General features: G+C 65.0%; 55 protein-coding genes and 2 tRNA genes (2 of these 57 running past the window's edge). 31 read left to right on the top strand and 26 right to left on the bottom strand.

Annotated features, from left to right (window positions below):
* On the bottom strand, positions 1–134 hold the start of the coding sequence (locus VI234_RS05105) for an RNA-guided endonuclease InsQ/TnpB family protein (protein ID WP_008307438.1). The gene continues 904 nt to the left of window position 1, outside the view; 134 of the gene's 1,038 nt are visible here — the first part of the coding sequence; its start codon is at positions 132–134; its stop codon lies off the left edge, out of view.
* Between the two features lie 309 nt (positions 135–443).
* Between VI234_RS05105 and VI234_RS05100 the strand changes: the two genes are divergently transcribed.
* Positions 444–917 carry a hypothetical protein gene (locus tag VI234_RS05100; protein WP_049942766.1) on the top strand — a complete coding sequence of 158 codons (474 nt, stop codon included), beginning with the start codon at positions 444–446 and terminating at the stop codon, positions 915–917.
* Here VI234_RS05100 and VI234_RS05095 read toward each other — a convergent pair.
* Both VI234_RS05095 and VI234_RS05090 read right to left on the bottom strand, forming a co-directional pair.
* The gene (locus VI234_RS05095; protein WP_008307440.1) at positions 914–1,750 is read right to left on the bottom strand and encodes a proline dehydrogenase family protein; all 837 of its coding nucleotides are present in this window, start codon (positions 1,748–1,750) and stop codon (positions 914–916) included. The genes VI234_RS05100 and VI234_RS05095 overlap by 4 nt on opposite strands.
* A 71-nt stretch (positions 1,751–1,821) precedes the next feature.
* Entirely contained in the window at positions 1,822–2,793 is a 972-nt protein-coding gene (locus VI234_RS05090; RefSeq protein ID WP_336329417.1) for a proline racemase family protein, read from the bottom strand.
* A 140-nt stretch (positions 2,794–2,933) separates the two neighbouring features.
* Between VI234_RS05090 and VI234_RS05085 the strand changes: the two genes are divergently transcribed.
* From VI234_RS05085 to VI234_RS05050, 8 genes are all read left to right on the top strand, one after another.
* Entirely contained in the window at positions 2,934–4,229 is a 1,296-nt protein-coding gene (locus VI234_RS05085) for an ABC transporter substrate-binding protein (RefSeq protein WP_336329416.1), read from the top strand.
* 30 nt (positions 4,230–4,259) lie between these two features.
* Entirely contained in the window at positions 4,260–5,177 is a 918-nt protein-coding gene (locus tag VI234_RS05080; protein ID WP_008307444.1) for a branched-chain amino acid ABC transporter permease, read from the top strand.
* Positions 5,174–6,283, top strand: coding sequence for a branched-chain amino acid ABC transporter permease (locus VI234_RS05075; protein WP_336329415.1), 1,110 nt, complete (start codon positions 5,174–5,176; stop codon positions 6,281–6,283). Before VI234_RS05080 ends, VI234_RS05075 begins: the two co-directional genes overlap by 4 nt.
* Entirely contained in the window at positions 6,276–7,088 is an 813-nt protein-coding gene (locus VI234_RS05070; protein ID WP_336329414.1) for an ABC transporter ATP-binding protein, read from the top strand. The genes VI234_RS05075 and VI234_RS05070 overlap by 8 nt, the downstream gene beginning before the upstream one ends.
* Entirely contained in the window at positions 7,085–7,807 is a 723-nt protein-coding gene (locus tag VI234_RS05065; protein WP_008307449.1) for an ABC transporter ATP-binding protein, read from the top strand. The genes VI234_RS05070 and VI234_RS05065 overlap by 4 nt, the downstream gene beginning before the upstream one ends.
* A gap of 91 nt (positions 7,808–7,898) precedes the next feature.
* Positions 7,899–8,792, top strand: coding sequence for a DMT family transporter (locus tag VI234_RS05060; protein ID WP_336329413.1), 894 nt, complete (start codon positions 7,899–7,901; stop codon positions 8,790–8,792).
* Positions 8,793–8,838: 46 nt separating this feature from the next.
* A complete protein-coding gene (locus VI234_RS05055; RefSeq protein ID WP_008307451.1) occupies positions 8,839–9,249 on the top strand; it encodes an SCP2 sterol-binding domain-containing protein in 411 nt (136 codons plus the stop codon).
* Positions 9,250–9,287: 38 nt separating this feature from the next.
* A complete protein-coding gene (locus VI234_RS05050) occupies positions 9,288–9,533 on the top strand; it encodes a DUF7470 family protein (RefSeq protein ID WP_004590621.1) in 246 nt (81 codons plus the stop codon).
* An 11-nt stretch (positions 9,534–9,544) separates the two neighbouring features.
* Here the strand turns inward: VI234_RS05050 and VI234_RS05045 are convergent, their stop codons facing one another.
* Positions 9,545–10,591, bottom strand: coding sequence for a sensor histidine kinase (locus tag VI234_RS05045; protein WP_336329412.1), 1,047 nt, complete (start codon positions 10,589–10,591; stop codon positions 9,545–9,547).
* Between the two features lie 115 nt (positions 10,592–10,706).
* Positions 10,707–12,683: a DUF460 domain-containing protein gene (locus VI234_RS05040; protein ID WP_008307455.1), complete on the bottom strand. Its 1,977-nt coding sequence runs from the start codon at positions 12,681–12,683 to the stop codon at positions 10,707–10,709.
* Positions 12,684–12,927: 244 nt separating this feature from the next.
* On the opposite strand from VI234_RS05040, the gene VI234_RS05035 reads away from it, so the two are divergent.
* The 5 genes from VI234_RS05035 (at position 12,928) to ddh (ending at position 16,358) form a co-directional block, all read left to right on the top strand.
* Complete coding sequence (locus tag VI234_RS05035; RefSeq protein ID WP_336329411.1) at positions 12,928–13,488, top strand: sugar O-acetyltransferase; 561 nt, start codon at positions 12,928–12,930, stop codon at positions 13,486–13,488.
* Between the two features lie 98 nt (positions 13,489–13,586).
* Positions 13,587–13,934 (top strand): thioredoxin family protein, encoded by a 348-nt coding sequence (locus VI234_RS05030; protein ID WP_049942774.1) that lies wholly within the window; start codon positions 13,587–13,589, stop codon positions 13,932–13,934.
* Between the two features lie 62 nt (positions 13,935–13,996).
* Positions 13,997–14,764, top strand: a complete 768-nt coding sequence (locus VI234_RS05025; protein ID WP_336329410.1) for a hypothetical protein — start codon at positions 13,997–13,999, stop codon at positions 14,762–14,764.
* A 95-nt stretch (positions 14,765–14,859) separates the two neighbouring features.
* On the top strand, positions 14,860–15,378 hold the full coding sequence (locus tag VI234_RS05020) for an HPP family protein (protein WP_336329409.1): 519 nt from the start codon (positions 14,860–14,862) through the stop codon (positions 15,376–15,378).
* Between the two features lie 53 nt (positions 15,379–15,431).
* Positions 15,432–16,358 (top strand): D-2-hydroxyacid dehydrogenase, encoded by a 927-nt coding sequence (gene ddh / locus VI234_RS05015; RefSeq protein ID WP_336329408.1) that lies wholly within the window; start codon positions 15,432–15,434, stop codon positions 16,356–16,358.
* Positions 16,359–16,388: 30 nt separating this feature from the next.
* Here ddh and VI234_RS05010 read toward each other — a convergent pair whose 3' ends face one another.
* Both VI234_RS05010 and thiD read right to left on the bottom strand, forming a co-directional pair.
* Complete coding sequence (locus tag VI234_RS05010; protein ID WP_336329407.1) at positions 16,389–17,024, bottom strand: DsbA family oxidoreductase; 636 nt, start codon at positions 17,022–17,024, stop codon at positions 16,389–16,391.
* Between the two features lie 75 nt (positions 17,025–17,099).
* On the bottom strand, positions 17,100–18,506 hold the full coding sequence (gene thiD / locus VI234_RS05005) for a bifunctional hydroxymethylpyrimidine kinase/phosphomethylpyrimidine kinase (RefSeq protein WP_336329406.1): 1,407 nt from the start codon (positions 18,504–18,506) through the stop codon (positions 17,100–17,102).
* A gap of 122 nt (positions 18,507–18,628) precedes the next feature.
* Between thiD and VI234_RS05000 the strand changes: the two genes are divergently transcribed.
* Positions 18,629–18,793: a DUF7331 family protein gene (locus VI234_RS05000; RefSeq protein WP_008307477.1), complete on the top strand. Its 165-nt coding sequence runs from the start codon at positions 18,629–18,631 to the stop codon at positions 18,791–18,793.
* 5 nt (positions 18,794–18,798) lie between these two features.
* On the opposite strand, the gene VI234_RS04995 is transcribed toward VI234_RS05000, so the two are convergent.
* The 8 genes from VI234_RS04995 to VI234_RS04960 form a co-directional block, all read right to left on the bottom strand.
* Positions 18,799–19,680, bottom strand: coding sequence for a DMT family transporter (locus tag VI234_RS04995; protein ID WP_008307478.1), 882 nt, complete (start codon positions 19,678–19,680; stop codon positions 18,799–18,801).
* A gap of 40 nt (positions 19,681–19,720) precedes the next feature.
* Entirely contained in the window at positions 19,721–22,027 is a 2,307-nt protein-coding gene (locus tag VI234_RS04990; RefSeq protein WP_336329405.1) for a peptidase, read from the bottom strand.
* A 248-nt stretch (positions 22,028–22,275) separates the two neighbouring features.
* Positions 22,276–22,569 carry a stress response translation initiation inhibitor YciH gene (yciH, locus tag VI234_RS04985; protein WP_004516073.1) on the bottom strand — a complete coding sequence of 98 codons (294 nt, stop codon included), beginning with the start codon at positions 22,567–22,569 and terminating at the stop codon, positions 22,276–22,278.
* Between the two features lie 44 nt (positions 22,570–22,613).
* Positions 22,614–24,848 carry a transglutaminase family protein gene (locus tag VI234_RS04980; RefSeq protein WP_336329404.1) on the bottom strand — a complete coding sequence of 745 codons (2,235 nt, stop codon included), beginning with the start codon at positions 24,846–24,848 and terminating at the stop codon, positions 22,614–22,616.
* On the bottom strand, positions 24,845–25,819 hold the full coding sequence (locus VI234_RS04975; RefSeq protein ID WP_336329403.1) for a DUF58 domain-containing protein: 975 nt from the start codon (positions 25,817–25,819) through the stop codon (positions 24,845–24,847). The genes VI234_RS04980 and VI234_RS04975 overlap by 4 nt, the downstream gene beginning before the upstream one ends.
* A complete protein-coding gene (locus VI234_RS04970) occupies positions 25,816–26,775 on the bottom strand; it encodes an AAA family ATPase (protein WP_008307491.1) in 960 nt (319 codons plus the stop codon). Before VI234_RS04970 ends, VI234_RS04975 begins: the two co-directional genes overlap by 4 nt.
* A gap of 193 nt (positions 26,776–26,968) precedes the next feature.
* Positions 26,969–27,238, bottom strand: a complete 270-nt coding sequence (locus VI234_RS04965; RefSeq protein WP_151103886.1) for a DUF7573 domain-containing protein — start codon at positions 27,236–27,238, stop codon at positions 26,969–26,971.
* A gap of 73 nt (positions 27,239–27,311) precedes the next feature.
* Entirely contained in the window at positions 27,312–27,995 is a 684-nt protein-coding gene (locus VI234_RS04960; protein WP_008307494.1) for a class I SAM-dependent methyltransferase, read from the bottom strand.
* Positions 27,996–28,211: 216 nt separating this feature from the next.
* Here VI234_RS04960 and VI234_RS04955 point away from each other — a divergent pair, with 216 nt between their 5' ends.
* On the top strand, positions 28,212–29,555 hold the full coding sequence (locus VI234_RS04955) for a tryptophanase (RefSeq protein ID WP_336329629.1): 1,344 nt from the start codon (positions 28,212–28,214) through the stop codon (positions 29,553–29,555).
* Positions 29,556–29,653: 98 nt separating this feature from the next.
* Entirely contained in the window at positions 29,654–29,872 is a 219-nt protein-coding gene (locus VI234_RS04950; protein ID WP_008307497.1) for a hypothetical protein, read from the top strand.
* Here the strand turns inward: VI234_RS04950 and VI234_RS04945 are convergent.
* From VI234_RS04945 to VI234_RS04915, 7 genes are all read right to left on the bottom strand, one after another.
* Complete coding sequence (locus tag VI234_RS04945) at positions 29,829–30,806, bottom strand: 5,10-methylenetetrahydromethanopterin reductase (protein ID WP_336329402.1); 978 nt, start codon at positions 30,804–30,806, stop codon at positions 29,829–29,831. The genes VI234_RS04950 and VI234_RS04945 overlap by 44 nt on opposite strands.
* Positions 30,793–31,566: a coenzyme F420-0:L-glutamate ligase gene (locus VI234_RS04940; RefSeq protein ID WP_008307499.1), complete on the bottom strand. Its 774-nt coding sequence runs from the start codon at positions 31,564–31,566 to the stop codon at positions 30,793–30,795. The genes VI234_RS04945 and VI234_RS04940 overlap by 14 nt, the downstream gene beginning before the upstream one ends.
* Before the next feature lie 121 nt (positions 31,567–31,687).
* Entirely contained in the window at positions 31,688–32,176 is a 489-nt protein-coding gene (locus VI234_RS04935; RefSeq protein WP_336329401.1) for a metallophosphoesterase family protein, read from the bottom strand.
* A 73-nt stretch (positions 32,177–32,249) separates the two neighbouring features.
* Positions 32,250–32,546 (bottom strand): winged helix-turn-helix transcriptional regulator, encoded by a 297-nt coding sequence (locus VI234_RS04930; RefSeq protein WP_336329400.1) that lies wholly within the window; start codon positions 32,544–32,546, stop codon positions 32,250–32,252.
* Between the two features lie 117 nt (positions 32,547–32,663).
* A complete protein-coding gene (locus VI234_RS04925) occupies positions 32,664–33,317 on the bottom strand; it encodes a hypothetical protein (RefSeq protein ID WP_005537126.1) in 654 nt (217 codons plus the stop codon).
* A gap of 380 nt (positions 33,318–33,697) precedes the next feature.
* A tRNA-Asp gene (locus VI234_RS04920) sits at positions 33,698–33,770 on the bottom strand.
* Positions 33,771–33,821: 51 nt separating this feature from the next.
* A tRNA-Asp gene (locus tag VI234_RS04915) sits at positions 33,822–33,894 on the bottom strand.
* 276 nt (positions 33,895–34,170) lie between these two features.
* On the opposite strand from VI234_RS04915, the gene VI234_RS04910 reads away from it, so the two are divergent.
* The 7 genes from VI234_RS04910 (at position 34,171) to VI234_RS04880 (ending at position 42,755) form a co-directional block, all read left to right on the top strand.
* The gene (locus VI234_RS04910; protein WP_336329399.1) at positions 34,171–34,398 is read left to right on the top strand and encodes a DNA-directed RNA polymerase subunit H; all 228 of its coding nucleotides are present in this window, start codon (positions 34,171–34,173) and stop codon (positions 34,396–34,398) included.
* Entirely contained in the window at positions 34,398–35,963 is a 1,566-nt protein-coding gene (locus VI234_RS04905) for a DNA-directed RNA polymerase subunit B'' (protein WP_004959113.1), read from the top strand. The genes VI234_RS04910 and VI234_RS04905 overlap by 1 nt, the downstream gene beginning before the upstream one ends.
* Before the next feature lies 1 nt (position 35,964).
* The gene (rpoB, locus tag VI234_RS04900) at positions 35,965–37,791 is read left to right on the top strand and encodes a DNA-directed RNA polymerase subunit B (protein WP_336329398.1); all 1,827 of its coding nucleotides are present in this window, start codon (positions 35,965–35,967) and stop codon (positions 37,789–37,791) included.
* Positions 37,788–40,697, top strand: coding sequence for a DNA-directed RNA polymerase subunit A' (locus VI234_RS04895; RefSeq protein WP_336329397.1), 2,910 nt, complete (start codon positions 37,788–37,790; stop codon positions 40,695–40,697). The genes rpoB and VI234_RS04895 overlap by 4 nt, the downstream gene beginning before the upstream one ends.
* 2 nt (positions 40,698–40,699) lie before the next feature.
* Positions 40,700–41,887: a DNA-directed RNA polymerase subunit A'' gene (gene rpoA2 / locus VI234_RS04890; RefSeq protein WP_336329396.1), complete on the top strand. Its 1,188-nt coding sequence runs from the start codon at positions 40,700–40,702 to the stop codon at positions 41,885–41,887.
* Positions 41,887–42,312 (top strand): NusA-like transcription termination signal-binding factor, encoded by a 426-nt coding sequence (locus tag VI234_RS04885; protein WP_005537133.1) that lies wholly within the window; start codon positions 41,887–41,889, stop codon positions 42,310–42,312. Before rpoA2 ends, VI234_RS04885 begins: the two co-directional genes overlap by 1 nt.
* Before the next feature lie 98 nt (positions 42,313–42,410).
* Positions 42,411–42,755, top strand: a complete 345-nt coding sequence (locus tag VI234_RS04880; protein ID WP_336329395.1) for a hypothetical protein — start codon at positions 42,411–42,413, stop codon at positions 42,753–42,755.
* 26 nt (positions 42,756–42,781) lie between these two features.
* Here VI234_RS04880 and VI234_RS04875 read toward each other — a convergent pair whose 3' ends face one another.
* Positions 42,782–45,169, bottom strand: a complete 2,388-nt coding sequence (locus VI234_RS04875) for a methyl-accepting chemotaxis protein (RefSeq protein WP_336329394.1) — start codon at positions 45,167–45,169, stop codon at positions 42,782–42,784.
* 459 nt (positions 45,170–45,628) lie between these two features.
* Here VI234_RS04875 and VI234_RS04870 point away from each other — a divergent pair, with 459 nt between their 5' ends.
* From VI234_RS04870 to VI234_RS04845, 6 genes are all read left to right on the top strand, one after another.
* A complete protein-coding gene (locus tag VI234_RS04870; RefSeq protein ID WP_004515440.1) occupies positions 45,629–46,057 on the top strand; it encodes a 30S ribosomal protein S12 in 429 nt (142 codons plus the stop codon).
* Positions 46,058–46,059: 2 nt separating this feature from the next.
* Positions 46,060–46,674, top strand: a complete 615-nt coding sequence (locus VI234_RS04865; protein WP_336329393.1) for a 30S ribosomal protein S7 — start codon at positions 46,060–46,062, stop codon at positions 46,672–46,674.
* 49 nt (positions 46,675–46,723) lie between these two features.
* A complete protein-coding gene (locus VI234_RS04860) occupies positions 46,724–48,106 on the top strand; it encodes a PQQ-dependent sugar dehydrogenase (RefSeq protein ID WP_336329392.1) in 1,383 nt (460 codons plus the stop codon).
* Positions 48,107–48,174: 68 nt separating this feature from the next.
* Positions 48,175–48,756, top strand: coding sequence for a biotin transporter BioY (locus tag VI234_RS04855; protein ID WP_336329391.1), 582 nt, complete (start codon positions 48,175–48,177; stop codon positions 48,754–48,756).
* The gene (locus VI234_RS04850) at positions 48,753–49,457 is read left to right on the top strand and encodes an energy-coupling factor ABC transporter ATP-binding protein (protein ID WP_336329390.1); all 705 of its coding nucleotides are present in this window, start codon (positions 48,753–48,755) and stop codon (positions 49,455–49,457) included. Before VI234_RS04855 ends, VI234_RS04850 begins: the two co-directional genes overlap by 4 nt.
* Positions 49,451–50,161, top strand: coding sequence for an energy-coupling factor transporter transmembrane component T family protein (locus VI234_RS04845; RefSeq protein ID WP_336329389.1), 711 nt, complete (start codon positions 49,451–49,453; stop codon positions 50,159–50,161). Before VI234_RS04850 ends, VI234_RS04845 begins: the two co-directional genes overlap by 7 nt.
* 54 nt (positions 50,162–50,215) lie before the next feature.
* Here the strand turns inward: VI234_RS04845 and VI234_RS04840 are convergent, their stop codons facing one another.
* From VI234_RS04840 to VI234_RS04830, 3 genes are all read right to left on the bottom strand, one after another.
* A complete protein-coding gene (locus VI234_RS04840) occupies positions 50,216–53,359 on the bottom strand; it encodes a PAS domain S-box protein (RefSeq protein WP_336329388.1) in 3,144 nt (1,047 codons plus the stop codon).
* A gap of 153 nt (positions 53,360–53,512) precedes the next feature.
* Positions 53,513–54,307, bottom strand: a complete 795-nt coding sequence (locus tag VI234_RS04835; protein WP_008307533.1) for a DUF5781 family protein — start codon at positions 54,305–54,307, stop codon at positions 53,513–53,515.
* Between the two features lie 66 nt (positions 54,308–54,373).
* Complete coding sequence (locus tag VI234_RS04830) at positions 54,374–55,567, bottom strand: trans-sulfuration enzyme family protein (protein ID WP_336329387.1); 1,194 nt, start codon at positions 55,565–55,567, stop codon at positions 54,374–54,376.
* 203 nt (positions 55,568–55,770) lie between these two features.
* Between VI234_RS04830 and VI234_RS04825 the strand changes: the two genes are divergently transcribed.
* Positions 55,771–55,815 carry the 5' end (the start) of an elongation factor EF-2 gene (locus VI234_RS04825; protein ID WP_008307537.1) on the top strand. The gene runs 2,142 nt beyond the window's last position, so only the first 45 of its 2,187 coding nucleotides appear in the window; its start codon is at positions 55,771–55,773; its stop codon lies beyond the right edge, outside the window.

The raw sequence follows: 55,815 nt of genomic DNA, 5'->3' as shown, positions 1-55,815 counted from the left end.
ATACTCTGGAACTCCCGAGGTGACTTCCACTTGAGCTTCCCCACCTTGTTCCCGTTCTGTTTCTGCTCGGAGAGGCCGTCGAGGTTCTGGTAGAACCGTGTGACGGTTCGTTGCAGAGCCTTCGAGTTGACCATGGTGGACTGGGAACTGTGCTCCTTCACATCAACCAGATGGATGGCTCAAATACGTTCTTGAATGTCCTGAAACCGTTTACCATCGGAGCCGCTACTGCCACGTGTGCCATGGGGATAACACGCCGTCATTTCGTGCAGGCTCTCACCACCATCGGGGCGGGGCTTTCCACAGCTGGTTGTTTCGCTTTCGACGGGGCTGACTCAACTGAGACGCCGGCAGCCACAGCGACGCCGACGCCGGCCACTGGATGGGCGATCCAGATTCCGGAAACGCCCCCGAACGTGTCCTGCTCGGCCGCTTCGAGACCGATGGCTGAGCCAGTCGACCGGAAGGGGGCGCTTGCTCCCCGTGGGTATCCCGGGCGGCCGCCATCGGAGCCGGCAGGCGAGGGTGCGGTGGAGTACGCCACTGCGTTCGAACTGGCCTACCGGCAGAACGCCGAGATGCTAGCGAACAGGGACATGACGACTGACGGCCAGTCCGACAGCTACCTGACCCAGTTCGACATCTCTGTCCAGGATTTCTGGGTCGCCTCGGGGCCCGCTAATTCGGCCGTCGTCCGACTGCAGTACGTCGGTTCCGGGACGATTCACCCCGGTACGAACTTCGACTATATAACCCAGTACGTCACGTACTATATCAGTTCGACGCGAGTTGTCCGGGCCAGAACGACGCGAAACGATTTCGATGGGGCCGACGCGCTGGACCCCGACCCCTGGGAGAACGGGAACCCGGTTGCCTGTTTCGAGGGGGAGGGCCGTACACCGTCGAAGTTACTCTAGCTCAGCACGGCCCGGACAGCGAACAGCGCGTTCTCCTTGCGCTCGCGGACGCGCCGGTAGAAGTAGGAGAACCACTTGTCGCCGTAGGGGATGTACTGCCACATCGGGACGCCCTCCGCGGCGAGGTCACGCTGGGCGTCGTCGCGGACGCCCATCAGCATCTGCACCTCGTAGTCAGTGCCGTACTCGTCGTGGAGGTCCTTCGCGTAGTCTATCATCGCCGGATCGTGGCTGCCGACGCCGATGCCGCCATCGAACTCCTCGAACATCAGTTCGAGACAGTCGCGGTAGGCTTCGTTGACGCGCTCTTTTTTCTTGTAGGAAACACTCTCCGGCTCGGAGTAGGCCCCCTTGACCAGCCGGACCTTCCCGGGAAGAGGCGCGAGCCGTTCGAGGTCCTCGGGCGTCCGCTTGAGGTTCGCTTGCGTACAGACGCCGACGCCGCCCTCGTGGTCCGTGACGAGTCGCTCGTACGCGTCGAGGGTCACGTCGGTCGTCGTGTAGTCCTCCATGTCGACCCAGACGAAGACGCCGTGGTCGTCGCCCGCCGCAACGATCCGTTCGAGGTTCTCGACGAACACGTCGTCGCCAACGTCGAGGCCGATCTGCGAGGGCTTGACCGAGATAGCGCAGTCGAGGCCGCTCCTGTCAATTTCTTTGACTAACTCGATGTACTGGTCTGCGTCCTCGTCGGCGGGCTGGCGCTCGTCGTAGTGTTCGCCTAACAGATTTAGGATGCCCTTGACGCCGTCGTCGTTGAGCGAAGCGACGTGGTCGAGCGCCCCCGGGGCTGTCTCCCCGGCGACGAAGTTGTTCGCTATCGGCGGAATCATTATCGAAACTACGCCACTATATAGGCCTAAACGCACCCCCTACCAAAAAAATCTCTTCTCAAGACCTGAAATTAAGTGAGTGTGAAACTGCCGAGCGTATCGTCGTCGTCCCGGTAAAACGTGTGCTCGCCCGTGATATGCGCTGTACCCGAAACGACCGGGCTGGTCACGGTGACACCGCCGTCGACGTTTGTCTCGCTGATATACCCCTCGAACGCCGACCCCACCGGGCCGGTCACTTCGACACGCTCGCCAACAGCGAGGTCACCGTCGACGTGGTGAAGCGTCAACCGCGCACACGTCCCCGTCCCACAGGGAGAGCGGTCGATAGACCCGTCGGCGAACACCACACAGCTCCGGCTGCTGTCGCCTCCGGCGGTGAGTTCGACTGCCGAGACGGTCACTGACGAACCGGTGACCGGGTCTTCGGGTGCGACGTCGTTGACTGCTCGGCGGAGTGCCAGTGCGGGCTCGATACACTGCGTGGCATCCTCGCCGTCGAGCGTGACACCCAGGCTCTCAGCGTCGACGACGGCGAAGTAGTTCCCGGAATAGACGATACGAGCCTCGACCGGGACACCGTCCTGTTCGACGGAGACCGTCTCACAGACGTAACTGTCGACGTTCTCGAACGCGACGCGGCGGACGACGCCGTCAGCTATCTCGACCGTCACGTCGACCAGCCCGGCCGGGGTTTCGACGGTCAGTTCCCGCGTTTCGGGGAGTTCACCCCGTTCGACGAGTGCGGTCACGACCCCGATGAGGCCGTGGCCACACATGTCCAGATAGCCGTCAGTGTCCATGAAGAAGACCCCGAGGTCGGCCCGGTCGGTGGGCACCGGGACCGCCCCGAACATATCCGCGTGTCCACGGGGCTCCTGCATGAGGAGTTTTCGGACGCCGTCTGCTGTGGCTGCGAACCGGTCGCGTCTCTCCCGGACGGTCTCTCCGGCGAGTGTGTCGGCCTCGATGCCGTCGAGTACGATGCGCGTCGGCTCTCCGCCCGTATGCGTATCTACCGTGATAAACTCCGTTCGTTCCATAGCCGTAGCGATACTCTATGCGGGAAAGGCGTTCCAGAAGTATTAATTGACGGCTTTCCGTACGCCGTCCAGAACAGGGTGCCTACCATGGACGGTGACAGGGTTATACAGGGACTTACGAAAAAGGATATCAGTATACCATGAACGACCATGACAAGCGCTCGATCGACAGGCGAAGCGTAATCAAAGCGGCTGCCAGTGCCGGACTCGTCGGCCTCGCCGGTTGTTCCGGCGGTGCTCCCGAGGACGGTGATGGAGGTGACGGCGACGGTGGTGACGGTGCATCGACGGACACCTCGACGGACTCCGGGTCCGAAACCTACACCATCGGGATGGTCGACAGCCTCTCCGGGTCGCTGTCCGCGTTCGGGCAGCGGAACCAGCGCGGGAAGGAAATCGCACTCGACGACGTCAACTCGGTCGGCGTCAACGGCGGCGAACTGGCAATCTCACAGCAAGACGACCAGAGCACGAGTCAGGGTGGCGTCAGTGCGGCCCAGACCCTGGTCAACCAGGAAGAGGTCCCCCTGCTCATCGGGACCGTCGGGAGCGGTGTCAGCACGGCCATCCACGAGAGCGTCGTCCAGAACACGGACGTCGTCCAGATCAGTCAGAACAGCACCAGCCCGAACCTGACGAACTTCCCGGACCTGCTCCGGATGCCGCCGGCCGGCAAGGCACAGGCGGAGGCAATTTCGTCGCTCCTCGACGAGGACGACAACGAGTCCGCCGCGCTGGCCTGGATTAACAACGATTACGGGCAGTCTGTCGGCGAGGCCTTCGTCGATGCCTTCGACGGGGAGATCGTCTACAACGAACCCCACGACCAGGGGCAGTCCTCCTACAGCAGTACCATCTCCTCGATGGCTGACACCGACGCCGACGCGTGGGTGTTCATCACCTACCAGCCGGAGTTCGCGACGATGTCTCAGGAGGCGTTCGACCTGGGCGTCACCGACCAGGCCGCCTGGTACGGCGGCGACAGCGTCAAAGGGCCGAAGGTCCTCGAATCCGCTCCCGAGGGAAGTCTCAATGGAATGAAAGCAGTGGTTCCGAGCGTCCCACAGGACGCCGAGAACTACCAGGGGTTCGTCTCGGAGTTCGAAGAGCGCTTCGGCGAGGAACCAACGTCGTGGTCGGCGTACGCCTACGACGCGGTGGTCGTCAGCGCACTCGCTATCGAAGCCGCCGACGAGTTCACGGGCGCGGCACTCAGTGAAGTCGTCCGGGACGTGACCCGTCCCGAGGGCGAGGAGGCGACCACGTACGCGGACGCGCACGAGATTCTGGCGAACGGCGGCTCGCCGTCGGACGTGGACTACACCGGCGTGAGCGGCCCGATCGACCTCGACGAGAACGGCGACCCTGTCGGGTTGCTACAGGTGTTCGAGGTCGTTGACCACGCGTACGAATCCGCCGGCTTCATCGAGGGCTAAGGCGGCCACGACTCTTTCCCATTTTCACCAATGGCGCAGATATTACAGTACCTGGCAAACGGGCTCGTTTTCAGTAGTATCATCATCCTCGGGAGTATCGGGCTCTCGCTGGTCTACAGCATCGCCGACTTCGCGAACTTCGCACACGGCGATACGATGACGCTGGGTGCCTACGGGGCACTCGTCGCGTTCGGCGTGTTCGGCGGTCTCGGCGGCACCGTTCTCGGTCTCCCGATCGGGTTCTTCATCGCCCTGGCAGTCGGAATGGCGCTAGCGGCCGTCGTCGCTGTCCTCACCCATATTCTCGTGTACAAGCCCCTCGATACGGATTCGATTGGGTTGCTCATCACGAGCATCGGCGTGGCGTTCGTCTACCGCGCAGTGCTACAGGCGTCTTTCGGGACGGACTTCCTGCAGTACGATATCCGCCGCAGCGGGCCGATTCCGGTGTTGCTGGACACGCTCGACGTCGCAGTGACACAGCGCGACGTCGCAATCATCGTCAGCGCGGCGGTACTCGTCGTCGCTCTGCACCTCTTGCTCCAGCGGACGACGCTGGGCCGGAAGATGCGTGCGACGGCCGACAACCCCGACCTCGCACGCGTGAGCGGCATTCGAACCGACCGCGTCATCCTCGTCATGTGGGTCGTCGGCAGCGCCCTGGCTGCCGCCGGTGGCGTCTTCCTCGCGCTGTACAGCCAGCTCGACCCGCGCATCGGCTTCAACATCCTGCTGGTCGTGTTCGCCGCGGTCATCCTCGGCGGCATCGGCTCGGTGTACGGTGCGATGCTCGGCGGGCTGCTCATCGGGATGCTCCACGAACTGACGCCGCTGCTCGGTGATATCGGCCTCCCGATCAGCAACGCCTACGCGCCGGCTGTCGCGTTCGTCATCATGGTCGCAGTCCTGCTTGTCAGGCCCCGCGGCATCGCGGGTGATATGACATGAGCACGCTCGATGTCGGTGGGTATTCGCCCCGGGAGAAAGGCGTCGCGGGGCTGCTCGGCGCGCTCGCCGCGCTCTTGCTCCTTGCGGTCATCACCGGCTTCCTCGCCCCGGCGTACCTGCTGTATCTCGTCGGGCTGTCGGCGATGTATATGCTCCTCTCGATGGGGCTGAACGTCCAGTGGGGGTACGGTGGCATGATCAACTTCAGCGTCGCGGCCTTCTTCGGCCTCGGCGCGTACGGGACCGCGTTGCTGACGGCGTCCGGCTCGCCGATATCCGGCGGTGTCAGCCCCATTGTCGCGCTGTTCGGCGGTCTCGGTCTCGCCGCGGTGCTCGCAGTCATCATCGGCTATCCGACGCTGAAACTCCGCGACGACTACCTCGCAATCGCGTCGCTGGGGCTCGCGGAGGTCGTCCGTATCTTCATCCTCAACGAATCCCAGTGGACGGCGGGCAGCGCCGGGCTGACCGGCATCCCGCTGTTCTTCTCTGACTGGCCCGTGCTCGGTGACCTGACGTACCCCTACATCTTCTACGTGGGCGGGACGCCGCTGTTCTACATGAGCCAGTCGGTCGTCACCAGCGCGCTGAACGTCGTGCTGGTCACGGTGATCGTCGCGGCCGTCTACCTGTTCCTCCGGCGCATCCACCAGTCGCCGTGGGGCCGCGTCCTGCGAACCATCCGGACCGACGAGGACCTCGCGGAGACGCTGGGCAAGAACACGTTCGCGTTCAAGATGCAGGCCTTCGTTATCGGGAGCCTCATCATGGCGCTCGCGGGCGTGTTCTACTCCCACCTCGTGTTGTTCGTCAGCCCGCAGGACCTCCAGCCGATCACGACGTTCTACGTCTGGGTCGCCGTCATCCTCGGCGGCACCGGCAGCGACCGCGGTGCGATGCTGGGCGGGTTCACTATCGTCGCTATCCAGCAGGGGACCCGATTCATGACCGACACCGGCGCGCTGCCCATCGGCGCGGCACCGCTCCGGCTCATGCTGGTCGGCCTGCTCATCATCTTTATCGTCAGGCTCCGCCCGGAGGGGATTCTCCCGCCGGAGCGCGAACTCATCTGGCCCGACTCGCTGGGCGGTGGTCGCAATGAGTGAGCAGTCACTCGTCTCCGACGGCCCGATTCTCGGGAAGGAGGACCCCGTCCTCCGTGCCGAGGGCCTGGAGAAACGCTTCGGCGGCCTCGTGGCGACGGACGACGCGTCCATCGAGGTCGAACGCGGCACCATAACGGGCCTCATCGGTCCGAACGGTGCCGGCAAATCGACGCTGTTCAACCTCGTGTCGGGCTTCTACGAGCCCGATGCGGGCTCCGTCGCAGTCAACGGTGTCGACGTGACCGGCCAGAAGCCTCACCAGATCGCCGATCAGGGGATGATCCGGACGTTCCAGACGCCGCGCAAACCGGAGGGGATGACCGTCCGGGAGGCGCTGCTGGTGGGACCGCACAACCAGACCGGGGAGTCGATTATTCCGCTGTTCACCTCGCCTGACACCGTCGAACAGGAGGAACGGCGCTCGCTGGAACAGGCCCAACAGATGCTCGAACGGTTCGAGATCGGTGACCTGGCCACCCAGCCCGCGACGGACCTCTCGGGCGGGCAGATGAAACTGGTCGAACTGGCCCGCGGGATGATGGCCGAACCCGACCTGCTCCTGCTCGACGAGCCCGTCGCCGGCGTCAACCCCGTGCTGGCCGACAAACTGGCCGGGTTCATCGAGGAACTCAACGAGGAGGGGATCACCTTCCTCATCATCGAACACGACATGAACTTCATCATGCGGCTGGCCGACCCGATTATCGTCCTCAATCAGGGGAGTGTCCTTGTCGAGGGGCCGCCCGAGGCGGTCCGGAGCGACGAGCGCGTCATCGACGCCTATCTGGGAGGGCCGTCGGAATGACCGACCCGATCCTCACTGTCGACGGCGTCGACAGCGGCTACGGCGAGGTCCAGGTGCTCGACGACCTCTCGCTGACGCTCGGCGAGGGGGAGATTGCCTGCCTCGTCGGCCCGAACGGAGCCGGCAAGTCCACCGTCCTCAAGACGGTGTTCGGGATGCTGGAGCCCTGGACTGGCTCGGTCCGTCTCGGCGACCGCGAAATCGGCGGGATGGCTCCGGAAGACATCGTCCGCATCGGCGTCGGCTACGTCCCACAGACCGAGAACGTGTTCGGCTCGCTGACCATCGACGAGAACCTCCGGATGGGCGGGGTCGCCCGCGACGGCGGCCTCGACGAGGTCGTGGCCGAACTGTACGACCGGTTCCCCATCCTCGACGACAAGCGCACCGCGAACGCGAAGACGCTCTCGGGCGGCCAGCGGCAGGTGTTGGCTTTCGCCCGTGCGCTCGTGATGGAACCCGACGTGTTGCTCATCGACGAGCCAAGCGCCGGGCTGGCACCGAACACCGCCAAGGAGGTGTTCGACGACGTGGAGACGGTCAACGAACTGGGCACGTCTATTCTGATGGTCGAACAGAACGCTCGGGAGGGGCTGGGCATCTCCGACCGCGGGTTCGTCCTCGATCAGGGGACGGTCAAGTTCGAGGGCGAGGCGGACTCGCTGCTCGATGACCCCGAAGTCTCCCGGCTGTATCTCGGCGGCGAATCGCGCCGCTGATACCACCACCGTTCCAGTTTCGAACCAACGACACACTACCTATGCATCTGATGCCATCTCTCTCCTGTCGCCCAGTTGCGACTGGCCGAATATGATGAGCCGGCTGGACCGAACGATTGGCGTGCTTGCGCCGCTTCTGGCCGCGGTCCTCTGGGGCGGCATGTACGTCGTCAGCAAGTGGGGGTTCGGGGCGATTCCGCCCGTCACGCTGGGGTTTCTCCGCGTCGCTATCGGGGCAGTACTACTGGTCGCCGTCGTCAAATCCACGGTGGCCACTCGCTCGCCGACCCGAGCCGACTGGCGTGGGTTCGTCGGTCTCGGCGCGCTGGTGACCGCGACCATCGTCACGCAGTTCGTCGGGACCGACCTGACGACCGCCAGCCAGGGGTCGCTTCTCACCGTCGCAACGCCGGTCGCCGCACTCTTGCTGGCCGCCGTCGTCGTCGACGAGCGACTCACCCGTGCGAAAGCCATCGGTGTCGGCCTCGCAATCGCGGGCACGGTGCTCGTCGTCGTGGACAGCGGTCTCGACGGAACGCTCGACCCGGCGGGCGTCCTCGCGCTGCTCGGTGCTGGCGTCGCGTGGGCCGCCTACACCGTCTGGGGCAAACCGCTCGTGGCGCGGTTCTCGGCCCTGGAGACCGCTACCTACGCCACCGTCACGGCGACGCCGATGCTCGCGGTCCTGTCGGCCGGCGAACTGTGGCTACTTGGCCGCCCGATCAGTTCGCTGCCGACGGACCCGGCAGTACTCGGCGCGGTCGCATATCTCGGCGTGTTCGCCACCGCGGCGGCGTGGTACCTCCGGTACAAGGGGCTGGAATACGTCGATGCCGGCACCGTCTCGGTGCTGTTTGTCGCCCAGCCACTGGTCGGGACCGCGCTCGGCGCGGCCCTGCTCGGCGAGCGGGTCGGCCCATGGTTTCTGGTCGGGGGCAGTCTATTGCTCGCCGCCGTCGTGGTCGTCGGCCGGGCGCGGGCGTAGTGGCGGAGGACAACACAGAAAAGCCCCCCTCGCATATCGCCTGCCAATGACTGTGACGCTGCCGACCGAGGCCGATGACTGGGCTGCCGCGTGGCGCGACCGGATAAACGACCGGTCCGAGTTCGCCGACAGCGCCGACGACTTCACCGCTGTATTCTGTTTCGAAATCCGCGCCGACAACGCCTACACCGGTGAACCGATACAGTTCGTCGTTGTGATCAAGGACGGTGTCTGTACCGCCGCCGGAACGGTCGCAGACCCCGAGTACGACTTCGCGTTCCGTGGCCCCTACAGCGAGTGGGTCACGATGCTGCAGGGCGACCTCGACATCTCCGCCGCCGCGATGGACGGAACCTTCGACGTCGAGGGCGACACGATGCGGCTGCTGCGCCGTCAGGACACTATCGCCGAGATGGTCGCGGCGGCACAGAACGTCGACACCGAGTTCGAGTACTGACCGACGGGCTTTTGTCCGCCCGCTTGGCCTACACGGGTATGTTGGATAAACTCGGTGCGGTTGGTATCGGCGGCATCGTCGTGTTGCTCGCCGGCATCGGTCTGGTCGCGTGGAAGGCACCCATCGTCGCCGTCGGCATCGCCCTAGTCGTCGGTGGTCTCGGGCTGGTCGTCTACGGTCTCGTCACGAGCCTGCTCGGCGCGTTCGGACTCGGCGGCGGGATGGGCGGGATGGGTGGCGGCGGCATGGGCGGTGGCGGCATGGGCGGCGACGGTATGCCCTGACGCGAGCGAGACTAACAGGCGGTGTCTGCATCGACGTCGAACTCGAACCGCGCGCCGCCGTGTTCTCCTGCTGTGGCACGTACTGTCCAGCCGTGGGCCTCGGCGATTGTCCTGACGATGTAGAGGCCGAAGCCGGTCCCGTCAGCCGCCCGTGACGCGCCCGGTTCGAACACCCGCTCCCGGTCGTCGGGATCGATCCCCCGACCGTCGTCCTCGACCGCGAAGCCGTCGGGCGTCGGCACGACACGAACTGTTATGCCGGTCGCGTCACCGTCGCGTTCCTCGCCAGACGCGCGTTCGTCGGGTTCCGGACCGTGTGTGACGGCGTTGGCGAAGACGTTCTCGAACAGCCGAAGTAGTCGCTTTGCGTCGGCCTCGACCAGTACCGACGGCGGCGGTTCCAGCACCGCGCTGTCGGTCTCGACGTGGGCCCACGCCGTCGTCGCCACGTCGGCGATATTGATAGTCCGCTTGTCGGCCGCCAGCGTCCCCTCCTTGGTCGCGGTCCGCATGTCGTCGATAATCGCTTCTAACCGTCCCAGCCCGTCTCTGGCGGCTTCGATACGATCAGGCGACAGCTCCCGGGCTGCGAGTTCGAGGTGGCCGCTGGTGACGGCAAGCGGCGTCCGGAGGTCGTGTGCCAGGAGGTCGGCGAACTCGGTGAGCCGTTCGTTCTGTCGCTTGAGATGCCACTCACGTTCACGCCGGTCAGTGATATCGCGACCCACACCGCTGAATCCCTGAACTGTGCCGTCGTCCGCCGTGAGAAGCCGACCGCTGAGTTCGAACGTCACCACTCCCTCCGTCGTCTCGGCTCGCGCTTCGACGGTTGCTTGCCCCGAGTCGAACACCTCCTCGATGGCTGCTTCAACGGCTGGACGGTCGTCAGCGACGAAGAACTCGGTCGGGTCCGTTCCCGACAGTTCGCTGTCCGTCAGGCCGAACAGTTCGTTCAGTCGGGCGTTCCAGTAGGCAAGCCGGCCGTCCGCGTCGTAGACGTAGAAGACATCGCCGAGCGTTTCGAGTGCGGCCGCCAGAACACGACACTGGTCATCCATGCGAGAGAGAGGCACCCCATGAATATAACCACGCAGTACAGACGGCCCGCGGTTCAGCGAGTGACACTGAACGGTGTTCCAAACAGCTACTGTCCGTCGATAGCCCGCACAGCGCTTAGTTCTCGCTCGTCGGCCGGTCGGCCCGGTGTTCGCTGATGATCTGGTCGACCATCTCCGCGTTCTGTTCCTTCCGGCGGTCGGCGGCGCGTTCCTCCCAGTCCTCGATTGCGGCCTCGATTTCGCCCTCGCGGGCGACGGCCAGTTCGTCGACTTCCTGCACGGTGACCATCTCCGCCGGCGCGACGGGGATGTCGTTGTCGAACAGCACTTGATCGGCGATATCGGAGAGATTGCCGTTCCGGAGGACGATTTCCGGGTCGATGTCGGCCAACTGCTGCGCCGTCGACCGGCCCGCGCCCGAGGCGTCCCGGAACATGATGATGTCGTCCTCGACGAGGCCGAACCGCTCGTCGGCGTCCGCGATGGCGTCCCTGGTGAACTGCTCGACCACCTTGACCGGGGTCAGTCCCTCCTGTTTCTCCGACACGTCGGCGAAGTTCGAGTGGTCGAGCTTCCACAGCGCCTTCAGCCGGTCGAGCTTGTCGGAAAGCGCCTCGCGTTTTTCCTCCTCTTCCTCGACTTTCCGTTCGAGGGCCTCGTTGCGTCGCTGTAGCCGCGTCACCTCGCGGTCTTTCCTGACTTCGCGCCGGCCCTCGCTGCGGGCCTTCTCCAGCTGTTTGTCCTTCTCGGCGAGCTGGTCGTCCTTGCGCTTGATCGTCTCTTTGAGGTCGTCGACGTGTGATTCGAGCCGTTCGATGCGGGCGTTCAGCCGCTTGATTTCCTTCTCGTCGTCGGTGAGTTCCCGCGGTTCGTGGGCCGTGCCGTCCTCGTCCTCGCTGTCGTCGTCTTCGAGGTCCCGCAACACCGTTTCGACGCTCTCCTCGCCGGCGACGACGCGGTCGATGACCGGCCCCACGTCGTGCTGTGGCGGCACCTTGCTCGCGACGCGCTCGAACTGGTCGGCGTGGTGGTCGAAGGCGTAGAGCGCGGCGGCCATCGCGTCCCGCTCGTGGTCGTTGTCGTAGGCCTCCTCGCGGGTCCGGTGTTTCTTCTCGTCGACCGGGAGGTCCGTGTCGGGCTCCCAGCCCGCGGCGCTAAACGAGCGCCGGAGCTTCTCGACGGTTTCGGGCATCGGCGTCACGTCGGCGGCGACGACCACGGGGCGCCCGCGTTCGATGATCCACTCCGTCGTCGCGGCGGCGTCGTCGGTGCGCGAAGAGTACACGTCCAGTACAGTGCCGTCCAGAGAGACGATGGCAACGGCCGTCGTCGTTCCGGGGTCGACGCCGACGACGACGTGGTCGCGCCGCTTCGCCAGCGGCTTGAACTCGATGCCGTCCCGCCGCTGGCGCTCGATTTCGACGCGCGTATCGCCCGAACGCGCTCTCGATACGGGGATCTCCTGCGGTCGGGCCGACACCTGAAACACGGCGTTGGAGAAGCCGCCGTACTTCTCGGTCACGTCCCGTTCGTACTCCAGACCGGCCGCATCGAGTTCGGACTCGATTTCACGGGCGCGCTTCCGGACTGCGCCGTGGATGCGCCGCGTGTAGCGGTCCTCGGACCACCCGCCTTTCCCGGTCGAGCGGCCCCGCGAGACCTTCACCTCCGTCGTGTCGGTGAACGCCGACACTTCCTGACCGACGTTGGCAGCGGCCAGTCTGGCTGCGGCTTCGGCTTCCTCCATCGGGTCCTTGCCGTAGGGGACGCCGTGGCGCTTGGCGACCCGCGAGAGCGGTTCCGGCCGCTCGTCGCCGGTCACCTGCACCAGTTTCGTCTCGTCGGGGAGCGACCCGAGGACGTGGATCAGGGCGTCCTTGTCCTCGGCGAGTTCGTACATGTTGTCCGTCGCGACGATAGCCGGCTCCTCGTCGTCGATGCGCCGGCGGAGCTTCCGCCGCGAGACCACGTCTCGCTCGACTGATTCCCCGTCGAAGACCACCAGCGCGTACGACGGCGCGTCACCGCGCACGTCGCCGCTCTGGATGTCGACACCGAAGACGACTGCGTCGAGCGCTGCCGTGCGGTTCACGAACCATGGTAGGCGACGGTCGACTATAAATCCGTTCCGGGCTAGCAGTATGGGCACTGTTTCGGTACGTGAGTGAGACTTCGAACAGCCAGAAAGCCCCACCCAGCGTGGATTGTTCAACTGGCCTGAGGAGGGGGTTATTGTTCGGGATCGTTGACCCCAACACCTCTTATCAGGGCGCTCCGACGGCCCACTATGAGTATCCCTCGCTACGCAGTGGGTGACACTTCGGAGGCTGGTCGCCATGTCCTCTGAGAAGGAGAAGATGCTCGCGGGCGAGCGCTACGACGCGAGCGACCCGGAACTCGTCGCCGCCCGCGAGCGGGCGAACGAACTCACCCGGGAGTACAACCGGACTGACCCGTCGGATACCGACACCAGACAGACATTCATCGAGGAGCTGTTCGGCTCCGTCGGCGCGGACTGCCACGTCGAACCGCCGTTCCGGTGTGACTACGGCGACAACATCCACGTCGGCGACGGCTTTTACGCGAACTTCGACTGCGTCGTGCTGGACGTGTGCCGGGTCGATATCGGCGATGACTGCCTGCTCGGGCCGGGCGTCCACATCTACACCGCGACGCACCCGCTTGCCCCGGCCGAACGACGTAGCGGCGTCGAGTACGGGAAGCCGGTGTCTATCGGTGATAACGTCTGGGTCGGCGGCCGGGCAGTCATCAATCCGGGCGTCACTGTCGGCGACGACGCCGTCGTCGGGTCCGGCGCTGTCGTCACTGACGACGTTCCCGCTGGCGTCGTCGTTCAGGGGAACCCCGCGTCGGTCGTGCGGGAGATCGAGGACTGACGGCCACGCACAGCAACCGCGGCTGAGCGGCTGTGACCCGTCGCGGGGTTCTTCGCGCTGTGGCACGTACTGACTGTATGGACACCACGACCGAAGATATGGACACGACAACGGAACACGGCGTTCGGACGGTCGAAACGCGGGACGAACTCGACGACGTGCTGGCGACGGCCGACCGCGTACTGGCGATGGTTCGGACAAGCGGCTGTACAATCTGCAAGTCGATGGAGCCGATACTCGACATCGCCGCGAAGGCCACCGACGCGACAGTAGTCGTATTCAATCCCGAACGCGACCTCGATGCCGTCGACGCGTTCGACGTCCGGAGCGTCCCGACGCTCCTGCTGTTTGCCGACGGGGAGCTTATCGACCGCCGTGCCGACGGGTTCGTCCCGGCCGAGGAGCTAATCGAGTTCGTCGAAAGCGGGTCGGAATCGGACGCGTGAACCGAGTGGCTTTCTCACACTGAGACAACACTTATGCCCCCGCTTGTCGAAGCGCTCCCCTGATGGCCCTCCAAATCGGCTCCGTCCTCGAAGAGGCGGGGTATCGGCTGTTCAGTCGTACCGGCGCGATACTACTCGTAGCGTTTTTTGCCCTGATGGCTAGCTTTCAAGCACTGTTCAACACAATCCTGGCGACGACCTACGCCAGAATGGGATACGGTGAGATTGCCGCAGCCCTGCCGCTGACCCTCGACATCTCGCTCAATGTCGCTGGTGCCGGTATCGCCATTGGCTCTGTGGTCTCACTGTATCTCACCATCGTGTCCTTCCGGACGTTCGCTACCGGAACACGCGACAGTTTCCCCGAGGGAGCGTTCACGCGGAACGTGCCGCTAGCGATGGTGAACGTGCTTGTTGGCGGGATCGTCTACGGCCTACTGGTGTTCGTCGGGTCGGTCCTGCTCCTCATCCCTGGCATCTTCGCCTACGTCGCGTTCATCTTCATGATGCCGTACGTCATCGTCGAAGACCGGAACTTCGTCGCGGCGCTCAAAGAGAGCTATCGGCTCACCGAGGGCGACCGACTGACGCTGTTCGGACTGCTGTTCATCGTTATTGCCGCCGCGGCGCTCGTCGGCGGTATCGTTGGGCTCGTCGGCGCGCTGGCGCTCCCACAGCCGGCCGCGCAGTTGCCGACCGTCGTCATCCAACCCCTGGTGTCGCTGTACAGCACCGCGGTTATCGCGGTCGCGTTCGAGCAACTCCGCGAGACCGACGGGATGCCGCCGTCGGCCCCGAGCGAAGACGGCACGCCAACTACGGCTCTCTGACTGGAGCGGCTGGCCGCTGTCGTCCCGACTCGGGACTACGGCGCCACTCTGTCGGACCGTGACTGTCTTATTCATTCAGTTTCCTACCGGGAGCAATGCGACGGCATCGGGTCGGGACAAGTCTGTACGCCGGCGTGCTGTTCGTCGTCCTCGGGACGCTCGCGTGGGCGAGCGGGCAGCCGTTCATCTTCCCGAGTCTCGGCCCTTCTGCGTTCATCCTCGCGTTTCAGCGGGACGGCGACCGGACGGGGCTGGGCAGCGTCGTCGCGAGCCATCTAATCGGCGGCGTTGCGGGGCTGTTCGCGTACAGCCTGCTCGCTGGCGGCGTTTCACTCGTCGCGGACCCGACCGCGTTCTCGATGGCCGGGCTCCGCCTCGTCGCGAGCGCGACCCTCTCGCTCGTCGTGACGAGCTGGGGGATGATTGCAACAGATACGGTCCACGCACCGGCCTGCGCGACGACGCTCATCGTCTCGCTGGGGCTGCTCTCGACGCCGCTGCAGGTCGCAGTCATCGTCGTCGGTGTCGGCGTTCTCGTCGCGTTTCACGCCCTCGTGCTGTCCGCCTACCATCGAGCTATCGGCTCGTCTCGACCGGACCAAACTGACCGGTGAGCGGACTGCAGTTCGGCAAAAAGCACTATACTATCGCCACGCCAGCGGCCTGTATGGATATCGACAGAATCGCCGTCCACGAGTCAGTTGCGAAGGCCTGTCCGCTGGAGGCGATGGTCGCCGCGCTACAGGGACCCGATGTCCGCGTCGAGACTGTCGGTGATGACGCCTCATTCGATGCCAGTGACTGCGTCGTCACGTTCTCTCCGCGGGAGGCGTTTCTGGACGCCGCCTGGGTCCACGGCATCCGCGCGGGCTACGACGAGTTCGACGTGGACGCCTACGAGGCGGCCGGGACGGTACTGACGAACAGCACTGGTATCCACGGCGACACCGTCCCGGAAACCGTCGTCGGCTATCTGACGGCGTTTGCCCGCCGTCTCCACGTCTATCGGGACCGACAGGGCGATAGCGACTGGACGCAGGAGCCGTACGACGCGCCGTTCACGCTGACCGGCGAACAGGTGTGTGTGGTCGGTCTGGGCACCATCGGTCAGGGAATCGCTGACCGGGCCGACGCGCTGGGCATGGAGGTCGTCGGCGTTCGCCGCTCCGGTGACCCCGCTGAGAACGTCGAGCGCGTGTACACGCCCGACGAACTGGACGCCGCCGTCGCCGACGCACGCTTCGTCGTGCTGTGTTGTCCGCTCACCGAGGAGACCGAAGGCATGGTCGACGCCGCTTTGCTCGCGCAGATGCGGGCCGACAGCTACCTCGTCAACGTCGCCCGTGGGCCTGTCGTCGTCGAGGACGCGCTGCTGAACGCGCTCGACGACGGGACGATTGCCGGGGCAGCCCTCGACGCCCACTGGGAGGAGCCGCTACCAGACGACCATCCGCTCTGGGACCACGAGTCGGCTATCGTGACGCCACACGTCGCTGCGTCCACGAGCCGGTATCACGAGGATATCGCGGCCCTCGTTCAGGAGAACGTCGAACGGATCGACCGCGGCGAGTCGCTGCGGAACCGCGTCGCGTGAGGGCCGTCAGAGAATATCTGACCGCGCCGCTCAGGTACCTTCGACCAGCCGTTCTAGCTGCTCGGGCGGCACCGCACCGCGTGCGGCGTGGCCGTCGTACGCGAACGTCGGGACGCCGGTGATGCCCTGGCGCTTGGCCGCTGTGAACTTCTCGCGGACCGCAGACCGGAGGGCGTCATCCGCGAGCGCCGACCGGATTTCGTCGCCGTCGACGCCCGCGTCCTCGGCGAGGTCGACCAGCAGGTCTTCGTCGCCGATATCCGCTCCGTCCTGCCACAGCGCCTCGAAGATGGACACGTCGAAGGCCAGCCACGTCTCGTAGTCGTAGTGCTCTTTGACGTAGTAGGAGGCGATCTGGGCGGGCAGCGAGTCGATGTTGGTGGCGATGTCCAGGTCCATCTCCACGTCGTATTTCTCCTGAAGCCGGCGGACGCCCTGCTTGGCCTGCTCGTAGTAGTCCTCGTCCTTGCCGTCGTCGACGGAGTGGTCGATGGAGCCGTCGGGGTTGCGCTTCCCGCTCCGGAGGTCGAAGGGGTGCCAGTCGATCTCCAGTTCGTCCTCGCGCGTCGACTGGTACTGCCTGAGCGATTCGCGTCCGAGATAACAGAACGGGCAGACGTAGTCCGAGAAGACCGTGATCCGCTCGCTCGACTGAGTCTCACTCATACGTCCGGGTATGCGTTGCTCGCGGTTAAACGCGGCCACCGTCTGTGCCGGACCAGCGCACGACCGACTGGCCCGTTACCCGTCGTCCCTGACGGTCTCGTGGACTGTCTCTACTTGAGAGACGAGGTCGTCGGCGTCCGCTGCGAGCAGCATTGCGCGGCCGTCGGTACCCACGCCCTCGCGGCCGACGACGGCGACCGGCGTTCCGTCGCTGGTCCCGAACGCCCGGTCGACGCCCCACTGTGCCGTGGCGTCGTCGGAAACCCCGTCCGGGCGCTCACCGGGGTCGTACGCAGCGACGCGGCCGTCCAGCGACGCCAGCGCGTCCTCGACGGCGTCGGTCAGCCGGCAGTCGACGGCGAACCGAATCGCCGGGTCGTGCTCCCGGGCGGCCAGGAGGGCGCGAGCCACCGTCGTCGATGCGCCAAAGCGGACGCCGCGGTTCGGCCGGACGCCGCGGTTCGGCCGGACGCCGTCCATCGTGCGGGCGATGCGGCCCTCGACGGCGGCGACCGCGTCCGGCGTCTCCGCGTAGGGCGTCGCGCCGGCGACGGTCATCCCTCGCTCGGGGACCAGCGTCGACACGTCCGCCTCGACGAGCGCCGACACAGCCCGCTCGACGGCCTCGCTCGTCGGATGGCGTGCGGCGTCGTTGCGCGTCTGGACGAGGTGGTGGACCGCACCCGGGCCTTCACCAACGTCGAGGTTGTACCGGACCGCGCTCGCAAGCAGGTCGATACTGTCTCCGACTGCCGTCGGCAGGTCGTCGCCGTGGGCCAACTGCGTCGCGATGGCAGAGGACAGCGTACAGCCCGAACCGTGGGTGGCCTCGGTGTCGATGCGGTCGTGGCGGAACGTCGTTACCCCGTCCTCGGTCACGAGGGTGTCGACCACGGCGTCGCCCGGGACGTGGCCGCCCTTCACGAGCGCGCTGTCGGCCCCCATCTCGACGAGGTCGCGGCCCGCTCGTTCCGCGGTCTCGGGATTGTCGACGTCGCGGCCGGTCAGGACGGCGGCCTCGTCGGCGTTGGGCGTGACGACCGCCGCTTCGGCGATGAGGGCCTCGTAAGCGTCTTCGGCTTCAGCGGCCAGCAGCCGGTCGCCCGAGGCCGCCACCATCACCGGGTCGACGACGAGGTTCGGCAGGTCGGCGGCGTGTTCCACGACCAGGTCGATGACGTCACTCGTCGCGAGCATCCCCGTCTTGACCGCGGCCACGTCGAAATCTCCCGTGACCGCCTCGATCTGGGCCTCGATCTGGTCGATCGGGAGCAGATGCTGACCCTGTACGCCCGTGGTGTTCTGTGCCGTGACGCTCGTAATCGCGCTGGTCCCGAAGCCGCCACAGGCCTCGATGGTCTTGATGTCGGCCTGGATACCGGCCCCGCCACCGGAGTCGCTGCCGGCGACGGTCAGCACGACTGGCGGCGTCACTGGGGCGTCCGCTCGTGTCATACCTGATGACTTCACTGGCGGCCACATATCGGTGCTGGTCTCTCAGTCGGACGAAACTATGTGGCCAAATCCTAGTATGCTAATAATATCCCATACTACATTTGAGAAACATTTATGTGTCACTGTGTCGGATGTGCCCTTGTACCACAATGGAACCAGCGTCGCGCGATACTACCGACTCCGACGAGCAGTACGGCAGCTTCACAACTGGCGGCGGCGACGTCGTCGTCTACGACACTGAGAACCCGACCGCGTGGCTTCAATCGAGCTATGCGGTACAGGTCGGCTGCTCGTCGGAGCGAAAGTCGGTCTGACCTTTTTACCCGACCGATATCATCGCGATACCGACGATAGCCAGCCCCGCAGCGGCCAGGCGTGCTCGGAACTGCGCTTCGTCGAGAACAATCGCGCCCAGAATAACGGCGACGATGGCTTGCCCGTTGACGATGGGTGAGACGATACTCGCCGGGAGCAACTGGAAGGACAGCAACACGATGTGGTTCGCGTAGGCGACGAACATCGCCGCGACGACGAACTTCGGGAGGTCCCCCCGCCATCCCGGCGGGACCTGATACCGGAACGCGAGCGGCGTCATCAAGACGGCGATGCCGACGGCCATCACCGGGATGTAGGTCGTCGGTTCGACGGCCAGTTCCTGCATCAGCACCCGCTTGCTTACATCGACGAGCGCGAACGCCGCAGCCGACAGTAAGGCTAGCTGTGCGGGCCGGGACTGCCGGGCCCGCTTGAGCGGGGCCAGTAACGCTGTGCCCTGCCAGTTCGCGACGTAGACGGCGGCGGTCGCGACGACGACACCGCCGACCTGTAGCGCCGAGAGATGCTGGCCCAGCAGGCCGACTTCCAGCGGCAACACGAACACGGGGACGATTTTGCTGATCGGCGAGACGTAGGAGACTTCGCCGACGCGGATCGCCCGAAAGAGGGTGAGCAGTCCAACCGCCGTCACCGCCGTCACCGCGAGAACCGACGCGAGGACGTTGACGCGGTTGCCCGCCGGGAGGAAGGGCTCGTTGCTGACGAAGACGATGGGGAGGTAGACGATGGGGACCAGGCTGTACGTAAGCAACAGGAACACCGGCGACGGATACCCGGTGAACCACCGCTTCATCACGAACAGGTACACCCCGAACACCAGCGCCGACAGAACGGCGTACGCGATTCCGACGTTCACGGTTGACAACGGCTAGCCGACCGCAATAACTGTTCCCTTCGGGCTCGTGTCAGGAACCGCGCTGGCGGGCGATCAGGACCGCAAGCAACACCGCGAGACCGGTCACGAGCACGGTGAAGCCGTTGCCCTCGCCGGCTGTCGTCTGTGTGTCTGTGAGCCGCTCCGTCGGCGTCGACGTTGGTTCGGCTGTCTCCGTCGAGACGACCACCTCGACCGCCGTCGCGGTCCGTCCGTCACCCGCCGACAGCGAGACTGTTCCGGGTTCGCCGAGGGTGACCGTCCGCACGACTGTCGTCGTCGCCTGTGGCGGGAGATACAGCCGTTGCTCCGCGAACACGGTGTCGTTGCGGCGGAACTCGACCGCGATTGTCCCCGGAATCTCGTTGTCGTTGGCGACAGTGGCGGTCACGTCCACACTGTCCCCCTGCCTGACTTCTTGCGGACTCGCGGTGACGTCAGTGACGCTGGCCGCTGCCGGTTCCGTCACCACGACAGTGACGGTGTCGCCGTCGATACTGATCACGTATCGGCCGGGGTCGGCAAACGTGTGTGTCACTTCGACCTCGGTCCGCTCCCCCGGTTCGATCTGGCCCTGTTTCGCGGCGACGACGGTCTCGTTGACCGCGAGCGTCACGTTGTACGCCCCTGCCTCGCCACCGGCGTTCTCGACGACTGCGTCGACCGCGAGCGTCTCGTTGGTCGCCAGCCGGATCGGCTCGCTTCCGCCGACCGGTGTGTCTGACCGGTAGAGACTGTCTGCGCGGTAGGCGTCCGCGCGGTCGACCGGTGGGAGACCGTAGCCGATACGAGCGGGAATCGAACCGAACAACCGCCGGTGTGTCGTCTCGTTCCACATCGCCACCGTCGTTGTCGTTTCGGTCTCCGTCGCGGTCGTGTTCCGGGCGCTTGCCCCGCCAGCGGCCTCGACCTCGGTGAGGAACTGCGATTGCGTGACCGGGTCGCGGTAGCCGTTTAGCGACTGGAACACAGTCTGGAGTGTCTTGTTGCGGTCAGTAGCCGAGCGGATATGGACATCTGTCCGCCCAGCCACCAGCGAACCCTTCCTGTAGTTCGCGTCGTTCGTCCAACTCGACCGGTCCGTCAGCGCCACGTCGCTGTAGACGGGGCGTCCGCCCGCTGCGAGCTGTGCCCGGAACTCGTCGAACCCGATCCGGTCCTGTTCCAGCGCCAGGACGGCGGCGTAGTACGTCGCCCAGCCCTCGACCGTCCACCGCGTCTCCCGCGTCGTCTCGTAGGCCTGCCGGCTGTGGACGTACTCGTGGAGCCAGACGTTGTTGGCGGTATCCAGCGATTGCCGGGACTGGACCCACATATCTGCGTCACCGATCTGATACCCCTCGACGCCCCACTCGACGGCCTCGGACGGCGCGGCGACGACGAACACCTGCTCGTCACGGTCACCGACCCGGAGGGCGTTCGATGCGTTCGCCATCGAGTCGAGGACCGAAATCGGCGAGGCCGTCATCGTCGCCCGCTCCGGCACAGCCAGCGTGAACGTCTGGTTGTGCGCCGTCTCCTCGAAGGTCGCTACCTCGCCGAGGTACACGATCTCCTCGCCCGCCGCACCCGGGCCTGCCGTCCGGACCGTGCGGTTGTACCTGACTGGGTCCTGGCCAGTGTATCGCCAGCGCGTCGGCGTCCGTGAGCGCGTGAGCAGCGCCCAGTCGCCCGTATCGACGCTGAGATAGCGGCCCTCGGCTCCCTCCGGACCGCTCTTCTCGATGGTCCGGTTCGGGTTGATGCGGTAGCTGACCGTCGCCGTATCCGTCGTTTCTTCCCACTCGTACACGGACTCGTTGACGCGCTCGAACCCGTCCGTTTCGGTCACCGTCGCCGCCGCTGGGACGTGCGTTTCGAGGTCGACGACCCGGTCCGGAATCTCGTAGGTCAGAGTCACCGCGACTTCGCCCGGCTCCTCCGGTATGCGCGCGTAGGTCTGTGTCTGCTGAATCACGTCACCGTCGCTGGTCTGTGTCGCACCCGACGTGGCTGTCCCCGTTCCCATGTCAGCCGCTGTCACGGCTTCCGTTCCGGTTGTGTCCCCGCCCAGTCCCCGTGGCTGGCGTCGATGTGTGTCGGCGCTTCCGATCCGGGCTAGCGAACCGTTCGCCTCGGCAGTGGCCGTTGTCTCGACTATTCCACCACTATCTTGCTCTGACGCCCTATCAGCCTGATACGTACTGTTCTCGCTGGCTCCGCCGACTGCTGTGTCGACACTGGACCAGGTCACCGCCCCGTGGTCAGCGCTCGCCGCCACCGGGAGCGACGCGAATCCCCCACCGAGGAGAAGGACCACGAGTCCGACGGCCACCACCCGTCGGGGTACAACGAACATTGCAAACAGTTACCTCCCCGTGGTTGAAATAGTTGACCGCCGATTATGGGTGCTGGTATCATGCAACAAAATCTGTCTCGACCGGTCGCTACCAGAAGCGCCCACGACGGTAAAAAACAGCCAGACCCGAGCCACTCGTGGCCGGCCGCAGCGAACACTCGCGAGCAGACCAGACTGAAAAGCTGGCGAGCAGGTCACAGCGGCGGCTTGCCACGGCGCTCTCACGAGAACCGTTGGCAGTCAGGAGTTCAGGCGACGTTGAAACCTTTGTCGCGGAGGAAATCCTCGACGCGGCCCGTGTGATTGCCCTGGAGCTCTATCTGCCCGTCCTCGACAGTGCCACCGCAGGCGAACTTCGATTTGAGGTCTGAGGACAGCGAGTCCATGTCGACGTCTTTCGGGTCGAATCCCTCGATAATCGTTACCTCCTTCCCGTAACGGCGCTCGTCGATGCGGATGTTAATCTCCTGGGACTCCTTAGCGACGTCCTCACAGACGCAGAGCTCCTCAGGCAGCCCGCACGTCGAGCAGACTTCCGACATTACAATCGCGCCTACGAACACGACCTATTAAACACTGTCGGGGACTACCGGGCGGAGACGATTCTATCAGCGATTTCGACGGCCTCGTCGGCAATCGCTTCGTCGACCTCGCCGCCGTACCGGAGCCGCTCCCGTAGCGCCGCCAGCCGACGGACCCGGTCGTCGGCCCCTATCGCGTCGAGATACGCCCGTACCGTCTCACCGCTCTCGCGAGCCCGGTGTTCCGTCGAAAGGACGTACATGACCCGCTGGAACGCCCGCTCGATGTCGGTCTCGGGGTCCACGCGGCGCTGGTAGCGCAGCCACACCGCCCGGTAGGCTCGCCCGCTGAGGCCGGACCGACGCGCACCCGCCGCGATGCCGAGCAGTGCAACGACGCCGAGCGTCATCTCCTCGCGCGATGGGAGTTCCGGCAGACTCGGCCCCGCATCATCGCCCGAGCCCGGCTCCCTTGCAGTGCCGGCTGGCGTGTCGGTTTCTGTGACCGTTGGTGTCTCAGTCGGCTCGGCCTCGGTCTCGTCGGTCTCGGTCAGCGGGGCGGGTGTCGACGTGTCGGACGGCGTGTACTGTTCGACCGGGTTGTCGTCGCCGACAGTGGGTGACGATTCGTCCGAACTCGCCTCCTCGATACGCTGCTGTCTGACCGCCTCGCGCGGCCCGGACGGCGTCGGGTCGAACTGCACCCAGCCCTGGCCGGGGAAGTACACCTCGACCCAGGCGTGGGAGTTGAGCCCGCGCACGACCCACTGGTTCTCGTCGATTCGCTGGCCGGACGTGTAGCCGACGGTCATGCGCGCCGGGATGCCCTGCGTCCGGAGCATGGTCACCATCGTCGTCGCGAAGTAGACGCAGTACCCCTCGTCCATCTCGAAGAGGAAGGCGTCGGCGACGTTGAAGTCGGGTCGGTCGACGTCGAGCGAGTAGCCCTTGCTCTCCTGCAGCCACCGCTCGACGACCAGCGCCGTCTCGTAGGGGTTTTCGGCGTTTGCGGTGAGGATAGCCGTCCGTTCCGTGACCCGGTCCGGCGTGCTGTCGGGGAGCTGGGTGTACAGCTCCGCGGTCGCGTCGTCGTAATCAGTGCCGGCCTCACGCAACCCGTCCGGCGTCGCCACGAGCAGTTCGCTCCTGACCTCGTAGCTGTCGCCCGTCGACAGCGTGCCGTCGGGCTGGAACCCGCCCTCGCTGGAGACCGATACCGACGGCTCCCCCGAGTAGCGGACGGGCTTCCAGGCGGCCGGGACGGTCCCGATGGTCGACTCCGCCCGGAACTCCTGTCGCAGCGTCCGGGTCTCTCCCTCAGGAGAGTCGAGGCGCTGGTCGTCGTACGGGGTGGGGTTCCCCGTCCGAACCCACCCGTTGCCGGTGTAGCGGTCGTAGGAGGCGACCCGCCAGTAGCGCGGTTCCTCGCTTTCGACCGTGTACCGTATCTCCGGCGTCAGCGAGATGCTCCCGAGTACTGAGAGGGACTCTCCGGCGTCGAAGAGGCTCCCTTCGACGGTCTGGCCGTCCGACCCGTCGTCGTACGACAGCAAACTGTCCCGGGTAATCGGGACCTGCGAGAGCGCCGCCGGGACGACGATTATCGCCGCCAGTTGTTCGAGGACGGCACGCCGCCCGGCGTCGATGCCCTCGCTGTCGTCGTCCGTCTGTCCCGTCTCGCTGCTGCCGGACATCGCATCGGGTCGCTTCGTCAGGTCCGCCGGCTCGTCCGCCGACAGCGTATCGAGCGTCCCGAAGCCGATGGTCGCCGCGATGCCGACCACGCCCAGCAGTGTCGTCACCACGCCGGAGTCGGTCGTTAGGGCGAAGAACGCCAGCGCCGTTCCGGCCGCCACTGTCGCCGTCACGTACCAGCGCCGCAGGGCGAAGTACCACGTCAGAAACACCGGTGCCGGCGCGAACGACAGCACCCACAGCCTGACCTTGGCGATCTGCAGCAGCGACCGCCCGGTCAGCAGGGCGGCGGTGTCGGCCAGCAGCTCCGTCACCGCCGGGTCCGTCGAGAGGTTCAGGATGTACGCGCCGAGCCCGCCGGCGAACAGCACCGCGCCGACACCGACCGCGAGGGGCGGTCTGAGCACGCGGGCCAGCAGCGTCGCGCCGACGAGCGAGAGCGCGGTGAGCGCCAGAAACAGCGTCGGGTCGCCGACCACGTCGCTGAGATAGAACATCGTCCGCAGCGGCGCGCCGATGGCCAGCGCCGCCGCAAGCAACGCCAGTAGCCGGGACCCGCTCCAGGGGAGCCGGTCGCGGACCCGTTCCGTGATGGCGGCGCTCATCCGCTCACCTCGCCCGCGAGGGGGTTGTCCCGACTGGCGGTCACGTCGGCGAAGGACTGCCGGCGGCCGTCGACCGACACTGTGACGCCGTCGCTGTTGGCCGTGACGACCACGTCGGCGTCGTCCGCCCGGCCGGTCCGGCCCGCGTCGGCCCGGGCCAGCAGTTCGAGCAGTCGCGTCCGGTGGGTGTCGCCGTACCCCTGCTCGACTGTCCCGTTCGGGACGACGAGTTCGACCGCGAGACCGCTCTCCAGCGCGGCCATCGCGATGGTTGCCGCCGCCGCGGCCATCTCGTCGGCGTGCCCCTCGCGGGCTTCAGCAGCGACGAGCAGGTCCCTGTCGCTCCGGTTGTCAGTGAACTCCTTGACCAGCAGGTCCTCGCGCTTGGCGCTGGATTTCCAGTGCACGTCCCGTAGCGAGTCGCCGCTGACGTACTCCCGCAGTCGGTCGAACGACTGCCGGTCCTCGCTCTCCGGCGTGAACGCTCGTGCGAACGCGTCCGTCCCGCCCAGCCGGTAGACGGGCGGATACACGAGCACGTCGGCCCTGCTCTCGATGGTGTAGCGCTCTCTAATGAGTCCCAGCGCGTCCGTCACCGTCGCCTCGACGGGGCCGACCCGTTGCTCGCCCCGGGCCGTGTAGGTGACTCGGTAGGTCACCGTCGCCGGCAGGGACCTGGTAGTTGTCGTCTCGCCGTCCAGGCCCTCGGAAAGCCGGTCGGTGACCGTTGCGATGCCGCTGCCGTCGACACGGAACTCGACGGGTTTCGTCTCGCCGGGAAAGCCACGGCGGAGGCGGCTCCGCTCGACAGTCGGCGCGCCACTCCAGCGAACCTGCACGGCGGCGGCGAACACGCCGACGAACAGCGGGCCGGCGACGGCGGTGAGCCCGGGCTGACCGAACCTGGCACTGACCAGAAGGGCGGCAACGGCGACGGCGAGAACGGCGAAACCGCGGCGCGTCGGTCTCATTCGACGTAGACGGTATCGAGTGCCTCCGCGACGAGCGCCCGGGCGTCCTGCTCGCTGCTCTCGGTGCGGATGCGATGCGGGAGGACGACCGGCGCTTCCGTCTGGATGTCGTCGGGGATGACGTAACTGCGGCCGTCGAGGACGGCCCGGGCCTGTGCCGCCCGCAGGAGGGAGATGCTCCCCCGCGGGCTGACGCCCAGTTGCGCGTTCTCCCGCGTGTACCGCGCCAGCCGGGTCGCGTACGAGCGAATGGGTTCCTCGACGGTTACGTCCGCCACCGTCTCCCTGGCGGCAGACAGCGCTTCGAGGGTAGCGACCGACGTGAGGTCCTCGATGGGATGGTGGCCCACCACGTCACCCAGCATCTCCGTCTCCGCCGCCTCGTCCGGGTACCCGAGGTGCAGCTTCGTCATGAACCGGTCGAGCTCGGCCATCGGCAGGTCGTAGGCCCGGTTCTGCTCGACCGTGTTCTGCGTGGCGATGACGGTAAACGGCTGTGGCACGGGATGCGTGGTCCCGTCGACGGACACCTGCTGTTCCTCCATCGCCTCAAGCAGCGCCGACTGCGTCTTCGGCGGTGCACGGTTGATCTCGTCGCCGAGGACGACGTTGGCGAAGATCGGGCCGGGTCGGAACTCGAACTCCTGTGTCTTCTGGTTGTAGACGTTGACGCCAGTCACGTCGGTCGGGAGGAGATCCGGCGTGAACTGGATTCGCTTGAACTCGCCGTCGAAGGAAGCCGCGACGGAGCGGGCCAGCATCGTCTTGCCGACGCCGGGAACGTCCTCAAGTAGAATGTGTCCGCGGCCGAGCACCGCCGTCACGATGTGCTCGATGGCGTCGTGTTGCCCGACGATGACCTGCTCGACGTTTTCGATCACCTGATTGGCGACGCGTGTGGCGTCGCGGAGGGGACTGTCCGACTGTTGACTGCGTGAGGTGTCAGTGTCTGTCATAGTCGCGATCTCGTGGGACGACGCCTTGGCACGGGGACTGGTGAGATAGTTTGCCCTGTCGACCAGTAAGTGTCTTGTGTGGGTGCCACATCCTCCGGGCCGTTCAGTTGTAGCCCTGTCTACGGCGTGAGCGTATGTAACTCTGTGGATGAGTGAGAACAACACACATCCGATTTACGGCCGGTAGCGGGGTTCACCAGCACTTGCAGGCCCCACAGACGAGGAGTCCGTCCTGTGTCCACCGGCGCTCGACGACCTCGCCACACTCGTCACACGCCGCTCCCTCGGGCGACCACGCGTACGTCGTCACGGCCGGGTCGACCGCGTCAGTCGAGGCTCCGGAATCGGGGGCTTCGCTCTCCGTCTCTGCAGTATCGTCTCCCGCAGAAATACCGTTGTCCCCCTCGTCCTCGCTCTCGCTGCTATCGTCGAGAAAGTCCTCCAGCGAGGCGTCTTCGGCCATACACCCTGGTTTTGGTTGCGGTCACAAAATACCCTGTCGGTCGTTCCGACGCCGTGCGCTGCTGCCTGCCTCGTTATTCGGTGGCGACGCCGACGGTCAGCAACGTCCCCAGTTCGCGGTAACGCTCGACCATCGCCTCGCGGGTCTCGAACTCGTCCGTGGGGAACCCATCCGCCGGCGGAATCTCCACCTCGCGGTCGGGGATTGTGTCCTGCGACGCAACGGCCAGACCGGCCTCGCGGAAGGCCTCGCGGTACTCCGGGCCGCTCCAGCGGGTCATCTCGATGTCGATGAACTCCTGCCACTCGTGGGAGTGGACGTTCTCCTCGTAGTAGTTCACCGCGATGTGGGCGGTCCCGCCCGGTCGCAGCACTCGCGCGATTTCTTCGAGGGTGTGTGGCGGGTCGCTGGCGTAGTAGAACGCTTCCATCGAGAAGACGTGGTCGATACTGTCGGTCGCAAACGGCAGCGCGTCGAAGTCGCCGCGCAGGAACCCGATGCCGTCGTCGTCCGTGTACTCGCGGGCGTTCCGGAGCATCTCCGGCGACCCGTCGAGGCCATAGCAGGGACCGGCGTCGTTGGTGTCACGGAGCGCACGGAGTGCGTAGCCCGAGCCCGTTCCGAGGTCGAGCACCGTGTCGCCCGGTTCGACCGGCATCCGGGCGAGGACGTGCTTGGCGGTGTGCCAGTGCCGGTCTTCCATCCCTCTGTCTTTGCCTTCGGCCGCCCACGCGTCGAATTCCTCGCGAACGCTCATACGTCCCTCCAGTAGTTCTGGCCTCAAAATGCCCGCTATTTCTGCCTGCCGGAAACAGGTACCCCGCCGGCCGCTCAAAGGCTGTATTGTCGACCGCTAGCGCCCGTCTCTCCTGTCCACCGATACCCGTACTCGTCTGCTAATGGACATCTCAGCCCACTTCTGTACACAAAATATCAGATGGGGAATAAGTCAATCGGCGTCCTGCGACACAGCATGCGCTCGTACAAGGCCAAATCGGTAACCTCGATACAGCTTCCGCCCCGTGAGCGACGCGAGACAGCGCTCGCCGAGGCCGGGCACAACGTCTTCAACCTCGCTGCAGAAGACGTCTTTATCGACTTGCTGACTGACTCGGGGACTGGCGCGATGAGCGACGACCAGTGGGCGGACGTGGTCCGCGGGGACGAGGCGTACGCCGGTTCGCGCTCGTTCAAACGCTTCCGTGAGACGGTCGCTGACGTGATGGGGTTCGACCGCGTGGTGCCGACACATCAGGGCCGCGGCGCGGAGAACGTCCTGTTCGGGGCGCTACTGGACGAGGGTGACGTCGTACTCAACAACACGCATTTTGACACCACCCGCGCACACGTAACGAATCAAGGCGCTACTGCAGTCGACTGCCCGGCAGAGACGGACCTGACCACTGATAGCGTCGGGACGTTTGCCGGCAACTTCGCCACAGAGCGAGGGTGGGACGCTGTCGAGGAGTACGGGCAGGACGCCGTCTCGGCTGTCGTCCTGACGATCACGAACAACTCCGCCGCCGGCCAGCCAGTGTCGATGGCGAACATCCGCGAGACGGCCGCCTTCGCCACGGAAATCGACGCAACGTTCGTCATTGACGCCTGTCGGTTCGCCGAAAACGCACAGTTCATCAAGCAACGGGACCCCGAATACGCCGACACGCCCCTCAGTGAGATCGCTCGCGAGCAGTTACGCCCCGCGGACGCAATCACGATGAGCGGGAAAAAGGATGCCCTCGCAAACATCGGCGGGTTCACGGCCGTCCGCGACACTTCCCTGTTCGAACAGTGCAAACAGCGCGCGATCCTCTACGAAGGGTTCCCGACATACGGCGGTCTCGCAGGTCGTGACCTCGAAGCGATGGCCACCGGTCTGCGGGAAGCGGTCCAACCGCCGTACGTCGCCGAGCGGATCGAACAAGTCGCGACCCTCGGCGACCTCCTGCGTGAGCGCGATATCCCGATCGTCACGCCGACCGGCGGCCACGCCGTCTACATCGATGCGGCCGCCCTGCTCCCGGACATCCCCGCCGACCAGTTCCCCGGGCAGCGGCTCGTCTGCGAACTCTACCGCGAAGGCGGCGTCCGGACAGTCGAACTCGGCTCGTTTGCGTTCCCCGGGACCGACCGCCCGGAACTCGTTCGGCTCGCCCTTCCTCGCCGGACGTACTGGCGAGAACACCTCGAACACATCGCGGAGACCGCTGCTCGCGTTCGCGACCGTCGCGACGAGTACACCGGCCTGAAAATCGTCTGGGAGCCACCGATGGAAGAACTCAGACACTTCTCAGCGGAACTCGAGCCCGCCGCGTAGGTTCGTCCGCCCGTGGCCTCGGACGACAGCGACCCACGAGCAACCACGTTGTGGCCGGGAACGCAAACACAAAGTAGGGCCACGCTAACGTTCAGGTAATGCAAGGACTGCTGTCGGAACTGCTCCAGAGCGTCATCGACATGCCCGGCTGGTTCATCGACGTGGCACTGAACGACCCGCTGGCGGCACTCATGCTCGCCGTCGGTGCCGTCATCACGACCGTCTCGGTCGTCTTCTTCGGGTACCTGTCGCTGGGGGCCGTGCTGTCGCTGTTCAGTGGCTCCGGCGGTCGAGGACCGCCCCAAGCAAATCGATAGCTGTCTCGACGTCCGGCCCGAGCGGTGACGCGAACACGATACTGTCAGCATACTCTTCTAGCTCCGCCGTGCGCTCAGCGACTGTCTCCGGCGTTCCGGCGATACAGAACGCGTCGAGCATCGGTTCAGTCACCGCCTCGAACGCGGTCGGGAACTCGCCGGCCGAAATTGCCTGCCCAATCTCCTCGGCGGCGTCGTGGTCGATGCCGTGGCGGTCGAGCACCGGCGGCGGCGACCCCGCGGCGACGAACGCGACCGGCGGTCGGGCGGCCTCCCGCGCCTCGGCCTCGTCCTCGGCGACCGAGACGCTGGCGTAGGCCGCGAGGTCGAACTCGCCGTACTCCTCGGGCCGTTCGTCGGCCATCTCTTCTACTTGCTCGCGTGCCCACGCGAGGTCCTTTGGACGCGCTCCGTTGTACAGTGTGCCGTCGGCGTGCTTCGCCGCCATCCGGGTCATGTGTGGCCCCTGCGCGCCGACGTACACCGGAATCTCGCCGACCTCGTAGTTCAGCCCGGCGTCGACCGCCTCGAAGGTACCGTCGTGGTCGACACGTTCACCGTCCCAGAGCTTCCGGGCGGTCGTGAACGTCTCAAGCACGCGGCGCAGGGCGTCGTCGTGGTCGAAACCGAGGTTGCTGAGCGTCGATTTATCCCCCGGCCCGATACCGAAGACGGCCCGGCCGTCGCTCAGTTCCTCCAGCGTCGCGGCCCGCGAGGCAAGCGTCACCGGATGTGTCTCGTAGGGATTAGCGATGCCGGGACCGAGCAACACGTCGTCGGTCCGCTCGGCCATCGCCGACAGCGACATGAACTGGTCGCGGTTGTTGTAGTGATGGCTGGCGAAGACGCCGTCGAGTCCGTTTGATTCGGCCTGTGCTGCGAAGGAGGCGAGCTGATCGACCGGGTGTTCCGGGGTGAGTTCAATCGCGTACATGAGACCAGTCTCTGAGTGCTTGTCTGACTACGTCCTTCTCCGGGTCGCGGAACAGTTGCTCGCTGCCCGCGTGGTCGCCGAAGTCGAAATCGCGGACGACTGCGGCGGGCGTCCCGCCGTCGCCTTCGCCGGTGACGAGGTTGGCCGCGGCGGCGAGTTCGTCGACGACGGCCTGGACGGTGGCTTCGAGTTCGCGGCCGTCACGGTCGTGTTCGCCCCGCCAGTCCCGAGAGGCAGGGAGCCCGGCCCAGCCCAGCGCGACCCCGCGCTGACCGAGTCGGAACGGCCGGCCCGACGTGTCGGTGACGATAACGCTGGGTTCGACGCCCGCTTGTTCGCGGATACCATCGCGGATCGCTTCGGCCTCCGCCGTCGGGTCCTCGGGGAGCAAGAGGAGGTCCGCGCCGGGCACGTTCGAGCGGTCGATGCCCGCGTTGACGGTGATATGCCCGAACTCCGTCACGCCGAGGATGAAGGGGGCTTCGACCAGCACCTCAGTACACTCATCGAGAATCGCCTGTGCCATTCGAGGGTCTTTCTCCTCACCGGCGATGTCCTCGATGGTCGCCGCGATGCGCTCGGCGCGCTCGCCTGGCTCGTACGACGACAGCGACCGGCCGCGTCCGTTGGCCTTGGAAACGATGGTGCTGGCGACACAGACCACGTCGTCGTCCCGGAGGTCGGCCCGCTCGACGAGCAGTTCGGTCACGTCGTCGCCGGGGCGGACCTCGGGCAACCCCTCGACCGCGAACACTTCCATACCGCCTCTGCGGTCCCTGCGGGAAAAAGACCCGCGTTCGCTGCAAAGCCGGCCAACAGCGGCAACGGCTGCCGCCATCTCTCGGTGGCCGCTCACAGTGTCCCGCGCCTGCCGCGTTGTGCTACAGTTCGTGCTTGGCCACGTCGAGCGTCCCGTCCTCGACCGCCGCCGTCAGCATCGTCGGTCGGCTGGCCGGCGATGCCCCCGTGACGCTACCGGGATTCAGGAGTCGTACTCCCTCGTAGACAGTGTCCGTCAGTTCGTGCGTGTGGCCGGCGACGCCGACGGCGCTGCTGTCGGCCGCTTCCCGAACCGCTCTCGCGACGCGGTCTGCCCAGCCCCGCTGTGATCCGGTACCGTGTGTCACGACGAACGTGACGCCGCCGAGTTCGACTGTCGCCCGGTCCGGCAACCCGATCTGCGGATCGATGTTGCCCGAGACGGCGGTCAGCCCCGTCGCCATGTGGCGGATGTCAGCGAGCGCCCCCTTGCTGTCGAAGTCACCGGCGTGGATGACGTGGTCGGCGACCTCGATGCGTTCCCGGAACGACGGCGGGATTTCGTGTTCCCGGGAGGGGATGTGCGAATCGCTGATGAGAGCGACATCCATACCGACCCATCACGCCGGCGTTCGAAAAGGGTTACTGCCACGGAAACGGGTGCCGACCGATCGCTTCGGCGGCCTACTCTGTGGACGAAAACACGTCCCGCAGTCCGTCCAACTGCTCGACCAGTCGGTCGATTCCGTCGTTGATCGTTGCGACCCGCTCGTCGATGTTGTCCACCGGAATCGCTCCCTGCGGCGTCGGCTCGATGAGTTCGTCGTCTTCCAGCATCCGTAGCGAGTACCGCACCTTGTGTTTCGGGACCCCTGTCTCCTCGGCGAGCCGAACGATACCGATCGGCCCGTTCTCCATGACGGCTTCGAGGATCGACAGGTCCCGCCCCTCCTTCTCGACCTGATCTTCCAGTCGGTCCATTCCCATAGCAAATCGTATCTGTGCATTTAGGGCCGTGACACATAAACGCCTCAGTTGCGGCACTGCGACGCGGGTTGTCCCTCTGTACCGCTCTCTGCCTATGTGAACCGTCAGTCGCTACTCGTCCGAGACCGGCGTCCGGCGAAGCTCGTCGAGCTGGTCCCGGAGCTTGCTCAGCTCCGTCTCCAACTCTTCGCGGCGGTCGATGAGCGCACTTAGCTCCTCCGTGTTGACCGAGTAGTCGTTGTCCATCGCCACGTCCAGCGCGTCGGTCGTCGCGCTCGTGAGGTCGGACGCCACCCGCAACACCTCACTCGGCGTTCCACGGGACTCGTACAGCTCCTGCTCGCCCGACAGCGGGCTGTAGGTCACCATCGGCGACTCGACGCCGCGGTGGTAGCTCACCGCGTAGCTCGTGTCCGTCACCGGATTGAGGCGGTCGTCCGCCCGCTCCGTTCGGACGATGTTGAACGGCTCGGCCAGCGCGGGAAACGTGTCGGCGAGGTCCCGAAGCCGGTCCGCGGCGGTCACGTCCAGCTGTGCCTCCACGTCGCCGAAGAACTGCCGCGAGTTGGTGAGGCTAAAGGCCACGGTGTAAAACACCGACTCGTCGCTGTCGGCCAGATTGCGAACGCGGTCGCGGACCTCCTCGTGACGGCCCTCGATAGTGAGCTTCTCCAGTTCCTCAAGCAGCGCCCGGACGCCCTCCTCGCGTTCGAGGAACGCCTCGACGATTGCGCCGGGCATTTCCTCGCCATCCACGTCCTCCATGGCCCCTCTTTTGCGGGGCCTCGTAAACAGTTTGTCGCTGGCAGCCGCTAATCGGCACGCCTTACAACCAACACAAAACATATGCCGCACCGCGTGAAGTGATAGCACGTCCGGCCCGGTGGACGGACACTATGACAGGCCAAGGGGGCACTTCCCCGGACGTCTGCTATTGTGCCGCGCGTGTGGTATCAGTATATGCCGTTTTATCGACCAGTAGGCGGTGTTTACTGTCTGCTGAAGAGTCAGCAAAACGTGCCCGGAGGGGAGTGAGCGCCCGGAGCGGGATTTGAACCGGAGCAAGACTCGCGGTGCTCGTCTTGCGTGATTCAAATCCGCTCGTTACGGATTTCCGACTCACGGATTTGTTCGTCGGAAAAGTACGCCCGGAGCGGGATTTGAACCCGCGTCACGACCGTGACAGGGTCGTATGATGGGCCACTACACCATCCGGGCAGCCTACGAGCACATACTGCACGGTGCTCGTCAGTTAGGTCGCAATAGGAACGCCCGGAGCGGGATTTGAACCCGCGTCACGACCGTGACAGGGTCGTATGATGGGCCACTACACCATCCGGGCCTTCGTTGCATTTCTTCGTACCTTGGTGTCGGTATTAAGACTTTCCAAAGAAACCCGCCCCGTGATGAGTGCACATGACGGGACCCAAAGTTCTATGTCCGCTCTGCTTCATGTGGGTGGTAGGAGCAACCACGCCCGCAGTCCGTGAGGGTGGGCGGGTCCGGTAGCCACAGCAGAGCGACTTGGTAAGTGTTATATGCGCCCCGACAGTACGGCCCTGTAGTATCTCGTGACAGCCACCTTCTCCAGCAGCAGGCCAAACGCACACGCACACACATGGTAGATGTAAGTCAACACGACCTCGTCCCAGACCACAGTGTCGTCGACGAGGACGACCTCGAAGCAGTACTCACGGAGTATGAAATCAAGAAAACGGACCTTCCGAAGATCAAGCGCACCGACAAGGCGCTGCCCGATGACGCCGAAGTCGGTGACGTGGTCCGGATCGTCCGCAACTCCAGAACGACGGATGAAGCCGTCGTGTATCGACTGGTGGTAGAATAATGGACACACAAGATCGCCGCGCTATATCGCGTGAATATTTCGCCAAGGAACGGCTCGCCGAACACCACTTCCGCTCGTTCAACGCATTCCTCGACCGGGGAATGCAGCAGGTCGTCGACGAGAAAGAGACCATCGAGACCGACATCGGTGACAAGGAAGGGCAGGAACCGGTATGGGTCGAACTCGGCGACGTCCGCGTCGTCACTCCACGGGTCCGCGAGGCTGACGGCAGCGAGGAACTGCTGTACCCGCAGGAAGCCCGACTCCGAAACATCACCTACTCCGCGCCGGTGTTCATGGAGATGGCCATCGTTCGCGGTGGCGAGGAAGAACCGGAGGAAGTCGTCGACCGGACGGAGACCAAGATCGGGCGAATGCCCATCATGGTCGGGTCGAACAAGTGTAACATCGCGGGCTTCACCGACGAGGAACTCATCGACATCGGCGAGGACCCTGCAGACCCCGGTGGCTACTTCTGTGTCAACGGCTCCGAGCGGGTGCTGATGACCAGTGAGGACCTTGCCCCGAACAAGATTCTTGCCGAGTACGACACCAAGTACGGCGACGAGGTGCAGGTCGCCAAGACGTTCTCCCAGCGCCGTGGCTACCGCGCGCTGGTGCTGTGTGAACGGACCCGGGACGGGCTGCTGGAAGTCTCGTTCCCGTCCGTTTCGGGCAGTATCGACTTCGTCACGCTGGTCCGCGCGCTGGGGCTGGAATCGGACGAGGAGATCGTCCACCGCGTCAGCGAGGACCCGGAAATCGTGAAGTTCATGCTGGAGAACTTAGAGGAGGCCGAGGTCCAGACGACCGAGGAAGCCATCGAGACGCTGGGCAAGCGTGTCGCCTCCGGGCAGGGCAAGAACTACCAGCTCAAGCGGGCCAACTACGTCATCGACCGCTATCTCCTCCCGCATCTGCACGAGGAAGGCGTCGAGGAAGAGGAGGTCCGCATCAACAAGGCGTTCTACCTCTGCCGGATGGCCGAGGCGTGTTTCGAACTGGCACTGGGCCGTCGCGAATCCGACGACAAGGACCACTACGCCAACAAGCGGCTGAAGGTCAGCGGCGACCTGATGACCGACCTGTTCCGGACGGCGCTGAACAAGCTCGCCCGGGACGTGAAGTACCAGCTCGAACGGGCCAACATGCGGAACCGTCAGCTCTCCGTTTCGACGGTCGTTCGCTCGGACGTGCTGACCGAGCGACTCGAACACCCGATCGCGACGGGGAACTGGGTCGGCGGCCGCTCCGGCGTGAGCCAGCTGGTCGACCGGACCGACTTCATGGGGGTGCTGTCACACCTCCGGCGACTGCGTTCACCGCTCAGTCGCTCTCAGCCCCACTTCGAGGCACGGGACCTGCACGCGACCCAGTGGGGTCGCATCTGTCCCTCCGAGACGCCTGAAGGCCCCAACTGTGGGCTGGTGAAGAACTTCGCCCAGGCGATGGAGCTGTCACAGGACGTGTCGGACCCGCAGGGTCTCAAACAGGAACTCGCAGAGATGGGGGTCCAGGGCATCCCCGGTATCGAGTCGATAGAACAGCAGCCCGCGGACGATTAATATGAGTCAGGGACGCGAAGCCAAAGTATACGTAAACGGTAGTCTGGTCGGGACACATCCCGACCCGGAACAGCTCGCAGAACAGGTACGACAGGCGCGACGACGGGGGGACGTCTCCCAGATGGTCAACGTCTCGGTCAAGAACCGGACCGGTGAGGTTATCATCAACGCCGACGCCGGCCGTGCCCGACGCCCGCTGTTGGTCGTCGAGGACGGCGAACCGCTGATGACCGACGAGGAAGTCGAGCAGGTCAAAGACGGCGAGCTCGAATTCGAAGAGCTCGTCGAACGCGGTCTCATCGAGTTCATCGATGCCGAGGAAGAGGAAGACATCCTTGTCGGCGTCGATGAGGACGAACTCACGGAGAACCACACGCACCTGGAAGTCGACCCACAGCTGATGTTCGGTATCGGTGCGGGGATGATTCCGTACCCCGAACACAACGCCTCGCCCCGGATTACGATGGGGTCGGGGATGATCAAGCAGTCGCTGGGCCTGCCGTCGGCGAACTACCGTATTCGTCCGGACACGCGCCAGCACCTGCTGCACTACCCGCAGCTGTCGATGGTCAAGACCCAGACCACTGAACAGATCGGCTACGACGACCGCCCCGCGGCACAGAACTTCGTCGTCGCCGTGATGAGCTACGAGGGGTTCAACATCGAAGACGCACTCGTCATGAACCAGGGGTCGGTCGACCGCGCGCTCGCCCGCTCGCACTTCTTCCGTACGTACGAGGGCGAGGAACGGCGCTACCCCGGCGGTCAGGAGGACCGCTTCGAGATGCCCGACGACGAGGTCCGCGGCGCTCGCGGTGAAGAAGCGTACACGCACCTCGACGACGACGGCCTCGTCAACCCCGAGACGAAGGTCGGCGAGAACGCCGTCCTGCTTGGCAAGACCAGCCCGCCCCGGTTCCTCGAAGAACCGGACGACATGGGCGGCCTCTCGCCACAGAAGCGCCGGGAGACGAGCGTGACGATGCGCTCGGGCGAATCCGGCGTGGTGGACACGGTCACGCTGATGGAAGGCGAGGACGGCTCGAAGCTCTCGAAGGTCTCTGTACGTGACGAACGCATCCCCGAACTCGGGGACAAGTTCGCCTCACGGCACGGCCAGAAGGGCGTCGTCGGCCACATCGCCCCTCAGGAGGACATGCCGTTCACCGAGGAGGGCGTCGTCCCGGACCTCATCATCAACCCGCACGCGCTGCCGTCGCGGATGACCGTCGGCCACATTCTGGAGATGATTGGCGGCAAAGTTGGCGCACTCGAAGGCCGCCGCGTCGACGGCACCGCCTTCACCGGCGAGGACGAGGACGAACTCCGTGGCTCGCTCGAAGACCACGGCTTCGATTCGTCGGGGAAGGAGACGATGTACTCCGGCATCACCGGCGAGAAGATCGACGCCGAAATCTTCGTCGGCGACATTTTCTACCAGAAGCTGTATCACATGGTCTCGAACAAACTGCACGCCCGCTCGCGCGGGCCGGTGCAGGTGCTCACCCGCCAGCCCACCGAGGGGCGCGCCCGCGAAGGTGGCCTGCGCGTGGGTGAGATGGAGCGGGACGTGCTCATCGGGCACGGCGCGGCGATGGCGCTCAAGGAGCGTCTGCTCGATGAGTCCGACCGCGAGTGGATCAACGTCTGCGGGCAGTGTGGGATGACCGCTGTCGAGAACGTCGAACAACGGCGCATCTACTGTCCGAACTGCGAGGAGGAGACGGACATCCACGAGGTCGAGATGTCCTACGCGTTCAAGCTCCTGCTCGACGAGATGAAGGCGCTCGGTATCGCGCCGCGGATCGAACTGGAGGACGCAGTATGAGCTCACAACAGACACCCCAGGAAATCGGTCAGCTCAGCTTCGGGCTGATGGATCCCGAGGAGTACCGCGAGATGTCGGCCACGAAAGTGATCACGGCCGACACGTACGACGACGACGGTTTCCCCATCGACATGGGGCTGATGGACCCGCGACTCGGGGTTATCGACCCCGGACTGGAGTGCAAGACCTGCGGGAAACACAGCGGGTCGTGTAACGGTCACTTCGGCCACATCGAACTCGCTGCCCCCGTCATCCACGTCGGCTTCGCGAAGCTCATCCGCCGACTGCTGCGCGGGACCTGCCGGGACTGCTCCCGGCTCTGTCTCGACGAGCACGAGCGCGAGGAGTTCGCGGACCGCCTGACCCGGACCCAGGACCTCGGTCGCGACCTCAACGACGTGACCAAGGCCGCCATCCGGCAGGCCCGCAAGAAGGACCGCTGTCCGTTCTGTGGCGAGAAGCAGTACGACATCAAACACGAGAAGCCGACCACCTACTACGAGGTCCAGGACGTGCTGGCCTCGGACTACCCCGAGCGGATCGCCGCTGCGATGGAGGAGTCCGAGGACCCGATCTCGCCGATTGACCTCTCCGAGGAGACTGGCATCGACAGCAGCCGCGTCCAGGAGATTCTCAGCGGCGAGTTCCGCCCTCGCCAGGAGGACCGTCGCGCCCTGGAGAAGGCGCTCTCGGTCGACCTGACCGAGGAGGACATGAACAAGCTGATGCCCAGCGACATCCGGGACTGGTTCGAGGACATCCCGGACCAGGACATCGAAGTGCTTGGGATGAAGCCGGCCCGCTCCCGACCGGAGTGGATGATTCTGACGGTGCTGCCGGTGCCGCCGGTGACGGCCCGACCCTCGATTACGCTGGACAACGGCCAGCGCTCCGAGGACGACCTCACCCACAAGCTCGTTGACATCATCCGCATCAACCAGCGGTTCATGGAGAACCGCGAGGCGGGCGCGCCACAGCTGATTATCGAGGACCTCTGGGAACTGCTGCAGTACCACGTCACCACGTTCATGGACAACGAGATTTCGGGCACGCCGCCGGCACGACACCGCTCCGGCCGCCCGCTGAAGACCCTCTCCCAGCGCCTCAAGGGCAAGGAGGGCCGCTTCCGTGGCTCGCTGTCCGGGAAGCGCGTGAACTTCTCCGCTCGTACCGTCATCTCGCCGGACCCGACGCTCTCGCTGAACGAGGTCGGCGTGCCGGACCGGGTCGCCAAGGAGATGACCCAGACGATGAACGTCACCGAGCGCAATCTGGATGAGGCCCGGGGCTACGTCTCCAACGGCCCCGAGGGTCACCCTGGCGCGAACTACGTCAAGCGGCCCGACGGCCGCCGACTGAAGGTGACCGAGAAGAACTGCGAGGAACTCGCGGAGAAGGTCGAACCGGACTGGGAAGTGTCCCGCCACCTGGTCGACGGCGACATCATCATCTTCAACCGCCAGCCGTCGCTCCACCGGATGTCCATCATGGCCCACGAGGTGGTCGTGATGCCGTACAAGACGTTCCGGCTGAACACGACGGTGTGTCCGCCGTACAACGCTGACTTCGACGGGGACGAGATGAACATGCACGCCCTGCAAAACGAGGAGGCCCGGGCCGAGGCCCGCGTCCTCATGCGCGTGCAGGAACAGATGCTCTCCCCGCGCTTCGGCGAGAACATCATCGGCGCGATTCAGGACCACATCAGCGGGACCTACCTGCTGACCCACACCAATCCGAAGTTCAACGAGACGCAGGCGCTGGACCTGCTCCGGGCGACACGCATCGACGAACTGCCTCCGTCCGACGGCGTCGACGAGGACGGCGAGGAGTACTGGACCGGCCGCTCGCTGTTCTCGGAACTGCTGCCAGACGACCTCAATCTGGAGTTCACCTCCTCGGCCGGCGACACCGTCGTCGTCGAGGACGGCCAGATGACCGGCGGCACTATCGACGAGGACGCCGTCGGAGCCTTCGGCGGCGAAATCGTCGACAGCATCACCAAGGAGTACTCGCGGACCCGCGCCCGGATTCTGGTCAACGAGGTCTCCGCGCTGGCGATGCGGTCGATTATGCACTTCGGGTTCTCCATCAGCATCGACGACGAGTCCATCCCGCGAGAGGCCGAAGAGCAGATTAACGACGCTATCGACAGCGCGTACGACCGCGTCGAGGAACTCATCGAGACCTACGACCGGGGCGAACTCGAATCGCTGCCCGGTCGAACCGTCGACGAGACCCTGGAGATGAAGATCATGCAGACGCTGGGCAAGGCCCGTGACTCCGCCGGTGACATCGCCGAAGACCACTTCGGCGAGGACAACCCGGCCGTCATCATGGCCGAGTCCGGCGCGCGTGGGTCGATGCTGAATCTGACCCAGATGGCCGGCTGTGTCGGCCAGCAGGCAGTTCGTGGCGAGCGGATCAACCGCGGTTACGAGAACCGAACCCTCTCGCACTTCGAGGAGAACGACCTCTCGGCGGACGCCCACGGCTTCGTCGAGGCTTCCTACCGCTCCGGGCTCGGCCCGAAGGAGTTCTTCTTCCACGCGATGGGTGGCCGCGAGGGCCTGGTCGACACGGCCGTCCGGACCTCGAAGTCCGGCTACCTGCAGCGCCGACTCATCAACGCCCTCTCCGAACTGGAGACGCAGTACGACGGGACCGTCCGGGACACCTCGGACACCATCGTTCAGTTCGAGTTCGGCGAGGACGGCACGTCGCCGGTCGACGTCTCCTCTAATCAGGAGGGTGACGCCGTCGACGTCGAGCAGATCGCAGACAGCGTCCTCGACGAGGAGTTCGAGAGCGAGAAGCAGAAGGAGAGCTTCCTCGGCACGCGGACCGAGCGGACCAACCTCTCGGAGCACGCCGACGACTGGTGGATGGCCGAGGGTGACGACTAACAATGACAGCACACGACGTATCAGCAGACATCGAGGCCGTCGTCGAGGACACTGAGCTGCCGCGACGGCTGAAAAACGAGGTGTACAGCACTGTCGAGGAACGCGGCGTGGGCGTCGACGACGCCGACCGCATCGCCAAGGCCGTCGAGTCCCGCTACCTCGATACCCGCGTCGATCCGCTTGACCCGGTCGGGACCGTCTCGGCCCAGTCCATCGGCGAACCGGGAACGCAGATGACGATGAACACGTTCCACTACGCGGGGGTCGCCGAAATCGACGTGACCCAGGGCCTGCCACGGCTCATCGAGCTCGTGGACGCCCGGAAGACGCCGGACACGCCGATGATGACGGTCCACTTGGACGAGGAGTACGCCGAGGACCGCGAGCGCGCCCACGAGGTCGTCTGGAAGATCGAGGCGACGCGCATCCTCGCGCTGGGTGATATTTCGACGAACGTCGCGGATATGCTCGTCGAGATCGACCTCAACGAGGACACGCTGCTGGAGCGGTGGCCGACGGTCAACGACACGGACGCCGTCGCCGAGGAGATCGCCGAGACCATCGAATCGAACCTCGGCGTCTCGGCCCGGCAGGTCGGGACAGTCATCGAGTTCGGGCCGGAGGAACCCAGCTACCGCGACCTACTGCAGTTGGTCGAGGAGCTGCGGGAGATCGTCTTCAAGGGTATCGAGGAGATCACCCGCGTCGTCATCCGCAAGGAGGAGACCGACAACGGCGAGGAGTTCGTCCTCTACACCGAAGGATCGGACTTCGGCGAAGTGCTGGACATCGAAGGCGTCGACGCCTCCCGAACGACGTGTAACAACATCCACGAGATCAACCAGGAACTGGGCATCGAGGCGGCCCGCGAGACGCTCATCAACGAGACGATGAACACGCTCGAAGAGCAGGGCCTGGACGATGTGAACGTCCGGCACCTGATGTTGGTCGCCGACATCATGACCAACGAGGGGACCATCGAGTCCATCGGTCGCCACGGTATCTCGGGGTCGAAAGACTCCGTGCTCGCCCGTGCGGCCTTCGAGGTGACGGTCAATCACCTGCTCGATGCCGCCATCCACGGCGAGGTCGACGAACTCGACGGCGTCACGGAGAACGTCATCGTCGGGAAGCCGATCAAACTCGGCACCGGTGACGTCAACCTCCGGATGGGAACGACCCAGGACTGATGCGGGTCGAACTCTCGGACGAAGCACGTCGACTGGTCGCCCTCTTCGAGGACGAAGCAGCCGTCACCGTCCGGGATTGCATCGTCGACGAAGACCACGACCAGGTGGTGTATCTGGTCAAGCGCGGGGAGATGGCCGACGCTATCGGCCCGGGCGGTCAGACGGTCGAGCGTGTCGAGGAGCGTCTCGGCCGCGAGGTCAAACTCGTCGAAGCCGCCGAGACGGCCGAGGACTTCGTGGCCAACGCGCTCGCGCCGGCCGCGGTGTACAACGTCACCGTCTCGGAGAACGACGACACCGTCGCCTACGTCGAAGTGGCACAGGAAGACCGCGGGGCCGCTATCGGTCGCGAAGGCCGAAACATCGACGCCGCCCGGCAACTGGCCAAGCGACACTTCGAAATCGACGGCATCGAACTGACCTGAGCGGGGTGATTTGAGCGGGTCCACGGACCCGCCTGCTCGGGCAGTCGATGTGGGGACGGACAGAAACCGCTTTTTTGATTGGTCGTGAACCGACTGCTATGCCTGCACTCCGGCGTCCAGACGGCGGCGACCTGCTGGCTCCGCTGACTATCGTCGGAATTTACCTGTATCACGCACACGTTCTGGGGAACCCCCCGTCCGGACTCGAAGGCGCGTTTATGCTCGCGCTGTTCGTGTTGGTGGGGGCCACGAGTCTCGTCGAGGGACTGCTCGCGTCACCGGCGTACCCGCTCGTCGGCGGCGGACTAACCGCGTTCTTTTATTTCGCCCGGTTCAGCCAGCGACAGGATATCGGCTCCGCTCTCGGCGTTTGTGCCGGGGTTCTTCTCGGTAGCTATGGTCTCTACCAATGGGTCACATCGAGCGCCGAACCGAAACTGTAAGTGGCAGATGAAACAGGAGGCGACACTCAGTCGTCGCCAGTGGCCGGGTCGTCCGTGCCGTGTTCGTACACGTCGGTATCGCTGTGCGTGGTGCCGCTGTCAACATCGAACGTCTGCAAGAGTTCGCTGAGGTCGCCGGCCTGGTCCGAAAGGGATTCGATGCCGCCGGTGACTTCGTTGATCGTCGCGGTCTGTTCCTCCGCGGCGGCGGCGACGTTCTCGGCGCGGGACGCGGTTTCCTCGCTGATTGTCCCGACCTCGTCGGTCATCGCCACTGCTTCCTCCGTCGTCGCGGCCTGCTCGTCGGTGGCGTCGCTGATGGACTGGATGCCGTCGTTGACCTCCTCGACGCGGTCGACGATCTGTTCGAGGGACTTGATCGCGTCGTCGACAGTGTCGATACCGTCCGTGACGGAGTCGCCCATCTGCCTGATGTCGGTCACGGCGTCACCGGTGGTGTCCTGCACGTCCTCGATAACCGTCGAGACTTCTTCGGTGGCCTCGGTCGTTTCCTGGGCGAGGCCTTTGATCTCGTCGGCGACGACGGCGAACCCTTCGCCAGCTTCGCCGGCTCGGGCGGCCTCGATAGAGGCGTTCAGGGCGAGCATATTGGTCTGCTCGGCGATGTCGTCGATGAGATCGACGATGTCGCCTATCTGCTCCATCTCCTCGTCGAGGGACTCGACGCGGTCGATAGTCTCGTCGGCTCGCGTCTCGATGTCGTTCATCACCTCGATGGCCTCCGACGCACGCTCGCTACCGGTCTCACCGATTTCGGCGGCCTCGTTCGATGTGGTCGCGACTTCGTCGGCCTGTGCTGCGACCTCTTCGACCGTCGCGGAGAGGCCTGACATCTCGTCGACCGTCTCTTCGATGTTCTCGTACTGCGTCTCCGCGCCGTCGGCGATCTCCTGCACGGATTCGCTGACCTCCTCGCTGGCGTCACGGACCTCCGTGGCGCTCGCGGTGATCTGGTCGGCGGAGCCGTCGACGTCGTCAGCGAACTCCCGGATACGCATGACTGTCTGGCCGAGCTGGGCGAGCATATCGTTGAACGCGGCGGCGATGTCGGCCATCGCGTCGTTGTCCGTGTCGGTGTCGAGTCGCTGCGTGAGGTCGCCGTCGGCCGCTTTCCGCATCACGGCCGAGAACTCCTCGGCCTGCCGTTCGAGCGTTCCGGCCAACTCCTCAGCCTCCTCTTTGGACTCTTCGGCCTCTTGCTGGGCCTGTTCGAGGTCGCTGATGAACGATTCGAGGTTGCCGTGCATGCTCGATAGCGACGCCCCGAGTTGGCCGGGGATGTCCTCGTCGAGCACCGGGTCGTCGAACGCCTGTCTGGAGAGCGCGTCGGCCTGTGCGGCGACGGTGTCGAGATAGGTCTTCATCTCGTAGAAGGCGTTCTGGACGTCGCCGATCTCGTCGAGGCGGTCAGACTGTTCGATGTCGGTGTCGAAGTTCCCCACCGCAAGGGCTTCCGCCTGAGTCGAGAGCCGTCTGAGCGACTGCATGATGCCGCGACCGACGAGGACGCCGATGAGGGCGAACCCGGCCAGTGAAACGCCGATGATGGCGACGAAGCTCCCCTGAATACTGTCACGTAGCGCGAAGGCGGCCGATTTCGGGGCCTGCTTGACGACGATCCACGGCGTGTCATCGACGGACTCCGCGGCGAGCAGGTACGGCCCGCTCCGGGCCACGTCGCTTTCTCCCGCTGTGAGTGCGGTCAGGTTGGCGGAGACGTTGTACTGCGTCCCGATAGTCGAGGCGTCCTCGGCGAACTGGACCGTGCCGTCCTGTCGGATAATCCGCGTTTCACCGCCGTCGATGGAGTTGCGGAACTGGGCCGTCCGCGCGGTCACGTTGTGGACCACGACGACCAGTTTGTCGCTCCGGGCGACCGGGCTCGCGAAGGCGATGTACTTCCCCCCGCCATAAGTGTACACTGTCGACATATCGACCGAGTTCGACCCGGTGACCGAGAGGCCGCCACCTTCCCACTCGAAGTCGTCAGTTCGGAGCGACGTGTCGCGTCGGTCGCTCAGCGACGACTCCTCGATTTCCAGGGTCTCCTCGTTGACGTAGTGGATGGCATACACTGAATCCGGCTGGTAGAACGCTTGCCGCTGTAACGCGCCACGGATCATCGTTGGACTCCCCTCCTGAACGTCGGACAGCGTTGAGAGAGTTCGTGCGGCGTTTCGCTGGCTACGGACCCAGTCCGCTGTTGTCGTGGCCGTCTGGATGGTACCCGTCTGCAGTTCGTTCTCGCGCTGTTCAGTCAGTTCGTTTGCGACCGTCCGCTCCGCAGTGACGCTGACACCCGCAACGAGCAGGGCAATACAGAGAATGATGAGCGTCAACTTCCGGAGGTACGTTCGCCGGACGATGTCTGGGAGACGTTGTTCGAGTTTCATAGATACTACCCGCAGGTCTGTCTGAATAACTCAAGCGCCGGTACTAGAAACCATCTGCCCAGTTATCACACCTGATTCCGTGTGGCCGGGCTATCTCCCGGCCTGGCGGACTGGGACCGGTGTCTGTGACTCCTGATACGTACACTGTCGGGTGTGACGAATTCCGCAGACCGATGCTAGTGGAGTCTCCCGAAATAGTCTCAGAAAACTCTGTGAAGCCTGAAATAATCGAAAATGGGTTCCCGAAGGACCGCCGGGAACTGCTTTGCGCGTCATACGCCGACTGAAACACCTTGTTACCCGTTTCTTTCCCGCTGTTGTGACCTCTCTTCGCGTTATCTAACGCAGGTCTGCACCTGATTTCCCCCGTCTATGGCACAGAACGCCACACACGGAAGCGCTACCGGCTGAGTCCGAAAGAGGAGTCTTAAGTACCTCCGAAAGGTACCAGTGCCTACTATGGCGAACGGCAAGTACGCCGCGCGCAAGCTCAAGAAGGACCGCCAGAAGCACCGGTGGTCCGACACTGACTACGCGCGTCGCGAACGCGGCCTGGGCAAGAAGTCCGACCCGCTCGAGGGTGCGCCCCAGGGACGAGGTATCGTACTGGAGAAAGTCGGAATCGAGGCCAAGCAGCCTAACTCCGCGATCCGGAAATGTGTCCGCGTCCAGCTCATCAAGAACGGTAAGCAGGTCACCGCGTTCTGTCCCGGTGACGGCGCTATCTCTTTCATCGACGAGCACGACGAGGTCACGATTGCGGGTATCGGCGGGGCGAAGGGCCGCGCGATGGGCGACCTCTCCGGTGTCAACTACAAGGTCGAGAAAGTCAACGGTGTCTCTCTCATTGAACTCGTTCGCGGTAACGCGGAGAAACCGGTCCGATAACCATGAGTGCAGAAGACACATCCGACGCTGACGCGGCCGAGGAAAGCGAGCCGGAGACGGCCCGCGCGAAACTGTTCGGTACGTGGTCGATCACGGACATCGAGTACACCGACCCCTCCACCGAGCGCTACATCACCGTCACCCCCATCGCCCACACGATGGGCCGGCACTCGGACAAGCAGTTCAAGAAAAGCGAAATCAGCATCGTCGAGCGGCTCATCAACCGCCTGATGCAGACCGACGAGAACACAGGTAAGAAGCAGCTTGCCACCTCCATCGTCACGGAGGCGTTCGACATCGTTCACGAGCGCACCGACGAGAACCCGATTCAGGTGCTCGTCCGTGCTGTCGAGAACAGCGCCCCCCGAGAGGAGACCGTCCGCCTGAAATACGGTGGTATCTCGGTCCCGAAGGCCGTCGACGTCGCGCCACAGCGCCGCGTCGACCAGGCCCTGAAGTTCATCGCAGAGGGCGTGTACGGTGGCTCGTTCAAGACCACCACGAGCGCCGCCGAGGCGCTCGCACAGCAGCTCATCGGCGCTGCTAACGACGACGTCCAGGCCTACGCGGTCAACCAGAAAGAAGAGAAAGAACGCGTCGCGGCCGCCGCTCGCTAACCCGGCTGTCTCCGACATCTTTATTCTTCTTTGCTCTGCAGTGAAATCTATGCGAAAACCGTGCCAGGACGGCGGGTCTCGTCGCCAGTATCTCGCCGCGCTCGCCGCCGCCGGGGCGACCGCGCTGGCCGGCTGTCGCGGTGAGTCCGGGACACAGGACGGTAGCTCGGACCCGACGCCGACAACCACAACGGCGGCAGACCCGGCTCGGGCGCTGGACCATTACGACGTATCCATTAGCCACGAGCGCAGCCAGTCACCCGACACCGACTGGGCGGCTCCGACCGCGTCGCCGACAGACGCGCCGCTCGCCACCGAACCGCTCATCGAGGACCTCGAAATCCCGTGGGACCTCTCGTTTGCCGCGGACGGAACGCTGTTTCTCACCGAGCGGGTCGGCCGCGTCCTCTCGTTTGTGGACGGCAGCGTCCGAACAGTCACCGAACCCGCAGCGGTCATCGACGCGGAATCGAGCGACGATGGCTGGTGGGTCACCGGTGGTGAGGGCGGCACGCTCGGCGTCGCCGCGCACCCGACTTACCCCGAGCCGCCGGTGGTGTACGTCTACTACACGACGACAACCGACGACGACGAGCGGTTCAACCGGGTCGTCGCCATGGACGTCTCGGCCGAGGACCCGGCCGCCACGGAGTCCGTCCTCGTCGACGACATTCCCGGAAGCAAGATACACAACGGCGGTCGGCTCACGTTCGGCCCCGAGAACTACCTCTGGATCACGACCGGCGACGCCGGGTCCGGCGAACTGGCCGCGGACACCGACTCGCTCGGTGGGAAAGTCCTCCGCGTGACGCCCGCGGGCGACCCCGCACCCGGAAACCCGGACCTCGGTGGTGACCCGCGGGTGTTCACCTACGGCCACCGGAACCCACAGGGGCTCGCGTGGCTTCCGGACGGCACTGTCGTAGCTTCCGAGCACGGCCCGACCGGCCGGGACGAACTCAACCGCCTCGTGGCTGGGGGGTACTACGGCTGGCCCGACACCCGCAAGCACGAGGAGTACGCCGACGCCGGCCCCGAAGTCCGCCGCCCGCTCGCAAACACGGGCAACACCGGCGGCTGGGCTCCCTCCGGGTCGCTGTGCTACACCGGCGACGCCGTGCCGTCGCTGCGGAACCGACTGCTCACTGGCGGCCTGAAGGGCCAGAAACTCCTCGCAACGACGCTGACGCCGGCCGGTGGGGACCTGCCACCGGGTGACGACGCCGAGGTGTACGACGCCGACTGGACCGACGACGTCTACACCGCGACGACCCACTCCCTGCTGGCCGACGAAGTCGGCCGGATTCGCCACGTCGAGCAGGGGCCCGACGGCGGCCTCTACCTCGTCACGTCGAACCGCGACGGGCGGGCCGGAGACGGGTTCCCGCGGGAGCGCGACGACGTGCTCGCCCGCATCACGCCGGCCGAGTGACGGGTCGGCCGGCGACACCCGCTCTGTGAACCACTGGCTATATTTCGGTTGACGAGAGAGGGAGACCCATGGCAACAGAGCAATCCGTCGACCTCGTCGACGACGAGACTGTGGGCTTGTTCACGAAGGCGGTGCTGCTCGCGGCGCTGACCGCGGCGCTCGCACAGATATCTATCCCGCTCCCGGGGCCGCTGGTGCCGTTCTCGCTCCAGCCCTTTGGGATGTTTTTCGCCGGTCTGGTGCTGGGGCCGCTGTGGGGCGGCGTTGCCTTGCTACTGTACATCCTTGTCGGGATTGCTGGCGCTCCGGTGTTCTCGAACGCGAACGCGGGGCTTGGCTACGTCATCGCCGGACAGGGGACCGGCGGTTTCCTCGTCGGGTTTCTGGTCGGCGCGGTCGTCGCCGGCGCTATCGCACACCGGAGCATAGCGCCGAAACCGGTCGCTGCTCTCTCTGTCCCAGTGCAGGTCGTCGCGCTCACCGCGGCGGTCGTCGTCGTGTACGCTATCGGCATCCCGTGGATGTCGTTCGTTACTGGCCTTCCGCTCACTCGCGCTGCGACCGTGATGGCCCCGTACATACCGCCGGACCTCCTGAAGCTCGGTATCGCGATTGCCATCGTACAGGGTGGGTATCTCGCCGGTCGATGATCGCGGTCAGCGACCTGCGCTATCGGTACGGCGACGTCGACGTCCTCGACGGGCTCACGCTGTCGATACCCGACGGTCAGTACTGCCTGCTCGTCGGACCGAACGGGAGCGGCAAGACGACGCTCGTCCGACATTTCAACGCCCTGCTGACCCCGGACGCCGGCACGGTCACCGTCGATGGGACGGACGTGACGGACGACCCCGTCGTCGCCCGGACACGCATCGGGATGGTGTTCCAGCACCCTCGCGACCAGTTCGTCGCGGCGACCGTGGCGGCTGACGTGGCCTTCGGTCCGGAGAACCTCGGCCTCGACAGGGGCGAGATCGACCGCCGGGTCGAAACGGCGCTCGACGCCGTCGACCTCGGTAGTGCCGCCGATAGCCGTATCGACGCTCTCTCGGGCGGTGAGCAGGCCCGCGTCGCCATCGCCGGGGCGCTCGCCATGGAGCCGGACTACCTCGTGCTCGACGAACCGCTCGTCGGCCTCGACTGGCCGGCCAGGGAGTCGGTGCTCGACCACCTCGACGCGCTGGCCGCCGATGGAACGGGCATCATCGTCGTCACGCACGACCTCCGGGACCTCCACGAGCGGGCCGACCGCCTCGTCGCGCTGCACGAGGGGCAGGTCGTGCTCGATGCGTCGCCAGCCGAAGCACTCGATACCCTCCCGGACCTCGGTATCCGCGACCCACGATGTTGAGCTACCGGCCCGGTTCGACGCTCGCGCATCGGCTGGACCCGCGGTCGAAGCTGCTGGTTCAGTTCGGGCTCGCCATCGCCGCGGTCGCTCACCCCACGCTCCCGTGGCTCGTCGAGACGACCGCGTTCGCGCTGGGTACGCTCGCTGCGGCACGGCTCTCGCCGCTGGCCGTCCTGCGCTCCTACCGGGTCGTCCTCGCCGTGCTGGCACTGGCACCGGTCGTCGCCGGTGTGGCGCTCGGCCCACCGTGGTTTCGGGTCGACCCGGCGCTGCGCTCGGCCCTGCACGTCGGGCGTATCCTCCCGGTGTTGCTCGTCAGCGCCGCCTACCTCACGTCGACGCCGGTCCGAGACACGCGGGCGGCGGTCCAGCGCCTGATACCCGGCAAGCCCGGCCAGATTCTCGGCATCGGGATGGCGCTCGTCGTCCGACTGTTCCCGCTGGTACTCGCGGACGTTCGGGAGGTGCGCAATGCGATCCACGCTCGCGGCGGTGAGGCCCGCCCGCTACGGGACCGTGTTCGACTGCTCGCCGTTCGGTCGCTGGAACGGACCCTCGACCGCTCGGACCGGCTCTCGATCGCCCTGCGGGCCCGCTGTTTCGCGTGGAACCCGACACTTCCGCCGCTTTCGTTCGACCGTCGTGACTACCCGGTGCTCGCCGTCGGCATCGCGCTGTCGGTGTCGCCGCTCGTGCCGGTTTAGCCGGTCGCCTGCGTGCGCCCAAGTACAACGGTGGTTGGTGGTTTCGCTATTCTGTCACTCCACGATATCGACACCGGTAATCTCGAACCGTGCGCCGCCCTCGCTCCCCTCGTCGATAGTTACTGTCCAGTCGTGGGCGTCGGCGATCTCCGCGACGATCCAGAGCCCGAACCCAGTTCCGGCATCCGACGTGGAGTACCCGGTGTCGAACACGCGCGACCGCTCTGATTCGTCGATGCCGTCGCCGTCGTCTTCGACGTAGAAGCCGCCGTCAAGTTCTCCAACGGTGACCGTGACGTCGTCGTCGCCGTGTTCCACGCTGTCGCCGGCCCCCGGCTGACTGCTTGTGGAGCCATGCTCCACACTGTTGCTGAACAGGTTCTCGAGCAGTTGTTCCAATCGGCTCCTGTCAGCACGAACGACGGCGTCCGTCTCGACAGTGAGTTCGGCGTCGTTGGTTTCGACGTTGTGCCAGCACTGTTCGGCCGTGTCCGTGAGCGCCACTACGCCGGCGTCAACCGCTGACTGCTCGTCGCGAGCGGCCGCGAGCAGGTCGTCGATGAGCGTCCGCATCCGCGCGAGCGCGTCGCTGGCGCTGTCGAGGTGTTCGCTGTCGTACTCCTGTTGGGCCAGTTCGATGCGTCCCTCGGCGACGGATAGTGGGTTCCTGAGGTCGTGGCTGACGATGCTCGTGAACTCTTCGAGACGTTCGTTCGTGTCCTCCAGTTCCTGCTCGCGGCGCTTGCGCTCGGTGATGTCACGGTCGATACCGATTGCCCGGACTGGCGTCCCGTCGCTGTCGGATTCGACGCGGCCCTTTGCCTCCATCCAGCGGACCTCGCCGTCACGGACGATTCGGAACTCGGCTTCGTACGTGCCGGTCTCGGTCGCCGATTCGATTCGGGCCGCAACTTCCGACTGGTCCTCGGGATGGACCAGCGGTAAAAACTCGTCCAGCGACTCGATGTCAGTGCCGTACAGCGTCTCGGACCCGGGGTAGTACGACAGGTCGCCGGACTCGAACTCGCGGTCCCAGACGACCGTATTAGTGGTCTCTAGCGCGATTTCCATCCGCTCGCGAGTCCCTTCCAGTTCGTGCTCTCGGAGCTTTCGGTCCGTGATATCCTGGACAGAGCCCCGGAGTTTGACAACGTCGCCGTTCTCGGTGACCGGTTCACACAGTGCGCGGACCCATCGGTCGTGGTCGTCGTCGCCGATACGCACCTCCATGTCGTATCCCTCTGCTGTTTCTATCGCCCGCTCGAACTCGGTCATGACCGTCTCCCTGTCGTCGGGGTGGTACAGGTCGACGATAGAGTCGACGCTCAGTTCGTCGTCCGGAGTCAGGCCGTGCAACCGGTAGAACTCGCTTGTCACCGTCATATCCGGCGGCTCGCTCGTCACGTCTATCTCCCAGCCGCCGACGCTCGCGATCCGCTGGGCCTGGTCGAGGAGTTCCTTCGTTCGCGTAAGCTCCTGCTCGCGTGCCTTCCGTTCGGTGATGTCCCGGCCGATGCCGGCCAGCATCGGGTTCCCGTCGGGGTCTTCGACGCGGGTCGCCGTGAACTCGTGGGGGATCTGGTCCCCCGATTTCGTGATAAACGGCACTTCCACGCGGGTCGTGTCGCCCTCGAACACCGATTCGATAGCGGCCCCAACGAGGTCCCGATACTCCGCCGGGAAGAACTCGGCTCCGTGGGTCCCGGCGACTTCGGCGGCCGAGTAGCCGGTCACGTTCAGCAGACTCTCGTTCCAGCGCCGGAAGCGGCCGTCGCTGTCGAGGACGTAGAACACGTCGTCGATGGCGTCCAGCATGTCGTCGGTGTACTGCTTGTACCGCTCGAGGCGTTGCTCGCGCTGCTGGCGTTCGAGTTCGTAGCTCACCCACTGCGCCGCGAGATGGACGAACGTCTTCTCGTCCTCGGTGAAGGGGGTCTTGCGGGCCTCCCGGTCGACGAAACAGAGGCTCCCTGAATGCGCGTCACGGACACGGACCTCGGCGCTGATGTACGTCTCGTATTCCCAGCGGTCGTATGCTGGGTCCGAGGCCCACCCCTCTTCGGACGCTTCGGCGATTGCCATGACGCTCCCTGTGTCGATCATCTTCCGGCAGTACGCCTCCGACAGCGGCGTGACGGTTCCCGGCTTGAGCCGTTCGTCGCTCCCGCTCGCATAGCGGACGGTGAACTCGTCGCGGTCGGCGTCGTTCGCGGACAGGAACGCGCTGGCGGTCCCAAGGCGCTCCCGACCAAGGTCCAAAACCGCCTGTATCTTCTCTTCAAACGAGGCGTCGGGGTCGGCGCTGATCTCGTAGAGCCTCCGGAGCGTCTGGTTGTGCTCTGTGAGCTGGTTCTTGGTGGCTTCGAGTTCGCGCTCGCGGTTCCGCCGCTCGGTGATGTCACGGGCGAACCCGGCCACGCGAACGACCTCGCCGTCGTCGTTCATTATCGGCTCGCCCTGTATCCAGACCCAGCGCCGATACTCCTCTGTTGCGTTGACACGGCATTCGATGTCGGCCGACTCGCCGTGCATGAGACGCCGCATCGCGTCTTTCATCAGTTCGCGGTCCTCGGGATGGATACCGTTCAGGAAATCGTAGGGGTTGTCACGGAGCTTGGCCACTGACCGCCCCCAGATATCCTCGTAGGCGGAGTTGATCACGAGGACTTCGCTCAGGTCGGCCGTGAACTCCCAGAGGATATCGTTGGTTGCCTCGGTGAGCTCCCGGACGCGGCGCTCTGACTCGGCGGCCTGTCGCTTCGCGCGGTACTCGGAGACCGCGTTTTCGATGCGGTTGGCCAGTAGCTCGTACACCTCGACTCCGAACGACTTCTGTAGATAGTCGGTGACGCCCATCGAGATGGCTTCGCTGGCCACCTCTTCGCTGCCCTTACCGGTGAACAGAATGAACGGCAGATCCGGGTCTGTCTCCCGAATCGCATCGAGCAGATCGATGCCGTTCATCTTCGGCATATCGTAGTCGGAGACGACGGCGTCGAACCCGTTTTCGGCGAGCTGGTCGAGCCCGTCTCGTGCGCTGGTCGCGGTTTCGACGGAGATCCGGTCGTCCGCAGCCTCCAGGGAATCCGCTGCGACAGCCACGAAATCAGGGTCGTCGTCGATGTGTAACACCTGAATCCGTTCGCCGACGACATCGGTTTCCCCGTCGAGATGCCGGCCGCGAAGCGCCTCGGTCATAGTCAACTAGTTCACAAGTCCACGCAAAAACAGTTCTGCCAGTTAATTTGTGTTCGCGCGCAAGCGAAGCCGGCAGTCGGTGGCGACGAGGCTATCGCCTGCGTGTGACAACACCCGGCCGTCAGTGAGCCGATCTTCCCGGGACATTCGGTTTCAGTCTGCCGCTCGGCCGCCGCCGCCGGCGTACGCGCGAGTCACGTCGACGAGCGCCTTCCGGAACTCGGACTCGTTCGGCTCGGGCGACAGCGAGGCGAAGTGGCGCTTGAACTCCGTGAGGTCGACTGATTCGGCGTCCTGGGCCGCGGCGTGGGCGAGGTCGTACAGCCGGTGGTCCGGTTCGACCAGGTCGTGGCGCTCACACAGCGCAAGGGCGAACGCCGCATTGACGGCCGTGATATCCGGGTCTGCAGCCGGCGTCAGCCGTGCGGCCGGTTCGCTGGGGTGGCGCACTCGGGTCGGTGACGTCGAGCGGTCCCAGGTCGGCGGATCGCCGGGGCGGTCCGCGACGGCGGCCGCGAGGCTGGCTTCCAGAAACGGGACCAGTTTGTCGCCGGGCACCACTGGCATCCAGATATCGTCGGCGTAGACGTCTTTCATGTGGTTGGCGATCTGGTAACAGTGCGTGAGCTTTCGCTGTTCGACCGAACGCCCCGCCAGCGCGAGGTAGATGGCTTCTCGCGTCGATTGTGTGTGCGACGGATGCCCGCATTCGTGGTGGTGCATGTGTGCGTACTCGTGTAACGCCAGCTCGCGGGCCATCGCGCTCGTCGCGGCCTGGCGGGAGATTGTCAGCCGGTGGGCGTCGTCGCTGTGGCTGACGCGGGTACGTTCATCAGGATCCTCCCGGACCCGGACTGTCACTGGTCGTTTCAGGTCGTGTTCCGTCGAGAAGAGGTCCCGCGCCCCGAGAAACGGTTCGGCCGGCCCACCCTGCACGTGCACGTCCATGTGTCACTTTCTCATGGGCCACAGAGCTATTAATCCACGGGTGGGGGCAGCGTTCGCACGCAGCGCTCAGGACTCAAGCGCCGCGAAACCGCGCTCCAGATCCGCCCGGAGGTCCTCGACATCCTCGATACCGACTGAAAGGCGGATGAGCGTATCAGAGATGCCGAGTTCGTCCCGCGCCGCCGGTGAGAGCGGTTCGTGCGTCATCGCCGCCGGAAGCTCCGCTAGACTTTCGACGCCGCCAAGGCTGACTGCCAGCGTCACCGTCTCTAGAGCTTCGAGAAATTGTTTTGCGTCGGCCATGTCTCCGGCCAGTTCGAACGAGAGCACGCCGCCAAAGCCCTGCATCTGCTCGCGAGCCAGGTCGTGCTGTGGGTGGCTCTCTAACCCTGGGTAGTGGACCGCTTCGACGCGCTCGTGGTCGTCGAGGTACTGCGCAAGCGCCATCGCGTTGTCCTCGTGGCGAGTCATCCGGACGCCCAGCGTTTTGATACCTCGTGAGATGAGATAGCTGTCGAACGGGGCGAGCATATTCCCGAGGGCGATTTGCTGGCGGAACTCTACCCGCTCGGCGACCTCGGGGTCGTCGGTAATCAATGCGCCGCCAACAGCATCGCTGTGGCCGTTGAGGTACTTCGTTGTGCTGTGGACCACCAGGTCCGCACCGAGCGACAGCGGCTGTTGGAAGTACGGACTCGCGAAGGTGTTGTCGACCCCGACCGTCGCGTCGTAGTCGGCGGCGACGGCCGCAATCGCATCGATATCACAGAGTTTTATCAACGGATTTGTCGGGGTCTCGACCCAGACTAACTCCGTTGCCGGCGTCATCGCGGCCGCGACAGCGTCGGCGTCAGTCGCGTCGACGAACTCCACGTCGACGCCAAGCTGGTCCCGGAACAGCGTTTCGAACATCCGTCGCGTGCCCGCGTACAGGTCGTCGAACGCAACGACGTGGTCGCCCGGTTCGACCAGTGAGAGCACCGCTGTTGCAACGGCCGCTGTCCCCGAACTGAAGGCATAGGCCCGCTCTCCGTCCTCTAGCGCGGCTAATTCCTGTTCGAGGCCGTGTCGTGTCGGGTTCGACAGCCGCGAGTAGAGGAACTCGCCTTCACCGGGGTCGACGTCCTCAAGAGACAGGTCCGTATCGAGCCCGGCCAGTTCGTAGGTCGACGAGAGGTGTATCGGGAGCGTGACATCCCCTGCTGCTGACGCCGTCTCGGTATCGACTGCAATCGTGTCGAGATGTGGACGTCGAGTCATACGCTTCCGTCTGCTGGCTGGCGCTAATACCTTTGCAATCATTACTCATCCGACTGCAAATAATTATAATCGCTGGGTATACTTCTCTGACTGCGAGCGATTGCTAATGCGAGACTATCCCACGCGAACGGCCGAATTTCAAGCGGTCACGGCCGTAGTGAAACACTATCCTTTTGACCCTGCTGTTGATAGAAAGCTGTATAATGGGCCGACGTAAGAAAATCGTCCAAGAATGTGAGACACTGATG

The sequence above is a fragment of the Haloarcula sp. CGMCC 1.2071 genome, from assembly GCF_037078445.1.
Classification (GTDB): domain Archaea; phylum Halobacteriota; class Halobacteria; order Halobacteriales; family Haloarculaceae; genus Haloarcula; species Haloarcula amylolytica.
The sequence above is the reverse complement of the archived record's forward strand: the minus strand, read 5'-3'. Positions and strand labels throughout refer to the sequence as shown.

What these genes read in the sequence shown, in the direction of transcription:
- VI234_RS05100 (WP_049942766.1), top strand. Translation starts at nt 444, where the DNA reads ATGGCTGAGCCAGTCGACCGGAAGGGGGCGCTTGCTCCCCGTGGGTAT.
- VI234_RS05095 (WP_008307440.1), bottom strand. Translation starts at nt 1,750, where the DNA reads ATGATTCCGCCGATAGCGAACAACTTCGTCGCCGGGGAGACAGCCCCG.
- VI234_RS05090 (WP_336329417.1), bottom strand. Translation starts at nt 2,793, where the DNA reads ATGGAACGAACGGAGTTTATCACGGTAGATACGCATACGGGCGGAGAG.
- VI234_RS05085 (WP_336329416.1), top strand. Translation starts at nt 2,934, where the DNA reads ATGAACGACCATGACAAGCGCTCGATCGACAGGCGAAGCGTAATCAAA.
- VI234_RS05080 (WP_008307444.1), top strand. Translation starts at nt 4,260, where the DNA reads ATGGCGCAGATATTACAGTACCTGGCAAACGGGCTCGTTTTCAGTAGT.
- VI234_RS05075 (WP_336329415.1), top strand. Translation starts at nt 5,174, where the DNA reads ATGAGCACGCTCGATGTCGGTGGGTATTCGCCCCGGGAGAAAGGCGTC.
- VI234_RS05070 (WP_336329414.1), top strand. Translation starts at nt 6,276, where the DNA reads ATGAGTGAGCAGTCACTCGTCTCCGACGGCCCGATTCTCGGGAAGGAG.
- VI234_RS05065 (WP_008307449.1), top strand. Translation starts at nt 7,085, where the DNA reads ATGACCGACCCGATCCTCACTGTCGACGGCGTCGACAGCGGCTACGGC.
- VI234_RS05060 (WP_336329413.1), top strand. Translation starts at nt 7,899, where the DNA reads ATGATGAGCCGGCTGGACCGAACGATTGGCGTGCTTGCGCCGCTTCTG.
- VI234_RS05055 (WP_008307451.1), top strand. Translation starts at nt 8,839, where the DNA reads ATGACTGTGACGCTGCCGACCGAGGCCGATGACTGGGCTGCCGCGTGG.
- VI234_RS05050 (WP_004590621.1), top strand. Translation starts at nt 9,288, where the DNA reads ATGTTGGATAAACTCGGTGCGGTTGGTATCGGCGGCATCGTCGTGTTG.
- VI234_RS05045 (WP_336329412.1), bottom strand. Translation starts at nt 10,591, where the DNA reads ATGGATGACCAGTGTCGTGTTCTGGCGGCCGCACTCGAAACGCTCGGC.
- VI234_RS05035 (WP_336329411.1), top strand. Translation starts at nt 12,928, where the DNA reads ATGTCCTCTGAGAAGGAGAAGATGCTCGCGGGCGAGCGCTACGACGCG.
- VI234_RS05030 (WP_049942774.1), top strand. Translation starts at nt 13,587, where the DNA reads ATGGACACGACAACGGAACACGGCGTTCGGACGGTCGAAACGCGGGAC.
- VI234_RS05025 (WP_336329410.1), top strand. Translation starts at nt 13,997, where the DNA reads ATGGCCCTCCAAATCGGCTCCGTCCTCGAAGAGGCGGGGTATCGGCTG.
- VI234_RS05020 (WP_336329409.1), top strand. Translation starts at nt 14,860, where the DNA reads ATGCGACGGCATCGGGTCGGGACAAGTCTGTACGCCGGCGTGCTGTTC.
- ddh (WP_336329408.1), top strand. Translation starts at nt 15,432, where the DNA reads ATGGATATCGACAGAATCGCCGTCCACGAGTCAGTTGCGAAGGCCTGT.
- VI234_RS05010 (WP_336329407.1), bottom strand. Translation starts at nt 17,024, where the DNA reads ATGAGTGAGACTCAGTCGAGCGAGCGGATCACGGTCTTCTCGGACTAC.
- thiD (WP_336329406.1), bottom strand. Translation starts at nt 18,506, where the DNA reads ATGTGGCCGCCAGTGAAGTCATCAGGTATGACACGAGCGGACGCCCCA.
- VI234_RS05000 (WP_008307477.1), top strand. Translation starts at nt 18,629, where the DNA reads ATGGAACCAGCGTCGCGCGATACTACCGACTCCGACGAGCAGTACGGC.
- VI234_RS04990 (WP_336329405.1), bottom strand. Translation starts at nt 22,027, where the DNA reads ATGTTCGTTGTACCCCGACGGGTGGTGGCCGTCGGACTCGTGGTCCTT.
- yciH (WP_004516073.1), bottom strand. Translation starts at nt 22,569, where the DNA reads ATGTCGGAAGTCTGCTCGACGTGCGGGCTGCCTGAGGAGCTCTGCGTC.
- VI234_RS04980 (WP_336329404.1), bottom strand. Translation starts at nt 24,848, where the DNA reads ATGAGCGCCGCCATCACGGAACGGGTCCGCGACCGGCTCCCCTGGAGC.
- VI234_RS04975 (WP_336329403.1), bottom strand. Translation starts at nt 25,819, where the DNA reads ATGAGACCGACGCGCCGCGGTTTCGCCGTTCTCGCCGTCGCCGTTGCC.
- VI234_RS04970 (WP_008307491.1), bottom strand. Translation starts at nt 26,775, where the DNA reads ATGACAGACACTGACACCTCACGCAGTCAACAGTCGGACAGTCCCCTC.
- VI234_RS04965 (WP_151103886.1), bottom strand. Translation starts at nt 27,238, where the DNA reads ATGGCCGAAGACGCCTCGCTGGAGGACTTTCTCGACGATAGCAGCGAG.
- VI234_RS04960 (WP_008307494.1), bottom strand. Translation starts at nt 27,995, where the DNA reads ATGAGCGTTCGCGAGGAATTCGACGCGTGGGCGGCCGAAGGCAAAGAC.
- VI234_RS04955 (WP_336329629.1), top strand. Translation starts at nt 28,212, where the DNA reads ATGCGCTCGTACAAGGCCAAATCGGTAACCTCGATACAGCTTCCGCCC.
- VI234_RS04950 (WP_008307497.1), top strand. Translation starts at nt 29,654, where the DNA reads ATGCAAGGACTGCTGTCGGAACTGCTCCAGAGCGTCATCGACATGCCC.
- VI234_RS04945 (WP_336329402.1), bottom strand. Translation starts at nt 30,806, where the DNA reads ATGTACGCGATTGAACTCACCCCGGAACACCCGGTCGATCAGCTCGCC.
- VI234_RS04940 (WP_008307499.1), bottom strand. Translation starts at nt 31,566, where the DNA reads ATGGAAGTGTTCGCGGTCGAGGGGTTGCCCGAGGTCCGCCCCGGCGAC.
- VI234_RS04935 (WP_336329401.1), bottom strand. Translation starts at nt 32,176, where the DNA reads ATGGATGTCGCTCTCATCAGCGATTCGCACATCCCCTCCCGGGAACAC.
- VI234_RS04930 (WP_336329400.1), bottom strand. Translation starts at nt 32,546, where the DNA reads ATGGACCGACTGGAAGATCAGGTCGAGAAGGAGGGGCGGGACCTGTCG.
- VI234_RS04925 (WP_005537126.1), bottom strand. Translation starts at nt 33,317, where the DNA reads ATGGAGGACGTGGATGGCGAGGAAATGCCCGGCGCAATCGTCGAGGCG.
- VI234_RS04910 (WP_336329399.1), top strand. Translation starts at nt 34,171, where the DNA reads ATGGTAGATGTAAGTCAACACGACCTCGTCCCAGACCACAGTGTCGTC.
- VI234_RS04905 (WP_004959113.1), top strand. Translation starts at nt 34,398, where the DNA reads ATGGACACACAAGATCGCCGCGCTATATCGCGTGAATATTTCGCCAAG.
- rpoB (WP_336329398.1), top strand. Translation starts at nt 35,965, where the DNA reads ATGAGTCAGGGACGCGAAGCCAAAGTATACGTAAACGGTAGTCTGGTC.
- VI234_RS04895 (WP_336329397.1), top strand. Translation starts at nt 37,788, where the DNA reads ATGAGCTCACAACAGACACCCCAGGAAATCGGTCAGCTCAGCTTCGGG.
- rpoA2 (WP_336329396.1), top strand. Translation starts at nt 40,700, where the DNA reads ATGACAGCACACGACGTATCAGCAGACATCGAGGCCGTCGTCGAGGAC.
- VI234_RS04885 (WP_005537133.1), top strand. Translation starts at nt 41,887, where the DNA reads ATGCGGGTCGAACTCTCGGACGAAGCACGTCGACTGGTCGCCCTCTTC.
- VI234_RS04880 (WP_336329395.1), top strand. Translation starts at nt 42,411, where the DNA reads ATGCCTGCACTCCGGCGTCCAGACGGCGGCGACCTGCTGGCTCCGCTG.
- VI234_RS04875 (WP_336329394.1), bottom strand. Translation starts at nt 45,169, where the DNA reads ATGAAACTCGAACAACGTCTCCCAGACATCGTCCGGCGAACGTACCTC.
- VI234_RS04870 (WP_004515440.1), top strand. Translation starts at nt 45,629, where the DNA reads ATGGCGAACGGCAAGTACGCCGCGCGCAAGCTCAAGAAGGACCGCCAG.
- VI234_RS04865 (WP_336329393.1), top strand. Translation starts at nt 46,060, where the DNA reads ATGAGTGCAGAAGACACATCCGACGCTGACGCGGCCGAGGAAAGCGAG.
- VI234_RS04860 (WP_336329392.1), top strand. Translation starts at nt 46,724, where the DNA reads ATGCGAAAACCGTGCCAGGACGGCGGGTCTCGTCGCCAGTATCTCGCC.
- VI234_RS04855 (WP_336329391.1), top strand. Translation starts at nt 48,175, where the DNA reads ATGGCAACAGAGCAATCCGTCGACCTCGTCGACGACGAGACTGTGGGC.
- VI234_RS04850 (WP_336329390.1), top strand. Translation starts at nt 48,753, where the DNA reads ATGATCGCGGTCAGCGACCTGCGCTATCGGTACGGCGACGTCGACGTC.
- VI234_RS04845 (WP_336329389.1), top strand. Translation starts at nt 49,451, where the DNA reads ATGTTGAGCTACCGGCCCGGTTCGACGCTCGCGCATCGGCTGGACCCG.
- VI234_RS04840 (WP_336329388.1), bottom strand. Translation starts at nt 53,359, where the DNA reads ATGACCGAGGCGCTTCGCGGCCGGCATCTCGACGGGGAAACCGATGTC.
- VI234_RS04835 (WP_008307533.1), bottom strand. Translation starts at nt 54,307, where the DNA reads ATGGACGTGCACGTGCAGGGTGGGCCGGCCGAACCGTTTCTCGGGGCG.
- VI234_RS04830 (WP_336329387.1), bottom strand. Translation starts at nt 55,567, where the DNA reads ATGACTCGACGTCCACATCTCGACACGATTGCAGTCGATACCGAGACG.